The sequence below is a fragment of the Leisingera sp. ANG-DT genome, assembly GCF_000813785.1.
Lineage (GTDB): Bacteria > Pseudomonadota > Alphaproteobacteria > Rhodobacterales > Rhodobacteraceae > Leisingera.
The window spans coordinates 1-41,174 of record NZ_JWLE01000014.1; the positions used below are offsets into that span (position 1 = coordinate 1).

Sequence of the window (41,174 nt, forward strand, 5' to 3'; positions counted from 1 at the left end):
GAAGCGGATCTGAATGGCCTCAGAACCGGCGGGCATCTGAGTTGCGAGAGTACAGAATGCCAGAACCCTGGCGGGAAAGCCCTGAACCTGCAGACCGCGGAGATTGGGCACAGCATGTTCCTTGACTCAGCTAAAATCCGTGGCGAAGCGGATCTGAATGGCCTTAAAACCAGCGGGCAGCTATACTGCATAGGCGCACAGCTCCAGAACCCCGGTGGAACAGCCCTAGGGCTTCAAAACGCGGAAATAGGCCAAGATTTTTTCTTTCTTGGCCAAGTAGAAGTGCAAGGGGTGATCGACCTTACCACTGCTAGCTGCGGTGACTTGGTGGATGATCCAAAATGCTGGCCGGAAGAACAAAAACTCATCCTCGACGGTTTCTCCTACCGACGTGTTCACAGCTTCACCGATGCCCGCACCCGTCTTGATTGGCTGGCGCGGGCGGATGACTGGAACGGTAAATTCTTCCCCCAGCCCTACAAACAACTCGCCAAGGTGCTGCACGACATGGGGCATGAGGCTGACGCCAAGGCCGTCCGGGTCGCACTCGCACAGAAGCTGGCTGCAGAAGCTCGCAGGCTTCGCCGGGTGGAACCCGATGGCAACTGGGGCCTGCCTGGGCCAGCATCTGGTATGATATCACCCGCCCGGTTTTGTGGCTTATTCATCAGGCACTGGACATCCTCACCAGCCACGGCTTCCGCCCCGAGCGCAGCCTGTTTGCCCTTGTCCTTCTCTGGCTGCTCGCCGCTATCCCGGCTCATCTCGCCTGGACGGAAGGCAGCTTTGCCCCCAACTCCAGCATTATCCTCACGTCTGTGGAATGGGCAGAATACGATACCCGCCATGGCCCTCCAGACGTGGAGAACTCTGCACAGGACTGGAGCGATAACACGGTTGCGGGGCGCGATTGGGAAAGCTTCAATGCCTTAGCCTACGCAGCAGATGTGGTGATCCCCATCATCAATTTCGGCCAGACCGATGCCTGGGCGCCCTCAACCACCCGTGGCCCGGCCGGCGTGTTCCTCTGGTGGGCGCGCTGGCTCTTCACTCTGGCGGGCTGGATCGTCACCGCCCTTGGTGCCGCGGCGCTGACGGGGATCATCCGCCGCGAATGACCCCCGCTCTTTCATCTTTCCCCAAATACTCATGTCCCGCTGCCCGGCAGGCGGCTTTACCGCCGAGAGGGGCAGGCTCCCGCCCCCGGCACCCATCCGCTGCACAGGGGGTGCACAGGGGGTGCACGCATGTCACCCCCTGTTGATCACCCCGCTCTTGCCAAATCCCATCCCGCTTGCGCATATCCAAATCAGCAGCAACAGGAGGGCAGGACATGACCCGGGAAACCATGATCGCCGTGATCGGCGGCTCCGGTATTTATGAGATCGACGGGCTGGAAGGCGCCCAGTGGACCACGGTCGAAACGCCCTGGGGGGCACCTTCGGACCAGATCCTGACCGGCACGCTGGACGGCGTCAAAATGGCCTTCCTGCCCCGCCACGGCCGCGGCCATGTGCATTCCCCCACTGAGGTCCCCTACCGCGCCAACATCGACGCGCTGAAGCGGCTGGGCGTGACCGATGTGTTCTCCGTCTCCGCCTGCGGGTCGTTCCGCGAGGAGATGGCGCCGGGCGATTTTGTTGTTGTGGATCAGTTTATTGACCGCACCTTCGCGCGCGACAAAAGCTTCTTCGGCACCGGCTGCGTCGCCCATGTCAGCGTCGCGCATCCGACCTGCGAACGGCTCTCGGACGCGGCAGAGACGGCAGCGCGTGATGCTGGCGTCAAGGTCCACCGCGGCGGCACATATCTGTGCATGGAGGGGCCGCAGTTCTCCTCAATGGCCGAAAGCAGGATGTACCGCGAGCAATGGGGCTGCGACGTGATCGGCATGACCAATATGCCCGAAGCCAAGCTCGCCCGCGAGGCGGAACTGTGCTACGCCTCCATCGCCATGGTCACCGATTACGACAGCTGGCACCCGGAGCATGGCGCGGTGGAAATCACTGATATCATTGCCACTTTGCAGGGCAACTCCGCCAACGCCCGCGCGCTGGTGCGCCGCCTGCCCGGCCTCTTGGGCAAGGCGCGGCAGGACTGCCCGCACGGCTGCGACAAAGCGCTGGAATACGCCATCATGACCGCCCCGGAGAAACGCGACCCGGCGCTGCTGGCCAAACTGGACGCGGTGGCGGGCCGGGTGCTGGGCTGACGAGCGGACAGCCCGCGCTGCAAAAGCCCTGTGCTGCCAAGGAAGCCCTTGCATGGCCCGGCAGCATCGGCCAAACCCGCTGTGGCCCCGGGCGCGAAACCCGGGGCGCCGCATTCAATTCGCCAAGGGGAGCCGCGCCGATGCCCAAGAAACCCGCCGTCAAGGATTACATCCGCACCATCGTCGATTTCCCGCACGAAGGGATCATGTTCCGCGACGTGACCACGCTGTTTGCCGATCCGCGGGGATTTCGCATGGCCATCGACCAGATGCTGCACCCCTACGCCGGTGAGCAGATCGACAAGGTCGTGGGGCTTGAGGCGCGCGGCTTTATCCTCGGCGGCGCGATTGCCCACCAGCTGGGCACCGGCTTTGTGCCGATCCGCAAGAAGGGCAAACTGCCCGGCACCACCATCAGCCAGGACTACAAGCTGGAATACGGCGAGGCGATTGTGGAGATTCACGACGACGCCATCCAGCCGGGCGAGAAGATCCTGGTGGTCGATGACCTCTTGGCCACCGGCGGCACCGCGGGCGCGGGCATCAAGCTGATCGAACGGCTGGGCGGCGAGATCGTCTCCTGCGCCTTCATCGTCGATCTGCCGGAACTGGGCGGGCGCAAGCTGCTGGAGGACATGGGCATGGACGTGCATGTGCTCTGCGAGTTCGAGGGCCTCTGAACACCCTCAACTAACCGTATCCATGCGTGGCCGGAAGGCTCCCGCCGGTCAGGCGCCTTTCCAGGGAAAGGCTGTTCCCGTTGGGCATGGCCCCTTCAGGCCCCTTGGGCCGGAAGGGGCGCGCCGCGCATCTGCGCGGCGCCGGGCCCAAAGCCGCCAGGCGGTCCGGCACAGCCGGGCAACCGCGGGTGCGGGAGCCCCCCAAAGATACCAGACCAAATCACTCCGCGCGCAGCACCGCACCCGGATTCATGATGCCATTGGGATCCAGCGCCTGTTTGATGGCCCGCATCGCGGCCAGCTTGGCCGGATCGCCATAGCGCTCCAGGTCGCCTGATTTCATCCGCCCCACCCCGTGCTCGGCACTGAAGGAGCCGCCGAAGGCGTGGACCAGATCATGCACCGCTTCTTTCACCGCACCGCGCAAGGCGTCGTACTCCTCCCGCTTGCGGCCCTTGGCCGGGAACACGTTGTAGTGCAGGTTGCCGTCGCCCAGATGGCCAAAGCAATTGATGCGGAAATCGCCAAGCCGGGCCACCGCCGCCCTGCCCCGTTCGATGAAGGCGGGGATCTCCGAAATCGGCACCGAAATGTCATGGCTGGACACCGATCCGATGGCCTTGTTGGCCAGCGGGATATGCTCGCGTACGGCCCACAGCATCTGCCGCTGGCTGTCCGACTGGGCAATCACCCCGTCGCTGGCAAGCCCTGCCGCCTCGGCGGCTTCAAACAGCGCGGCCAAAGTGTCCTCCGCCTCCAGCCCGCGCGGCAGTCCCAGCTCGATCAGCACGCACCACTCCGGCGCCTCGGCAAAGGGCTGGCGGACCTGCGGCAGCGTCTCCGCCAGAAAATCCAGCCCCTGCCGGTGGATCAGCTCAAAGGCGCTGACGCCCTCACCCGCGTGATCCCGGGCCAGGGCCAGCAGATCAATGGCCGCCTGCGGGTCCGTCACGGTGAATACAGCAGTGCCCTGCGACGCCGGGACCGGCGACAGTTTCAAGGCAGCAGCGGTGATCACACCCAAAGAGCCCTCCGCCCCGATCAAGAGGTTCCTGAGGTCATAACCGGTGTTGTCTTTCCTCAGCCGCGACAGCCCGTGCCAGATCTCACCCGAAGGCAGAACTGCCTCGAGCCCCAGGCAGAGGTCGCGGGCATTGCCGTAGCGCAGCACGTTGACGCCGCCCGCATTGGTCGCAAGGTTGCCGCCGATCCGCGCCGAACCTTCTGCCGCCAGTGACAGCGGGAACAGGCGCCCGGCTTCCTGCGCCGCCGCCTGCACGTCCGCCAGAATGGCGCCACCTTCCGCGATAAGGACATTCTCCCGGGCGTGCACCGCCCGGATCGCCGCCATCCGCTCCAGCGAGATCAGCAGCGGCGCCGGTCCCTTCGCCATCACCTGGCCGCCGACCAGCCCGGTGCCGCCGCCATAAGGCACCACCGGCACCCGCGCGGCATTGGCTTCGCGGATCAGGATGGACACTTCCTCCACCGTGCGGGGCAGCGCCAGCAGCCCCGCCTGCCCCTGATACCGGCCGCGCGGCTCTTCCAGATACCGCGGTTCGGCAGCCCGCAAAACGCCCTCTGGCAGCAGGGGTGACAGGCGGGCAGCAAAGGCGGGATCGGCGGGGTTCAGCGTCATGCCCTATCCATGCCGCAAGGCCCCGCAACTGGCAAGGCAGCTCACTCCCCGTCCAGCAGGTACTTGGGCCGCAGCACATGGATGGTCGGACGGCCGGGAAGGCTGCGCAGCGACACAGACAACTCGCTGTTGCCCTCATCCACCACATCGAACTCCGGGCCGATCCGGGACAGGAAACTCTGCAGCGAATAGTCGCTGAACCAATGCATCGGAATGATCACCGAGGACCGCAGCCGCCCCAACACCTCCAGCATCTGATCCAGCGGCAGGGTGATGCCGCCATCCACCGCCGCCATCACCACATCGAGCCGCCCCAGCGCCGCGTATTGCTCTGGTGTCGGCACATGGTGCAGGTGCCCGAGGTGACCGATGCACAGACCCGCGGCCTCAAAGACAAAGATCGAATTGCCGCGCGCCTCCACCCCGCCGAACATGTTGCGGATATCTGTGGGCACATTGCGGATCAGCATCTCGCCGAGGTCCAGATGATGCTCAATGCCGGCACCAAACGGTCCCCAGCCCTCCAGCACATGCGGAATCGCGGGGTCGGGATGGGCGGTCCAATGGGTTTCATGGGCGTGGTTCATGGTGACCACATCCGGGATCATCGGCGCAGCGCCGGTGAAGCCGGTGAAATCAGTGACCACATTCAGCCCGCCCTCGGTGCGCAGCAGGAACGAGGCATGGGCGATGTAGCGGATCTGCACGCTGTCTTCTGCCACCGGGTCCTGCCAGCTGGCCTGCTGCAGGTACTCCAGACCGGGCGTCGCCTCTGCCAGGGCAATGCAATGGCTCTGCCTCCGCTCCTGCGCCTGGAGGGCAGCGGAACACAGAATGAAACACAGGAAAGTGGCAAACGCGCGCATGAGGCAGGTTCTAGGGCGCAAACCGCCATTGTCAGCCCTTACCGCAGAAAATTCGCCCTGCAAGCGCTCCCGCCTGCGCCAGCGGAATTGAAAATTCCGCACCGCCGTTGGGCGTGGCGCCCTGCGGGCGCAGGTCGCGGCACCGTTTGCCCCACGCGCCGCGCCGCACAGCAAGGGCGGCGCCCGGCCCAACGGGAGCGGCGCATCTTCTGATGCGCCTGCGACGGGCGGGAGCACTTGGCTGATAGAATGTCCGGCCTAGGCCTGCCCAGCCAGCGTCTTGCCGCGGCGGTCGTGGCGCAGGGAGGCATAGAGCACATGGGTGCGCCAGCGGCCGTTGATCTGCAGATAGGATTGGGCGACGCCCTCATATTTGAAGCCGGATTTCTCCAGCAGCCCGCGCGACGCCTGGTTTTCCGGCAGGCAGGCGGCCTCGATCCGGCTCAGGTCCAGTTTGGTAAAGGCGTGATGCACCACCGCGCCGATCGCCTCGCGCATGTAGCCCTGCCGGGCAAACGACTGGCCGGTCCAGTAGCCAAGCGTGCCGGCCTGGGCCGGGCCGCGCCGGATATTGTCCAGGGTAATCGCCCCGACCAGCAGGTTGTCGGACCGGCGGATCAGGAACAGCGGCAGCGCGGTGCCGCCGGAAACCGACCGCCGCGCCCAGTAGACCCGGTTGGTAAAGCTCTTGCGGCTGAGGTGGTCCGCCGCCCAGCTGGGTTCCCACGGGGTCAGATAGGGCTGGCTCTGCAGCCTCAGCGCCGCCCAGCCGTGAAAATCCGCATGCACCGGCGGCCTGAGGGTCAGGCGCTCGGTTTCGATACGGACCTTGCGGCGGTTGAGCAGCATCAGGCGGCGCGCCTCTCCTGCAGCCTCTCCAGCGCCGGGGCATCCGCGACCGGGCCATAAAGCGCCAGCGCCGCAGGCGCGGTTACCGCCATGGTCTCCGCCAGCTCGCGCACGTCCTTGGTGGTGACGGCATTGATCCGCTCCACCGTGCGTTCCAGCGACGGCACCTTGCCCCAGATCTGCACCAGCCGCGCCAGCCGTTCTGCCCGGTTCGAGGGGCTTTCCAGCCCCATCAGCATCCCGGCCTTCATCTGGGCGCGGGCGCGCTCCACCTCGGCATCGCTCATGTCATCCGCGGCGCGCTTCATCTCGTCGATGGTGATGCCCGCCAGCTCCGTCAGCTGCTCACCGGAGGTGCCCGCATAGACGGTCATCGAGCCGGTATCGGCATAAGACCCTGCCTGCGAGAAAATCGTGTAGCAGAGGCCGCGTTTTTCGCGCACCTCCTGGAACAGCCGCGAGGACATGCCGCCGCCAAGGGCGCTGGCATAGATCTGCGCGGTGTACATTGACTGGTCGCGGTAGCCGGGGCCTTCAAAGGCCAGCGCGAAATGCGCCTGCTCCAGATCCTTCACCTGCCGCGCCTCGCCGCCGGTGAACTGCGCGCCTTCGGCGGTGAACTCCGGCTTGGCCTCCATATGGCCGAACAGCTGCTCCGCCAGTTTGACCAGCGCATCGTGATCGACACCGCCCGCCGCTGCCAGGATCATTTGGCCGGGGCCGTAGTGTTCGCCGACAAACCCCTGCAGATCCTCGCGGCTGAAGCTGCGCACCCGCTCCGCAGGCCCCAGAATGGTCCGCCCCAGCGGCTGCCCGCGGTAGCTTTCCTCCTGCAGCCAGTCAAAGATCACGTCATCGGGTGTGTCCAGCGACTGGCCGATTTCCTGCAGGATCACCCCGCGCTCAACCTCGATCTCGCGCTGGTCGAACACCGGATTGAGCAGGATATCCCCGATCACGTCCACCGCCAGCGGCACGTCATCCTTCAGCACCCGGGCGTAATAGGCCGTCACCTCGCGCGAGGTGTAGGCGTTGATATAACCGCCCACATCCTCGATCTCCTCTGCGATCTGCAGGGCCGAGCGCCGCTTGGTGCCCTTAAAGGCCATGTGCTCCAGAAAATGGGCAATGCCGTTCTGCTCCAGCCGCTCATGGCGGCCGCCGGCGCTCACCCAGATCCCGACCGCCGCGGATTCCAGACCCGGCATATGCTCGGAGACGATACGGAACCCGTTGGCGAGTGTGTGCTGCTGAACTGTCAATTCGCGATGTTCTTTCTGATGTGATCCTCAAGGGCAGCCAAATCGTTAGCGATCCGGGTGACCCGTTCCGGCCTCTCATACAGGTCTGCCATGCGCGCAGGCAAGGGCGGATGAATGCCGCTGGCTTCTTCCACCGCTGCCGGGAATTTCGCCGGATGCGCAGTGGCCAGCGTGATCATCGGGACATCCGCCTTGCGGTGCTCATTTGCCACTTTCACGGCAACCGCACCATGCGGGCAGATCAGCTCGCCCGAGGACGCCAGCTCGGACTTGATGGTCGCCAGCGTCTCTTCCTCGGAGGTGCGGCCGGAGACGTAATTTTCCGCCAGCGCCTGCATCGCGCCTTGCGACACGTCAAAGCCGCCGTTCTTCAGTTCATCCATCAACAGCGCCACCGCCTTGCTGTCCTGCCCGTAGGCATAGAACAGCGCGCGTTCAAAGTTCGAAGACACCTGAATGTCCATCGACGGCGAGATCGAGGGCTGGGTGTCGCCCTTGTAGTAGCCCTGCCCCGACAGGCAGCGGTGCAGGATGTCGTTCTGGTTGGTGGCCACCACCAGCTGGTCAATGGGCAGGCCCATCTGCTTGGCGATGAAGCCTGCAAAGATGTCGCCGAAATTGCCGGTCGGCACGGTGAAGCTCACCTTGCGCTGCGGCGCGCCGAGGCTCACGGCGGAGGAGAAGTAATAGACCACCTGCGCCAGCACCCGCGCGATGTTGATCGAATTGACGCCCGCCAGTTTCACACCGTCGCGGAAATCAAAGTCGTTGAACATATCCTTGACGCGCGCCTGGCAATCGTCAAAGTCGCCATCGACCGCCAGCGCATGCACATTGGCATCCTGCGGCGTGGTCATCTGGCGGCGCTGCACCTCGGACACGCGGCCATGCGGGTAGAGGATGAACACATCCACATTGTTCAGGCCGCGGAAGGCTTCCATCGCGGCAGAGCCGGTGTCGCCGGAGGTCGCGCCTGCAATGGTCACCCGGTCGCCACGGCGTTCCAGTGCCGCCTGGAACAGCTGGCCGATCAGCTGCATCGCAAAGTCCTTGAACGCCAGCGTGGGGCCGTGGAACAACTCCAGCAGGAAATGGTTCGGCGCCAGCTGCTTCAGCGGTGCCCGGGCAGCGTGTTCAAAGCCCTCGTAGGCGCGGGCGATGATGGCGCGGAATTCCTCATCGGTGAAGCAATCGCCGACGAAGGGCCGCATGACGCGGAACGCGGTTTCCTCATAGGACAGCCCCGCCAGCGCCGTGATGTCGTCCTGGGACATCTGCGGGATTTCCGCCGGCACATACAGGCCGCCGTCACGCGCGAGACCAGTCAGCATCGCATCTTCAAAGGTCAGCTCGGGCGCTTGGCCCCGGGTCGAGATATATTTCATCGCCTTCAGCTCTTTCGGGTTCAGGGGCGGCTGCGCCGCAGGAAGTAGACGGTCATCGCACCCCAGATCAGGGCCAGCGAAAACCAGGTGATCGCATATTGCAAGTGGTTGTTCGGGATGCCCGCAGTTGTCACAGCCTGCGGAGTGACCGCCGCCTCAGGCGCTGTGCTGCGGGCGACAATCAAAACGGGTTCGGTGTTCAGGCGCTCTGCCATATAAGCCACGTCCCGGGAATAGAGGATATTGGTGTCCACTTCCGGCGCGGGCGTCGTCCAGTCGCCCTCATCCGGCCAGAGAAGATTGCCGGTGACGGTTGCCTGCCCGATGCTGAGAGATGTGGTCTTTTCAGCGGCAGGGATGAAGCCCCGGTCCAACAGGACACGCCGGCCATCGGTGGTCACGAATGGAGCAATGACCCGGTAGCCCGTTTCAGCGTCTTTGGTGACCCAGAACACATGCAGCGCATTGCCTTCGATTTCACCCTCGACGGTAACGGCCCGGTAGCGGTCTTGCTCCTTCACCGGGACTTGCGGCAAAGCCGCCGGTGCAGCCGCGATGCTGGCCTCAATCGTCTGAAGCAGGTCTTCCTTCCAGCCCATGCGCTGCAGCTGCCAGGTGCCTAGGCCGATCAGAATCGCCAGGCCCGCGCCGCCGATGATCAACAGGAAGATGACACGCCGCATCCGGGCCGCTCCGCTTCAAAAGACAAGGCGCGCAAGGTGTCCCCTGCGCGCCTTGCTCATTAAGGTCTGTCCGCGGTTTTTGGAACCGCAAACATGTAACCATTACAAACCGGAGGTGCCCCAGATGTAGACGGCCACGAACAGGAACAGCCAGACAACGTCCACGAAGTGCCAGTACCAGGCAGCCGCCTCAAAGCCGACGTGCTGCTCGGGGGTGAAATCACCCTTCATCGCGCGGATCAGGCAGACGGTCAGGAAGATGGTGCCGATGATCACGTGGAAACCGTGGAAACCGGTTGCCATGAAGAAGTTCGAGTAAAACTCGTCTTCGCCGAACTTCCAGCCTTCATGCAGCAGGTGGGCGTATTCATAGCCCTGCAGCGCGGTGAAAGCGATGCCGAAGGCGATACCGATCGCCAGGCCCTGGATCAGCGCCTTGCGGTCGTTGTTGTGCACCAGCGCATGGTGCGCCCAGGTCACGGCACAGCCGGACAGCAGCAGGATCAGGGTGTTGATCAGCGGCAGGTGGAACGGGTCGACCGGATAGATCGCCGGGGCCACATATTCAGTGCCGACATAGGTCTCCATCGGGTACATGGCGTGTTTGAAGAACGACCAGAACCAGGCGAAGAAGAACATCACCTCGGACATCACAAACAGGATGAATCCATAGCGCAGGCCGATGCGGACGACGGGTGTGTGGTCGCCGCCCTTGCTCTCGGCAACAACTTCCGCCCACCAGGCATAGGCCGAGTAGAGAACAGCAACAAAGCCGATCCAGAACGCCCAGGCGGTGATGCCCTTCATCCAGAACACTGCGCCAACCAGCATGACAAAGGTGCCCACTGCGGCAGCCAGCGGCCAGATCGACGGCGGCAGAATGTGATAATCGTGATTTTTAGCATGCGCCATTTAAGTGTCCCTCACCTAGCGGCCTAGTTCGTGGTTGTGCCTGCCCCGGTGTTACCCCCGGTGTCGAGAGCGGCAACGCCCTCGGGCAGATCGATTTCATGGAACGTGTACGACAGCGTGATCGTATGCACGTATTTTGCGTCCCGGTCGTCAATGATTTCCGGGTCAACATAGAAGGTCACGGGCATCTGAACCCGCTCCCCCGGCTGAAGCACCTGCTCGGTAAAGCAGAAGCAGTCGATTTTCTCAAAGAACCCGCCAGCCTGATAAGGCGCCACGTTGTAGGACGCCTGCCCTGCCACGGGGCGGTCGGTCGGGTTATAGGCCTCGTAAAAGGCCAGGCCGGTTTCGCCCAGCTTGATCTCCATCTCGCGCTGCACCGGCTTGAATTCCCACGGCATGCCGCGTTCCTTGGAGCCGTCAAAGCGGACCTTGATGGTCTGGTCCAGAACCGTGTCCGATCCCGCGCTGGCCACGCCGGTGACGCCGCCAAAGCCGGTGACGCGGCAGAACCAGTCATAAAACGGCACCGACGCCCAGGACAGCCCGCCCATCAGGACGACAACGCCGACCAGCTGGACAACAGTCTTTTGGGGCCCCTGCAGCGCCATCAGTTCTGCTCCCCCTGTTCACCAGAAGACTGCGCATCGGGGAACTTGAAGCTGGCCGAGGTCACCTTGACCATGGTCAGCGCCATGATCAGCACCACAAAGGCCGCCAGCAGAATGCCGACACCCTTGTTCAGGCCGGACCGGCGCTTGTGGATCTCATGTTCCTTGCGCAGGGCCATCTTACCAGCCCCCCAAGCCATAGGGCTTCAGCAGGGCCTCGGCCAGGATGGCGCCGAAATGCAGGAACAGATACAGCAGCGACAGCTTGAAGAAGCTGCGCTCCACCTTGAAATTGTCACCCTCGGAATCGTCCTCGTCGCGGCGGGTGATCTTCCAGGCGCCATGCAGGAACAGCGCGTTCATCACCAGCGCGGCGGCCAGATAGACCGGCCCGCCAATGCCGGAGAACGCGGTGCCAACAGCCAGCACGGCCAGCAGCACGGTATAGGCCAGAATGTGAATGCGGGTAGAGCGGCGGCCGTGGGTCACGGTCAGCATCGGCACGCCCGCATCGTCATAGTCGGAGCGCATGAACAGCGCCAGCGCCCAGAAATGCGGCGGCGTCCACATGAAGGTCAGCAGAAACATCAGCCAGGGCTCAACCGACATGGTGCCGGTGGCCGCGATCCAGCCGATAACCGGCGGAAAGGCCCCGGCAGCACCGCCGATGACGATGTTCTGCGGCGTCGCCCGCTTCAGCCACATGGTGTAGACCACCACGTAAAAGAAGATGGTGAAGGCCAGGAACGCACCGGCAAAGACATTGGCGGCCAGCGCCAGCATGATCACCGACAGGCCCGACAGCGCCAGGCCGAACGCCAGCGCCTCGCCGGCCTCAACCTTGCCCGCCGGGATCGGGCGCGACTTGGTGCGCTTCATCACCTTGTCGATATCTGCGTCCCACCACATGTTCAGCGCGCCGGAGGCACCGCCGCCGATGGCAATGAACAGGATCGCGCAGAAGCCGACAACGGGATGCACGGAAACCGGCGCAGCCAGCAGGCCGACCAGAGCGGTGAACACCACCAGCGACATGACACGGGGCTTCAGCAGGGCGAAATAATCGCCAAAGCTGGCCTCGTCCTCATATGCCCGGCTTGCGTTGATGCTTGCGTCGCTCATCTTGGGTCCTTTGGCGGCAACGGGTGCGCAAGCTTGCGCACCCAGATCTTGTCACTGTACCACACGGCGCCCCTGCAGGCCCCATGCGGCCAGGCTATCAGTTGGAAGCGACCTGGTAGGCCTGCGGGATGCCCGCGAATTCTTCCTTGGCGCCTTCCAGCCAGGCGTCATATTCTGCCTGGGTCACCACTTTGACGGTGATCGGCATATAGGCGTGGTCCTTGCCGCACAGCTCAGAGCACTGGCCGAAGTAGATGCCTTCCTTGCCTTCTTCGACCTTGAACCACAGCTGTGCCAGACGGCCGGGAACCGCGTCCTGCTTCACGCCGAAGGCCGGGATGGTCCAGGAGTGGATCACGTCAGCGCCGGTCACGTTCATCACGATGGTCTTGCCCGACGGCACCACAACGGCGGTGTCGGTGGCCAGCAGGTACTCATCCTCGGCATAGCCGTTTGCGGCCAGGTCTTCTTTCGGCAGCATGAAGCTTTCAAAGCCGAACTCGTGGTCGGAATACTCATAGCCCCAGTACCACTGGTAGCCGGTCACCTTGATGTTGATGTCGCCTTCCGGGATTTCCTGCTGCGCAAACAGCTGCGGCAGCGAGAAGGAGCCGATGAACACCAGCACCAGGATCGGGATCACGGTCCAGGCGATCTCGATCGGGGTGTAGTGGCTGAACTTGGCCGGGGTCGGGTTGGCGCGCTTGTTGAACCGGACGATCGCCCACAGCAGCAGCGCAGCAACGAAAATGCAGATCACGGTGATGATCACCAGGATCATCCAGTCCAGCTTGTGGATCCCTTCCATCAGCGAGGTCGCCGCCGGCTGGAAGTTCAGGCCGCCGTCCACCGGCTTACCAATGGTTTTCAGGCCTTCTTGCGCCATTGCTGGAAGGCTCGAAAGGCCGGCGAAAAGGCCCGAAAGCATCAAAGCGTTTTTCATGTTCTGTCCTGATCGGTTGATCGTATTGTTCCTGCGGCAGCACGAAATGCACGGGAATCAATGATTCCGCAAAACGCACCTGCCCCGTTGTCTTTGATGCAGCTTAAAACCATATTCGGGCGTACAGATAAAGAGGCAGCCAAGCGTCAAACCGTCGCTTTCTTGATTTAGATCAAAAAATCTGAGGACCGTGCCATGGAAAACCCATCCTTCCGACCCTTCGAAACCGCGCTTCCGGAGGATGAGGCGCTGGCCACCCTGCGTGATGCCCTGAACGGTGCCGAGGACGGCGAGATCTTTGCCGAACGCCGCAAGTCGGAGGCGCTGTCCTTTGATGACGGGCGGCTGCGCAGCGCCAGCTACGATGCCTCCGAAGGCTTTGGTTTGCGGGCCGTGAACGGCGATGTGGCTGGATATGCCCATTCCACCGACGTCTCCATCGCCTCGCTGCGGCGGGCGGCGGAAACCGCCAAGCTGGCGGTTGGCACCGGCGGCGGCACCTATGCGGACGCGCCGCTGGCCACCAACAAGAAGCTTTATACCGACGCCGACCCGATCAGCGCCATGCCCTTCCCGGTCAAGGTGGAGACGCTGCGCGAGATCGACGATTACGCCCGCAATCTCGACAAACGCGTGGTGCAGGTGTCCGCGTCATTGGCCGCCTCCCTGCAAGAGGTGGAGATCCTGCGCGCCGACGGGGTGCGCGTGCGCGACACCCGCCCGATGGCGCGCCTGAATGTCTCCGTCATCGTCGAAAAGGACGGCCGCCGCGAGAGCGGCTCCGCCGGCGGCGGCGGGCGGCTGGGCCTGGACGGGCTGGTCGATCCCGCGCACTGGCAGGCTCAAGTGCAAGAGGCGCTGCGCATCGCCCTGGTTAACCTGGATGCAGTCCCTGCCCCAGCGGGGGAAATGGACGTGGTGCTTGGCCCCGGCTGGCCCGGCATCCTGCTGCACGAGGCAATCGGCCACGGGCTGGAGGGCGATTTCAACCGCAAAGGCTCCTCAGCCTTTGCCGGGCTGATGGGTCAGCAGATCGCCGCCAAGGGCGTCACGGTGCTGGATGACGGCACCATCCCCGACCGGCGCGGCTCCATCACCGTGGATGATGAGGGCACCCCCAGCCAGAAGACCACGCTGATCGAGGACGGGGTTCTGGTCGGCTTCATGCAGGACCGCCAGAACGCGCGGCTGATGGGGGTCTCCCCCACCGGCAACGGGCGGCGGCAAAGCTATGCCCATGCACCGATGCCGCGGATGACCAATACCTACATGCTGGGCGGAGAGACTGCCCCCGACGACCTGGTGGCGGGCATCAAGAACGGCATCTGGGCGGTGGGCTTTGGCGGCGGCCAGGTCGATATCACCAACGGCAAGTTCGTGTTTTCCTGCACCGAGGCCTACCGCGTGAAGGACGGCAAGGTCGGTGAACCGGTTAAGGGCGCCACCCTGATCGGCGACGGCGCCACCGCGCTCAAACAGATTCGCGGCCTTGGAAATGACATGGCGCTGGACCCCGGCATGGGCAACTGCGGCAAGGCCGGCCAATGGGTGCCGGTCGGCGTCGGCCAGCCGTCGGTGCTGATGGGCGGGCTGACAGTTGGCGGCTCTGCTGCGTAAATTCGCGGCAAAACCATATGCTTGCCGCAAAATCCGGGGCCTGGCTGTACAGCCAGCCGGGCCAAAACGCTGCAAGCACAATCGCACAACCCTTGCTTGCATGTGAATTTCTTAAGCAGTTTTCACAACTTAGCAAAAATTTTCAGGGCATTGCCAAAATCTTTCCAGCCGTTCACCACCTGTTAACCCCCTCAAGGTTAATTCTTGTCCTGCAAACAGGCGGAGCTGCGGATGACCGAAGAAACACTTTCTTCCACTCACCCCCCACTCCCACCCACCACGGAAGATAACCGGTATTCATGGCTTCGCCTTTTGCGCTCCAAACGGGTTGGCCCGGTGACCTTTCACCGGCTGCTCGCAGAATATGGTTCAGCGCAGAACGCGCTGGATGCGCTGCCCGAAGTGGCACGCTCCGCAGGCATCAAAGGGTATGAAACATGCCCTGCCAAGGCGGTGGACAAGGAACTCAAGACCGCAAAAGCCGCCAAAGCGCGGCTTTTGTGCTTTTCGGACCCCGAATATCCAGCCCTGCTCAAAGGCATCAAAGATGCCCCGCCACTGCTGTGGGCCATCGGCGATCTGTCGGTGCTGGACCGCCCGATGATCTCGATGGTCGGCGCCCGCAATGCTTCCTCGCTGGGGGTCCGCATGGCCCGGTCGCTGGCCCACTCCCTTGGTGAGGCCGGATACGCAGTGGTCTCCGGCATGGCCCGCGGCATTGACACGGCGGCGCATCAGGCTGCCCTGAAAACCGGCACCATCGCCGTGCTGGCAGGCGGGGCGGACGTGATCTACCCGGCGGAAAACGCCAAACTTGCGGCTGACATCACTGAGACCGGGCTGCGGCTGTCAGAGCAGCCCATGGGCCTCACACCGCAGGCCCGCGATTTCCCCAAACGCAACCGGATCATTGCCGCCATGTCCCGCGCGGTGGTGGTGGTGGAGGCAGCTGCCAAATCCGGCAGCCTGATCACTGCCCGCGATGCCCTCGACTATGGCCGCGAGGTTCTGGCGGTGCCCGGCCACCCGTTTGATGCGCGCAGTTCCGGCTGCAACCGGCTGATCCGCGACGGCGCCACCCTGGTCCGCGACGCAAGCGACGTGCTGGAGGCGCTGCCGCCACAAGAGTTGCCTGCCGTGCCTGCATCCGCACCGCAAGACCTTCAACAGGCGCTTGCCGCCCTGCCGCCGCCCCCGCCGCAGCGGCGCAGCCTGGCGGAAACTCACGCCCTGCATCAGCAGATCCTCGGCAGTCTCGGCCCCTCCCCCACATCCGAGACGCAGCTGATCCGCGACCTGTCCCTGCCGCCGCAGGATCTGGCCCCCGCGTTGACGGACCTGGAACTGGACGGCGCGATCCGCCGCGAACCCGGCGGCCTGCTGTCCCGGGCCTACCCTGAAGACGACGATTAATCCCCTGTCTCTGAAACGGCGGCAAAGCGGCATCCGAAACCAGGCAAATCGCTCTGCAGCAGGTCCGCAAAGGCAGGAATTGCACCGCGTCCATTGCACCCGGATTGACATTCTCCCCTTGCGCCCCACATCCTGCCCCGCCATAGAACCCGGCAAACCGGTCCGAAGAGGTATCAGAATTTATGCCAGTAGTAGTTGTCGAATCCCCGGCCAAAGCAAAAACAATCAATAAATATCTTGGCCCCGACTATACGGTTCTGGCGTCTTACGGGCATGTGCGCGACCTGCCGCCCAAGGACGGATCGGTCGATACCGACAATGATTTCGGCATGACCTGGGAGGTCGCCAACGATTCCCGCAAGCATGTGAAGGCCATTGCCGACGCGCTGAAAGACGACAATGCGCTGATTCTCGCCACCGACCCCGACCGCGAGGGAGAGGCAATCAGCTGGCACCTGCAGGAGGCGTTGACCAAGCGGCGCTCGATCAAGAAGGACACCGCCGTCAGCCGGGTGACCTTCAACGCGATCACCAAGGAAGCGGTGACCGAGGCGATGCAGAACCCGCGCCAGGTCGACATGCCGCTGGTCGAGGCCTATCTGGCGCGGCGCGCTCTGGACTATCTGGTGGGCTTCAACCTGTCGCCGGTGCTGTGGCGCAAACTGCCGGGCGCGCGTTCGGCGGGCCGTGTGCAATCCGTCTGCCTGCGCCTGATCGTCGAGCGCGAGATGGAGATCGAGGCCTTCAACGCACAGGAATACTGGTCCGTGCGCGCCCAGCTGGCCACCCCCCGCGGCCAGGAGTTCGAGGCGCGCCTGACCGTCATGGGCGGCGACAAGCTCGACAAATACAGCCTCAAGAACTCGACCTCTGCTGAAATGGCGGTGCAGGCGGTGGCCTCGCGCAAGCTGTCGGTGCTGTCGGTCGAAGCCAAGCCCGCGGCCCGCAACCCCTCTGCCCCGTTCATGACCTCGACCCTGCAGCAGGAAGCCAGCCGCAAGTTCGGCATGGGCGCGCGCCAGACCATGAACGCGGCGCAGCGGCTCTATGAGGCCGGCCTCATCACCTATATGCGGACCGACGGCATCGACATGGCACCCGAGGCGGTGCAGGAAGCCCGCGCCGAGATCGAAAAGCGCTATGGCGCAGAATACGTGCCGTCCTCGCCGCGGATCTACAAGAACAAGGCAAAGAACGCGCAGGAAGCGCACGAGTGTATCCGCCCCACCGACATGAGCCGCGATGCCGCCAGCCTGAAGGTTTCGGACGATGATCAGCGCAAGCTCTATGATCTGATCTGGAAACGGACCCTGTCCTGCCAGATGGAAGGTGCCCGTCTGGAGCGCACCACCGTCGATATCGGCTCCAGCGACCAGCAGGTCGTGCTGCGCGCAACCGGTCAGGTGGTGCTGTTTGACGGCTTCATGCGGGTTTATGAGGAAGGCCGCGACGATGTGGCGGATGAGGACGACAAGCGCCTGCCGCAGATCATGCAAGGAGAGGCGCTGAAATTCGCATCCTCCTTGGCAGCGCAGGCAGAGAAGGCAGGCAAGGACGCCTCTGTCCTCTCTGAAGACGGTGCCGTGCTGGCGCTGCAACACCACACCCAGCCGCCGCCGCGCTATACCGAAGCGACGCTGGTCAAGCGGATGGAAGAGCTGGGCATCGGCCGCCCCTCGACCTATGCGTCCGTGATCACCACGATCCAGGACCGCGAATACGTCCGCAAGGAAAAGAACCGCCTGTTCCCCGAGGACAAGGGCCGGATCGTTACCATCTTCCTGCTGAACTTCTTCCGCAAATACGTCGGTTACGAGTTCACCGCCAATCTGGAAGAAGAACTGGACGACGTGAGCGCGGGCGACGGCGACTATAAAGAGCTTCTGGGCAAGTTCTGGCGGGATTTCTCGGCAGCCATTGCTGAAACCTCCGAGTTGCGCATCACCGAGGTGCTGGATGTGCTGGATGATGCGCTGGCACCGCAGCTCTATCCGCCGCGTGAAGATGGCACCGACCCGCGCACCTGCCCGAAGTGCGGCGTAGGCCAGCTGCACCTCAAGACCTCGCGCACCGGCGGCTTTGTCGGTTGCGGCAATTACCCGGAATGCAACTACACCCGGCCGATCTCCGGTGAAGGTGCCGAGGGCTATGAGCGTATTCTGGGCGAGGACGACGGCGACGAGATCCACCTGAAATCCGGCCGCTTCGGCCCCTACGTTCAGCGCGGCGAGGCGACGCCCGAGAACAAGAAGCCGCCGCGCTCCTCGCTGCCCAAACAGGGCAAGGATTTCCTGCCCGGCTGGGGCCCGAATGAGATCACCCTGGAACAGGCGCTGACCCTGCTGACCCTGCCGCGCGAGATCGGCCAGCACCCGGACGGCGGTGCGATCCAGTCCAACCTGGGCCGCTTCGGGCCGTATATTGCGCACCAGCTGCCGGATGAGGAAAAGCCGGTTTACGTGAATCTCAAAGAAACCCTGGACGTCTTTGAGATCGGCATGAACCGCGCTGTGGAGATGCTGGCCGAGAAACGCGCCAACCCGGGCCGCGGCCGCAGCCGGGCTGCAGCGAAGCCGCTGAAGGAGCTGGGCGAACACCCCGAAAGCGGCGGTGCCGTCAACATCATGGACGGGCGTTACGGGCCTTACGTCAAATGGGAGAAGGTGAACGCCACCCTGCCCAAGGACGTGGAGCCCAAGGACGTGACCATGGAGATGGCGGTGCAGCTGATTGCCGAGAAGTCCTCCAAGGGCGGCAAGAAAAAGGCAGCGGCGAAGAAGCCCGCCGCCAAGAAGAAACCTGCCGCCAAAAAAGCCTCGACCTAAGTCACCGGTACGATGGCGGCACGCATCAATGCCGCCATCGCCGCCTCATAAGGCGCGGACTCAGCACCTTCGGCAATGGCAAGCGCTGCCCTGTCGAAGGCCGCTGACATCACCGCCGCCAGCGCATCAAGCTCACCTTCTTTCAGGCCCGTGCCCGCAGACGCCAGCCCCGCGCGCAGCGCACTGCGCCCGCCGCCGGCATCAATTTCGTCCATCGCAGCGGCTCCCAGCACAGCGGGCCCGTCCACCAGCAGTATGCGGGCGCGGCCCGGCTTCGCCATTGCGGCAAAGAACGCCCGGCTGCCCGCCTCCAGCCCCTCCCCGCCCGGCACCTTGGCCGCGGCCTCGATTGCCTTGGTAACCGCTTGGGCCTCGGCCTCGGCAACAGCACGGAACAGCGCCTCCTTGCCATCGAAGTGATGGTAAAGCGCGCCGCGTGTCACCTCCGCGGCCTTGACGATTTCCGGCGTTGATGTCTCGGCGTAGCCCTTTTCCGAAAACAGTTTGCGGGCGGCAGCGATCAGCCGCTCACGCATGGCGGCGCGGCGCGCGGTGTTTGGGACGGGAGCATTTCTCTCTTGCATACATGCAGCCTGTATGTTTATTTCCACATACATACAGATTGTATGTTTTTAAAATGAGGTGCAAGATGAAAGTCACTCAATACTATCCGGTGCTGCAAACAAACGATGTTGCGGGCACCGCCGCGTTTTACCAAACCCATTTTGGCTTCCAGCCGGCGTTTGAATCGGACTGGTACGTGCATCTTCAGTCGAGCACTGATCCTGCCGTGAACCTGGCCATCCTGGATGGCACGCACCCCACGGTCCCAGAGGCCGGGCGCGGCAACAGTGCCGGCGTCATCCTGAACTTCGAGGTGGAGGATGCCGCAGCCGAATACACCCGGCTGACCGGCGCCGGTTTGCCGGTGCTGAAGCCGCTCACCGACGAAGACTTCGGGCAGCGCCACTTCATCACGGCAGACCCGAACGGTGTGCTGATCGACGTGATCACCCCGATCCCGCCCAGCGCGGCGTTCGCGGCGCAATACGCCGAAGACGCCCTGCCTGTATGACTTCCGGCCTTGACGGTCTGCCGGAACTGGCGGGCCGTCAAAGCGGCTCCGTAGAAATACGCAGCCGTCTCCGTATTCATTGACTCTGCACCGGCTGAGCGCCAGAACTCCCTGCAACCGGCATAATGGGAGATCTCCATGAAAAAGGTATATTCCAGCGCCGCTGAAGCGCTCGACGGGCTGCTTCACGACGGCATGTTCATCGCCGCGGGCGGCTTTGGCCTCTGCGGCATTCCCGAGCTGCTGCTGCAGGCGATCAAGGACGCGGGCACCAAGGACCTGACCTTTGCCTCCAACAACGCGGGCGTTGATGATTTCGGCATCGGCATCCTGCTGCAGACCCGGCAGGTGAAGAAGATGATCTCCTCCTACGTGGGGGAAAACGCCGAATTCATGCGCCAGTATCTGAGCGGCGAGCTGGAGCTGGAGTTCAACCCGCAAGGCACCCTGGCCGAGCGCATGCGCGCCGGCGGCGCGGGCATCCCCGGCTTTTTCACCAAGACCGGCGTTGGCACCGTGATTGCCGAAGGCAAGATGGAAAAGCAGTTCCCCACCGGGCCGGACGGCGCGATGGAGGATTACATCATGGAGGAAGGCATCTTTGCCGACCTCGCCATCGTCAAGGCCTGGAAAGCGGATGAGACCGGCAACCTGGTGTTCCGCAAGACCGCCCGCAACTTCAACGCGCCGGCCGCGACCTGCGGCAAGGTCTGCGTGGTTGAGGTCGAGGAAATCGTGCCCACCGGCTCGCTCGATCCGGACTCGATCCACCTGCCCGGCATCTACGTGCACCGCATCATCAAGGGTGACCACGAAAAACGCATCGAACAGCGCACCGTCCGTCAGAAGAAGGAGCAAGCATAATGCCTTGGGACCGCAATCAGATGGCGGCACGCGCCGCGCAGGAGCTGCAGGACGGCTGGTATGTGAACCTCGGCATCGGCATCCCGACGCTGGTCTCCAACTACATCCCCGAGGGTGTGGAAGTGACCCTGCAGTCGGAGAACGGCATGCTGGGCATGGGCCCCTTCCCCTATGAGGGCGAAGAGGATGCCGACCTGATCAACGCCGGCAAGCAGACAATCACCGAGCTGCCGCAGACCGCCTATTTCGACTCAGCGCAGTCGTTTGCGATGATCCGCGGCGGCAAGATCGCAATGGCGATCCTGGGCGCGATGGAAGTGGCCGAGAACGGCGACCTGGCGAACTGGATGATCCCCGGCAAGCTCGTGAAGGGCATGGGCGGCGCCATGGACCTGGTGGCGGGCGTCGGCCGTGTGGTGGTGGTGATGGATCACGCCAACAAGCATGGTGACAGCAAGGTTCTGAAAGAATGCACCCTGCCGCTGACAGGCCGGGGCGTGGTGGACCGGATCATCACCAACCTGGGCGTTCTGGACGTTGTCGAGGGCGGGCTGAAGATCGTGGAATGCGCTGAGGGCGTCAGCGAAGACGAGCTGCGTGCAGCCACCGAAGCCACCATCGTGGACTGAGTTTCTATTTCTGAATTTGAAACGGCCCGCCTGTCTCAGGCGGGCCGTTTTCTGTTGCAGCCTATACTCCGGCAGCCAGACCGGGCCGGTGGCGGGGGCGAAGGGTGTGCCAGACTGCCCCCTCAGGCGGGTTGACGATCTCGTACATGTAGACCCGCTTGTTGTACCAGTTGACGATCTTTTCCTGCCCGTCTTCGAACACCACAACGCAATAGCTGCCATCAGCCGGGTCACAGCTGTCCTTGCCCAGCAAGGTTACAATGACGGGATCGGCCAGGTGCCGTTTGAATAGCACGGTGGCTTTGGTCATCTTGCCTGAGGCATAAAGCCCGCCGGCAAAAAGTGCCGCCGCCAGAAGAATGAAACCGCCGCCCGAAAAGTTCCGGAACGGGTTGGACTTTGCGAGGCCGGGGCCAAAGGCCACAAAAATCATCCGGCCGAAGAAACCGACAAACGCAATGGTTCCGAACATGACAAATGTGCTGGTCACCTCTTGCGAGCCCGCGGCCACCGCCGACGGATCAATACCTAAATCCAATCTCTGTCTCCAATGACTTGTACGTCTGAAAATACCGGTCAGAAATCAGTCAACTGGGGCAGCAACAAGGCCAGCCGTCAGGGACACCGGCAATTTTCCGAAAAAACGCAGCGTCAGCCTGATCAAAGGCTTAGCGCACCTAGGGTCAGGACCGCGCAGCCATCGGACAGGACCAACGGCGGCGTCATGCGCGCCCCCCCCGGAAACGCAGCAGATTTGGCCGCCGGGGGCATTTTGCCCTTGGCGGTTTTTCCTTGCAGGTCCCTGTTTCTTTTCTTCGGTCCGTTCGGTTGTGCCTGAGGTCCCAATTAAGGGGGCGGCGCCGCCGGGGTGGAGGTGGACAGACCCCACAGGGGGCCTGCTCGGACAAGCTCGCTTGGACGACCCCCTTTTTATCAGGGCCGGTCTCCGGGTGTTGCCCATTCAGCCGCACAGATGCCTGGGCCTCGTATCATGGTCCCGCGCGCGGGATCCATGGCTGGGGGATCGCGATCATTTGGGAGTGTGGCACAGGGAAATGAGGATCGCGTGAAGGGGGCGTACGCTGGGTGCGCAACACCTTGCGGTGTGCCGTACCCACAGCTTGATGCAAAGGGCGGGCGCCTGCCCGCGGGGTGGCGCCGCAACGCTGGTGCAGGGCAAATTATCCCGGCAACGTCCGTACAAGCTTTCAATGGAGCATTACCCTTTCCAAAGCGCCAGCCCGGTGGGGCGGCCTCTCGCGCATTGCAACGCAATGCGCTGCCGGCAGGCGCTCGCCCGGCGTCTGCGGCTTGATTCCGGGCGGGATTCGCCCGGCTCCCCTTCCCCGGCCACTGGCTGCTGGAACCAAGGGGCGCGCAGGGGGGTCAGTTCTGCATCCGGAACACGCATCCGTCCGACAGGAACAGCGGCGGCGTCATGCACAGGCCCCGCGCCACCTGGTAAGCGGCCAGGACCTTGGGAACGTAGTCGCGCGTTTCGGCATAGGGCGGCACGCCCTGATGGCTGCGCACCGCGCCCTCGCCTGCGTTGTACCCTGCCAGAACCAGCATCGGGTCGCCGCCGAATTCCTTCATCAGCCAGTCCAGGTACCGGATGCCGCCGGAGATGTTCTGCTTGGCTTCCAGGGCATCGCTGACCCCGAACCGCGCGGCGGTGTCGGGCATCAGCTGCATCAGCCCCTGCGCACCTGCGGAACTGACAGCATCGGGCTTGCCCGCAGATTCGACGGCAATCACTGCCAGCACCAAGGCAGGTGACACCTCTGTGCCAATGCTTTCGGTCAGGATCTGCACGCCGCGCTCCTGCACAATGTCCTGCATCAGCTGCAGCCGCGGTGCCGTCAGTCCCTTGGCGCCGTTCAGGGCCTGCATCGCATCGTCCAAACGTCCCGGCCCCGCGCCCTCAATCCCCGACGCGACCTTGTCCCAGAACCAGCCGTAACGTCCCGCGGGCGGCACAGCGGCCGGGTCCCCGGCAGCAGGCGCTGCAGCTGGGGCACTCTCTGCTTCGGGTTCTGGTTCGATCTGCACAGTTATACGCTTGCCCGTTCCCGGCGCCGGAGGTTTGACGCGCTTTGCCTCAAACTCGGGAAAGGGAGTCGCCGCCTCCTGCCCAGACGCGGCCAGGGGCATGGCGCAGAGGGCCAGCGCCAAAACTGCGTTACGCACAAACATTGCTCGGCCTGCTTTTGGTTTTCTTTGGCCTAAGACTCGGAAAACCGGGCCGCAAAATCCAGCATTTCCGCACCAGAATCTGGCGTATTCGCCATATTTGCCCCCAACTGGCGCGGAATTACCACGGGACTCCCGCCAGTAACGATTTTTTAACGCCGCAAAAACAATGCGTTAAGGCATTTCTTTTTGAAAAGTTAAATTTGGGCAGCAATTTCCGGCTTTCAGCCCAAATCCTGCCACGCTGCACTGGCTATATGTATTCATCCAAGCCGGACAGGAACCAAAGCTGGTGAGAGAGCAGGTTCCAGAGCGACGGCAAGGTGAAGCAAATTCAGAGATCCTTTGGAGGGACCATACCATGATCAAGTTCATCAAAAACTTCCGCAAAGACGAAGACGGCGCCGTGACTGTTGACTGGGTCGTTCTGACCGCAGCTGTCGCAGCCCTGGCCGGTGTTGCCTACACCTCCGTTGCAAGCGGCGTGGACAGCGTTGCAGACGCAACCGGCACCGCCCTGACCAACTCCGTGCCGACCACCTACAGCCTGGGCGACAACCCGACCTAAGGTCCGGCTAACGTCTAAGAGAGCTATGGAAGCCGCCTGCCCTCCAGCGGGCGGCTTTCCTCATGGTTTTTGCCGCGCGTAGCGGCTGCGGAGATCCTGCCGCAAAACATGATGACCGGAACCTAAGCAGAGTCTTTGTTCAGCACCCCGGCTGGGCATGCGACCGAAGGAGCGTCATGCGTACTGTATTCGGACTTATTCTCATCCTGGGTGTCGCTTTGGCCGGCGGCGCCGTGATGATGGCGAAAAAATATATCAGCTCATACCAGCAGGCTCTGGCACAGGAACGCGCAGCCCGGGTGGAAGCGGTTCCCACCGTCGACATCTTTGTTGCGACGGAAGAATTGAAATACGGCCACCGGCTGACCAAGGAAAACGTCCGTCAGGTCCGCTGGCCGCAGGAAAGCCTGCCCGAAGGGGTTTTCACCAGCCTGGAGGCTCTGTTCCCGCCGGGTGCAGACGAGACACCCCGTGTCATTCTGCGCACGATGGAGAAGAACGAGGCGATCATGGCCAGCAAGGTCACCCTGCCGGGTGAAGACGCTGGCATCACCTCGCGCCTGGAGCGCGGCATGCGTGCCTTTGCCATCCGGGTGGACGTGTCTTCCGGCGTATCCGGCTTCCTGCGCCCCGGCGACAAGGTGGATATCTACTGGACCGGCCAGGTGCGTCAGGCCGGGGCCGCCGACGGCGAGTTCACCCGCCTCATTGAAACCAATGTCGAACTGATTGCTGTTGACCAAAAGGCAAACAGTGACATCAGCGGCGCCGTAATTGCCCGCACTGTGACGGTCGCGGCCAAGCCGGAACAGGTTGCCGCCCTTGCCCAGGCGCAGAGCACCGGAAAGCTGACCCTGGCCCTGGTTGGCGCGGGCGACGACACCGTTGCCTCAGTGATCGAAGTTGACCAGCGCAAGCTGCTTGGCCTTGGCGCGATTGAGGTGCAGCCGGAGGTGGAACGGGAAAAAGTCTGCACCGTCCGCACCCGCCGGGGCGCGGAAGTCGTGGAAATTCCGATCCCCTGCACCAACTAGAATTTCCATTCTTGCACAGACTGTTACCTTGTTCAGCCGCCCTTCTTTGCCGAAGGGCGGCTGACCTGTCTGTTGCCAAGGCCCCACATCAGCTGCCGCTTAGGAAAGGCCCCGAAGCCATTGATTCTTGCAATAATTCAGGAACTGAACCACAGTGCGGGAAACAGCGGGCAAAAAGACCCGGATTTTGAGGCGTGATCGGAAAGGCAGGTCACATGGCAATTCGACGGTTCGTGGCGGCGGCCCTGATGGGGCTTTCGCTTGTTGGCATACCGACTGCTGATGGGGCATCGGCGCAATCTCTTCGCGTGGTGAAAAAGGGCACGGCGGCGACGCTTGATGTGCCCATGAACCGCGCTGTGGTGGTGGAGAGCGAGACCCCTTTTGCGGAGCTCAGCATCGCCAATCCCAGTATTGCTGACATTTCCTCTCTCTCCGACCGCACCATTTACGTTTTGGGCAAGTCGCCGGGTCTGACCACGCTGACGCTGCTCGATGGGTCCGGCCGGCTGATCACAAACGTCGATGTCCGGGTTGCTGCAGATGTGACGGAGTTCAAGCAGCGGCTGCGCCAGATCCTGCCGAACGAGAAGATCGAAGTCCGCACCGCCAATGACGGCATCGTGCTCTCGGGCACCGTCTCCAGCTCTGCCCGCCTTCAGCGCGCGTTGGATCTGGCAGAGCGCTATGCGCCGGAGCGGGTCAGCAACCTGATGTCGGTCGGCGGCGTGCAGCAGGTGATGCTCAAGGTCCGCTTTGCCGAAATGCAGCGCTCGGTCTCCAAATCGCTCAGCGCCTCGCTCGGCTTCAATGGCGGCACCGGCAACGGCCGCACCGGCGGCGTCAACACTCTGAACACCTCCGGGGCGCTGGCCAACTCGCTGGCGGGCAACATCCCTGCCGCCAACGAAAACACAGGCGCCTTCCTGTTCGGCTTCAACGCAGGCTCCGTACAGGTCAGCCTGCTGCTCGAGGCGCTGGAGCGCAAGGGCGTGGTCCGCACCCTGGCTGAGCCCAACCTGTCTGCCCTGTCTGGGCAGGAAGCGAAGTTCCTAGCTGGCGGCGAATACCCGGTTCCGGTGGCGCAGGAAAACGACGTTATCACCATTGAATTCAAACCTTTCGGCATTGAGCTGAACTTCATTCCGCGGGTGGTTGACGGTGATCTGATCAACCTGGAACTAAACGCCGCTGTGTCCGCGATCGACCCGACCAACTCGCTGGAACTGAACGGCCTGTCGATCGACGCCTTCTCGCGCCGCGAGACCTCGACCACGGTGGAGATGCGCGACGGCGAAAGCTTTGCCATTGCCGGCCTGATCCGGGACGAGTTCCTCGACAACTCCTCGCAGCTGCCCTGGCTGGGCGATGTTCCGGTGCTGGGCGCACTGTTCCGCAGCGCCGACTACCAGCGCGAGCAGACCGAGCTGGTCATCATCGTCAGCGCGCATCTGGTGACCCCGACCCGTGGCGAGGCGCTGACGCTGCCGACCGACCGGGTTGCGCCGCCCAGCGAAAAGGACCTGTTCCTGTTCGGGCGCACCGCCCGCACCAAAAACGGCCCCGCTGCGGAAGTGGCCAAGCAGGACTTCAACGGCTCTTACGGCTACGTGCTGGACTGATAAGGAGTGGCACATATGATCAGAACCGCTGCAATCCTCGGCCTTTTCCTGACCGCAGCCGCCTGTGAACGCGAAGCGGGGCAGGAACTGAACCGCAGGGCGACCTTCGGCGAATCCACCCTCAACAACTCAGCAGTGATGAGCGGCGAGCGCAGCTATGCGATCCAGCTGGCCAACCGGTTTGCCAAGGAAGTTCCGAACACCATCAACTTCGACTTCGACAGCACCCGTCTGGACCAGGCCGCACGTGCAGTGCTGGACCGCCAGGCGCATTGGATCAAGCAGTTCCCGGAAGTGCGTTTCCGGGTCTTCGGCCACACTGACGCGGTGGGCAGCAACGCCTACAACAAGTCCCTCGGCCTGCGCCGGGCGCGTGCTGCGGTGAACTATCTGGTTTCGCGCGGCATCAGCCGCAACCGCCTGGAGGCCGTTGTTTCCTTTGGCGAAACCCAGCCGCTGATCCCCACGCCGGAGCGCGAACGCCGCAACCGCCGCACTGTAACCGAGGTGAGCGGCTTCCTGAAGCGGCACCCGCAGGTTCTGGACGGCAAGTACGCTCAGATCATCTACCGCGAGTATCTGGAAAGCGCGGTGCCGGAATCGACCCTGTCCTCGCAGCAGTCGCTGTCACGGTCGCTGCAGTAAGCCATCAGGCGCCCTACAGCGGTTACGAAGTAGTAACAATTCCCCATATTTGGGGATTTTTGGCCCCAATATCGCCTAGATTGCCGCCGACATTGTTTCCAAGAGGCGGACTGTGCCCAAAGCCCGGTCCGCCCAAGTGAACAAGGATGATGGCGATGAGCAGCGGTATGCCGCAAACAGAAACACCTGCGATTGTTGCCTGCACAGTCAGCCGTGACGTGCAGAATTTCGACCTCCTGATTGAAGACATGGAAACCGCACTGGGTGAAGCCTGGGGCGACCTTGGTTTTTCCGAGGCGCTGGCTTTTTTCAGCCAGGCGGAGGCAGAACCGCTGCAATTCATCGCCCTGGCCATCGACAGCGCCGACGAAGGCGACCTGCCGCTGATGGGCGAGATCATCACCCAGGCCAAGTCCCGCGGCATCAAAGTGATTCTGATTGCCGAGGATGTGACACCGGCGGCACTGCATACACTGCTGCGCCAGGGGGCCGACGAATTTGTCCCCTATCCCCTGCCCGAGCAGGAGCTGCAGGCCGCCATCGACCGGCTGCAGGCCCCGCCGCCGCCAACGGTGCAGAACCCGCACCAGCTGCAAACCGGCAGCCAGCGCGAAGGCGCGGTGATCGTCTGCCACGGGCTGGCCGGCGGCACCGGGTCAACCACCATGGCCGTCAACCTGGCCTGGGAGCTTGCGGCGCTCAGCGAACGCGAGGAGCCCAGCGTCTGCCTGCTGGACCTGGATCTGCAGGCCGGTTCCGTCTCGACCTACCTGGATCTGCCCCGCCGCGAGGTGGTGATGGAAATGCTGAGCGAATCCGAAAGCATGGACGAGGATCTGTTCGGCCAGGCGCTGCTGCCGTTCCAGGAAAAACTGCAGGTTCTGACCGCGCCTTCCGAAATGGTGCCGCTGGACCTGCTGTCGCCCGAGGACATCACCCGCGTCATCGGGCTGGCACGCAGCCACTTTGATTTTGTCGTTATCGACATGCCGCACACATTGGTGCAGTGGTCCGAAACGGTGCTGAACATGGCCCATATCTATTTCGCGCTGATTGAGCTGGACATGCGCTCTGCCCAGAACGCGCTGCGGCTGAAACGGGCGCTGCAGGCCGAAGACCTGCCCTTCGAAAAACTGCGCTTTGCCCTGAACCGGGCGCCGAAGTTTACCGATCTGACCGGCAAGAGCCGGGTTAAGCGGATGGCGGAGTCGCTGGGCATCTCGATCGACCTGCAGCTGCCTGATGGCGGCAAGCAAATCCTGCAGAGCTGCGATCACGGGCTGCCGCTGGCCGTCTCTGCCGCAAAGAACCCGTTGCGCAAGGAAATCGCCAAGCTTGCAGCTTCGCTGCATGAGCTGGGCCGCAATGAAGCAGAAGCCGCCTGAACGGTTTGAATTGGGGGTGAGTTGATGTTTTCCAAGTACAAGAAACAGGCCGCGAAACCTGCAGCACCGGCGCCGGAGCCAGCGGCAGCGCCCGCGGCCTCGGCCAAACCGGCCGCCAGCCTGCGGCGTCCCGTGCAGCGCAAGGCTGCCGAAGCGCAGCCGATGGACAAGGAGCGCAAGCGCAAGGAGCGGCTGAGCGAGATCAAGATCCAGCTGCACCGTGATCTGCTGGAGAACCTGAACCTGTCCGCACTGGAACGCGCAGGTGAAGCGGAGCTGCGCACCGAAATCTCCACCATTGCAACTGAGATCCTGGCCGAAAAAAGCATCGTGCTGAACCGCGAGGACCGGCAGCAGCTGAACAAGGAGCTTTATGACGAGGTCACCGGACTTGGCCCGCTGGAAGCCCTGCTGCAGGACGAAACGGTCAGCGATATCCTGGTGAACGGCCCGCATCAGATCTTTGTCGAGCGCAGCGGCAAGCTGGAACTCAGCGACATCGCCTTCAAGGATGAAAAGCACCTGATGCGGATCATCGACAAGATCGTCTCTGCCGTGGGACGCCGTGTCGACGAATCCAATCCTTATGTGGACGCCCGCCTCGCTGACGGCTCCCGCTTCAACGCGATGGTGCCGCCGATTGCGGTGGACGGCTCTCTGGTGTCGATCCGGAAGTTCAAAAAAGACAAGCTGGGCATTGATGATCTGGTGAATTTCGGTGCCTTCACCGAAGAAATGGCAGCCTATCTCCAAGCCGCGGTTTCGACCCGCCTGAACGTCATCGTCTCCGGCGGTACCGGTTCCGGTAAAACCACCACGCTGAACGCGCTGTCGTCCTTTATCGACAACGCCGAGCGCATCCTGACCATCGAGGATACCGCGGAACTTCAGCTGCAGCAGACCCATGTGGGCCGGATGGAAAGCCGCCCGCCCAACGTCGAGGGCAAGGGCGAGGTTTCCCCCCGCGACTGTCTGAAAAACGCGCTACGGATGCGTCCCGACCGCATCATCGTCGGCGAGACCCGCGGCGAGGAAGTGATCGACATGCTGCAGGCCATGAACACCGGCCACGACGGTTCGATGACCACGATCCACGCCAACTCTGCCCGCGACGGCATCTCGCGTCTGGAAAACATGATCGCCATGGCCGGTATCGAAATGCCGATCAAGGCCGTGCGCAGCCAGATCGCCTCAGCTGTGAACCTGATCGTGCAGGCCTCGCGCCTGCAGGACGGCTCGCGCCGGATGACTTCGATCACCGAAGTCACTGGCATGGAGGGCGACGTGATCTCGATGCAGGAAATCTTCCGGTTCCAGCGCGTCGGCCTGACGCCGGACAACAAGATCATCGGCCATTTCACCGCCACCGGCGTGCGCAGCCACTATTCCGAGCGCTTCCGTCTTTGGGGCTATGACCTGCCGCCGTCGATCTATGAACCCACAGTGATGGAGCAGCGCTGATGGAGCTGAGTTCAGAACCGCTTATCTATGGCGCGATCTTCTTTGGCGTCCTGGCGCTGGTGGAAGGCCTGTATCTGTTTGTCTTCGGCAAGTCGATCAGCCTTAACAGCAAGGTGAACCGCCGGCTGGAGATGATGGAAAAGGGCGGCAACCGCGAGCAGGTGCTGGAGCAGCTGCGCAAGGAGCTGGGCCAGCACGCCAAGTCGCAGTCGATCCCGCTTTACTCGCTGCTGTCGGAACGGGCGCAGAAGGCGGCCATCGCCTTCTCCCCAAAGCAGCTGATCCTGATTATGGCAGGTCTGGCAGGCATCGCCTTTGTCGGCCTCGGCATAGGCACCAGCGCGCCGCTGCCGGTGCGTGTGCTGGGCTCTGTCATAATCGGTGTCGGCGCGGTGTTCTTTTGGGTCAACAAAAAGGCCGCCAAGCGCATGGCACTGATCGAGGAGCAGCTTCCCGACGCGGTGGAGCTGATGGTGCGCTCCCTGCGCGTCGGCCACCCGTTTACCTCTGCCGTGCAGATCGTCGCCAATGAGGTCGAGGATCCGCTGGCCACCGAATTCGGCATCATCTCCGATGAATGCGCCTATGGCCGCGACGTTGGCGAGGCGCTCAAGGAAATGGCGGAGCGGCTCGATATGCAGGACATGCGCTTCCTCGCGGTTGCGGTGACGATCCAGCAGCAGTCGGGCGGCAACCTGGCCGAGGTCCTGGCGGGCCTGGCCAAGGTGATCCGTGCCCGTTTCCGCCTGTTCCGCCGCGTGAAGGCAATCACCGCCGAGGCGCAATGGTCCGGCAAGTTCCTGTCCGGCTTCCCGCTGCTGTGCCTGATCGGGATCCTGGTCAAGGACCCGGGCTACTATGACGAGGTGATCGACCATCCCTGGTTCATTCCCGCCTGTTTTGCAGTGGGCGTGATGCTGACCGCCAACCTGATTGTCATGCGCGTGCTGACAAACATCAAAGTGTAAGGAGCGGATCGTGGATTTTGTAACCGGTATTGACGGCTTCCTCACATCGCAGTTCGGCGAGTTCGGACCGCTCCTGGCGCTTGGCATTGCGGGCATGTTCATGATCCTGCTCGCTATTCCCTTACTGCTGAACCAGCCGGAAGACCCGCTGAAGAAGCTGCAGAAGAATATCAAACCCGAAACCCGGCAGAGCACGCAAAAAGAGCGCCTGAGGCAGACCAGCCGCAACGAGCAGCTGCAGAAGTTCGCCAACTTCCTGGAGCCGCAGAACGCGGATGAGCTTTCCGCGATGGAGCTGAAACTGCGCCAGGCGGGCTATCACTCCAAGGACTCGGTGCGCCTGTTCCACTTCGCCCAGTTTGCGCTCGGCCTGCTGGGGCTGATCGGCGGGCTGTTCTTTGTCTATGTGATCAAGGCGGACATCGACTACGACAGCCAGCAGATGGCGCTGCGCATCATCGCACCTGGCGGGGCGGGCTATATGCTGCCGAAATACTGGATCACCCGCCGCATCGGCGAACGCCAGCAAAAGATCACCGAGGGCTTCCCCGATGCGCTCGATATGATGCTGGTCTGTGTCGAGGCCGGCCAGTCGCTGGACCAGGCCATTGTGCGGGTGTCTCAGGAACTGCACGCGTCCTTCCCGGAACTGGCTTCGGAATTCGAAGTCGTCGCTTACGAACTGAAGGCGGGCAAGGAAAAGGACAAGGTGCTGCGCGACATGGGCACCCGCTGCGGGGTGCAGGATGTGTCCTCCTTCGTGACGGTGATGATCCAATCCGCCAGCTTCGGCACCTCAATCGCCGATGCCTTGCGGGTTTATGCCGGGGAAATGCGCGACAAGCGCGTGATGCGCGCCGAAGAGGCCGCAAACAAGTTGCCCGTGAAGATGACACTTGCCACAATGGGGCTGACAGTCCCGCCGCTGCTGATCATTCTTGTTGGTCCGTCGGTGCAGGGCATCATGAACATGGGCAATATGGGACCCCAGTAATGAAAACGGCACTACGGGCAGCTTCTGCCCGTCTGCTCAAGGTTACAGCTGCCGCCAGCGCCCTCGCGCTGGCGGCAGCGTGTTCGACCAGCGGGCTGAAACAGGACAAGGGCAGCCCCTGGGCACCCGGGGATGATCACCGTCAGGAGGCCGCAGACGGGCTGGTAGTCGGCCACCGGCTGATGGCAGCGGGCGAACACGAGCTGGCCCTGGAGGCCTTCACCCGCGCCGCCCTGGATCACGGGCTGACGGCGGAGGTGCTCTCGGGCATGGGCAGCGCCAAACTGGGCCTCAGGCGGCTCGGCCAGGCCGAAGACCTGCTGCGCCAGGCCGTGGACGCGGATCCCGCCTGGCCGGAGCCGATGAACAACCTTGGCGTGGCGCTGATGGAGCGCGGAAAGACCGCCGAGGCGGTGCAGGTCTTCCAGCGCGCCTATGCCCTCGACAATGGCGAAAGTGACGCAATCCGCGATAATTTACGCCTGGCCCTCGCAAAACTTGAAAATCCCGCGCATAGTGAGCCTCAAAAAGAAGACTATAAATTGGTGCGGCAGGGCAGCGGCAGCTACCTGATTCGCGAAGCACCATAACAGAGGCAGAGCAGTAAAAAGGACGCACAAAATGCGCCAGCAGATTTTCCTATCCGCTTCTCTGGCAGGGGCGCTGGTCCTGTCGGCCTGCGCGGACAAAGCCGATGAAACCGTTGAACGCGCGTTTCAGGAAGTGAACGTCATCGACGAAAGCAACCTCAACGATGTCATGCTGTCGGTGGCCGACCCGAACGAAGCGGTGACCCACTTCCAGCGCACGCTCAAGACCAGCCCGGACCGGATCGATCTGCAGCGCGGCCTGGCGCATTCGCTGATCCGCGCCAAACGCACCACCGAAGGCACCGCCGCCTGGAAGAAAGTGGTGACAATGAAAGGCGCCACCAGCGAGGATCACGTGCAGCTGGCCGGCGCGCTGGTGCGCAGCGGCGAATGGGATGCGGCCAAGGCAGAGCTGGACCAGGTGCCGCCAACCCATGAAACCTATGAACGCTACCGGCTGGAGGCCGTTGTGGCCGACGCCAATAAGGACTGGAAGCGCGCCGACAGCTTCTATGAAATCGCCGTCGGGCTGACCACCACACCGGCCAAGGTGATGAACAACTGGGGCTATTCCAAGCTGACCCGCGGCGACTTTGCCGGTGCGGAGCGCCTGTTCGGCGAGGCCATCCGCCAGGACCAGGGCCTGTTTACTGCCAAGAACAATCTGGTGCTGGCCCGCGGTGCGCAGCGCAATTACACCCTGCCGGTGATCCCGCTGGAGCAATCCGAACGCGCGCTGCTGCTGCACACGCTGGCCCTGTCCGCTGTCAAACAGGGCGATGTCAAGGTTGGCGAAAACCTGCTGCGCGAGGCGATTGATACCCACCCGCAGCACTTCGAAGAAGCCGCGCGCTCTCTGGCAGCGCTGGAAAACGGCTGAGCCATGCAGTTCCCGGCCCACGCAGCCCTGTGGTTCCTGCCGTTCGTGCTGCCGATCTGTTACACGGTGGCGCTGACCGATCTGCGCGGCATGCGCATCCCCAACTGGACGGTTGACCTGCTGGCAGTGATCTATGTGGTCATTGGCGCGCTGGTTATGCCCAGCTGGGCGGACTATGGCTGGCACCTGCTGCACCTGCCAGTGGGCATTGCGCTCGGCTTCCTGTTCTATGCCGCAGGGGCCGTTGGTGCAGGGGACGCCAAGTTTGCCGGTGCCGCCGCGCCCTTTTTCGCGCTTGGCGACCTGCGGATGCTGATGGTTGTCTTTGCCGCCACCCTGCTGGCCGGCTTCACCGCCCACCGGATTGCCAAGCACACGCGCCTGCGCCAGCTGGCGCCGCAATGGCAGAGCTGGGACACCGGAAAGAGCTTTCCGATGGGCCTCTGCCTGGGCGCCACCCTTGCCCTCTACCTCGGCCTCGCCGCGCAATTCGGCAGCTGATACTGGCAGGCACCGCCCGGCCTGCGGTTTCGGGCGGTCCATAAAACTGCGGTGGATTTCACGCCCCTTTCGCGGAAATGCTGCAGCTCTGCCCCGCTGTTGCCACAGTCCTGAATAGTCTGTTTCCAGGAGCGCCCCGCCGGCCGGGGCCGGATATGGATATCAGGGACAGGCACCGCCATGAACATGCAAAACCTCACCGTTGTGGCCCCTCCCGCCCCCAAGGGGCTGGAACAGATGCAGCTGCCGCTGGTGATGATGCGGGATATCCTGCTCAAGACCATCTTCCGCAAGAACGTGGAAAACGTGACCGAGATCGCCGAGGCGATCTGCCTGCCCTCCTCTGTCACCCAGGAGCTGGTGGATATGGCCCGCGAGCAGAAGCTGCTGGAGGCCACCGGCACGCTCAACGCCAACAGCGGCAACGAGATGGGCTACCAGCTGACTGACGCGGGCAAGGCGCGGGCGCTGGATGCGCTCAGCCAGTCCGAATACTTCGGTGCCATGCCGGTGCCGCTGGCGGTCTACCGCGAACAGGTGAAGCGCCAGTCGATCCGCAACATCCAGGTGACCCGCGATCAGCTGACCAATGCGATGGGGCATCTGGTGCTGCCCAACAGCCTGCTGGATCACCTCGGCCCCGCGGTCAGCGCAGGCCGCTCGATCCTGATGTACGGCCCGCCGGGCAACGGTAAATCCTCAATCTCCAACGGCATCCGCGATGCGCTGGGGGATCATGTCTATGTGCCGCGCGCCATCGAATATTCCGGACAGGTGATCACCGTCTTTGACCCGATCGTGCACACCGAGGTTGAACAGGAGCCGGAAGACCCCAACGCCCTGCGCCGCCGCCGCCGCTTTGACGAGCGGTACGTGATGTGCGAGCGCCCCACCGTGATCACCGGCGGCGAACTGTCGCTGGACATGCTGGATCTGGTCTACAACCCGACCGCGCGCACCTACCAGGCGCCGCTGCAGCTGAAATCCACCGGCGGTATCTTCATCGTCGACGACCTTGGCCGCCAGGCGGAACCGCCGCAGTCGCTGGTCAACCGCTGGATCGTGCCGCTGGAAGAAAACAAGGACATCCTGGCACTGCAATCGGGTGAAAAATTCGAGGTGCCCTTTGACACGCTGGTGATCTTCTCCACCAACTTCCACCCGAATGAGATCTTCGACCAGGCGGCGCTGCGCCGGATCTTCTTCAAGATCAAGATCGACGGGCCGAACCAGGAGAACTTCCTCAAGATCTTTGCCATGGTGGCCCGCAAGAAGGGCATGCCGCTGGACGAGGCGGCGCTGGTGCATCTCTTGAAGAAGAAATACCCGACGATCAACAACATCTACGCCAACTACCAGCCGGTGTTCCTGATCGACCAGATGATCTCGATCTGCGAGTTTGAGGGCATCCCCTACCAGATGTCGCCGGAGCTGATCGACCGGGCCTGGGCCAATATGTTCGTCAAGGACGAGCACATCGTGAAGTGATGAAAAAGGGCGGGGTCATCCCGCCCTTCCGTTTTCTGCGGTCAGAACTTGCCGTTGTCGTGCGCCATCTCCGCCGGGATCGGGCTGACGGTATCCCAATGCTCGACGATCTTGCCGTCCTCCACCCGGAACAGATCAAAGAACGCCATCGGTGCTTCCCCCAGGCTGCCCTCTGAGGCGGTGAAGACAAAGTTCCCCTCGGCCACCACAATCGGGGTGCTGGTGTAAGCCAGCGCCTGGCCGGTTTCCGCCAGATGCTGAATCATTCCGCCAAGCGCCTCCAGACCGTCACCGATGTTCGGGTTGTGCTGCAGGTAGGTCTCTGTTGAGACGTAGCTGGTGATCTTCTCCGGCGCCTTGCCGTGCAGAACATCAGTGACAAAGCCCTGCACCAGCGCCTTGTTCTCTGCCGTCTTGTCCAGGTCGGTGATCTCCACCGTGCCGTCAGTCAATGTGCGGCCCGAGGCGTTCGGCGCGGCGGGCGGCTGCAGGTTGTCCCAATGCTCGGCCACCTTGCCGTCTTCGACCCGGAACACGTCAAAGGCCACCAGCGTCTCTCCGCCAAAGGCCTGGGCATTGCCGAAAGTGCTGTGCAGCACCACCATGTCGCCCTCTGCAATCACCCGGTGGACCTCCATCGTGACACCGCTTTCCTTCAGCGCCGGAATGAAGCCGATAATGGGCGCAGCCCCGGTCGGCACCATCGGGTTGTGCTGGATATAGCCCGGCGCCAGCAGCTGTTCCGCCGCCTCCGGGTCGAACGAGGTGAAAATCGCCGCTACGGCATTCAGAACGATTTCTTTCGCACTCATCGGATGTCCTTTCGAATCGCATTGTCGTGACAGCTCAATGTGGTATTCTTTCTGCACCAGATATCAATTACGCACTATATGGGAACCAGGTATGCTTCCAGTAACCGCCCTCTCCAAGGACCAAGCCGAGAACTGCCCGATCCGGCAGGTTCTGTCGCAGGTGACAGGCAAATGGCAGATGCTGATCGTGCTGGTGCTGGAGGACGGCGCGCTGCGGTTCGGCGCCCTGCGGCGCACCATCGGTGATGTGACCCAGCGGGTGCTGACCGAGAACCTGCGCAAGCTGGAGCGTGACGGCTATATCACCCGCAGCGTCGACCCCGGCCCGCCGGTGGCTGTGTCCTATGCGCTGACGCCCCTGGGGCAGGAGCTGCTGGAGCACATGAAAACGCTCACCATCTGGGCCGCCGGGCGGCATCAGCAGGTTCTGGATTCCCGTAACGCCTATGACAGCAAATGACATTGCAATGAGTGGCAAAGCCTCCCAGATTCCGCAGGATGAGTGACACCGCCCCTGCCCTGCCTGAAGCGATTGAAAACTGGTTCTCCGCCCGCGGCTGGACCATCCACCCGCATCAGCAGGCCATGCTGGCGCGGGCCGCGGCCCCCTGCACCCTGCTGATCGCCCCCACCGGCGGCGGCAAAACCATGGCGGGTTTCCTGCCGACGCTGGCGGAACTGGCGGATGGAACCCACGAAGGCTTGCACACCCTCTACATTTCCCCGCTGAAAGCGCTGGCCGCCGACATCAAGCGCAACCTGCGCACGCCGGTCGAGGAAACCGGCCTGCCGATCCGCATCGACGACCGCACCGGCGACACGCCCGCCTCCCGCAAGAGGCGGCAGCGCGCCGACCCGCCGCATATCCTGCTGACCACGCCGGAAAGCCTGGCGCTGCTCACCTCCTATGAGGACGCTGCCCGTACCTTCAAGGGGCTGAAACGGGTAGTGGTAGATGAAATCCACGCTCTGGCCGAAAGCAAGCGCGGCGATCAGCTGATGCTGGCGCTGGCGCGGCTGCAGACGCTGTGCCCGGATCTGCGCCGGGTGGGGCTGTCGGCCACGGTGGATGACCCGCAGGCCATCGCCAGCTACCTCGCCCGCCACCCGGACCCCTGCGATATCGTTCTGGCCGACCCCGGCCCTGCACCGGACATCCGGATGCTGGAAACCGAAGAGGCCCCGCCCTGGGCCGGCGGCGGCGCAGCCTATGCGATCCCCGCCGTGATGGAGCAGATCAAGGCGCATAGGACCACGCTGATCTTCCACAACACCCGCGCCCAGGCGGAAATCTTCTTTCACAACCTCTGGCTCGCCAACGAGGACGCCCTGCCGATCGGCATCCACCACGGCTCGCTCGACAGGGTTCAGCGGGAACGGGTGGAGGCGGCGATGGTCCGGGGAGAGCTGCGCGCGATCGTCTGCACCGGGTCGCTGGACCTAGGCATCGACTGGGGCGACGTGGACCTTGTGATCCAGATCGGCGCGCCAAAGAACGTGAAACGCCTGGTGCAGCGCATCGGCCGCGCCAACCACCGCTACAATGCGCCCTCCAAGGCGCTCCTGGTGCCTGCAAACCGGTTTGAGGTGGTTGAATGCCGCGCTGCGCTGGAGGCGGTGCGCGAAAACGATCTGGACGGCGCGCCGCGCGGTCCCGGCCCCCGTGACGTGCTGTGCCAGCACATCCTGATTGCCGCTTGTTCAGGCCCGTTCGATGCAGATGACCTTTATGCCGAGATGACCCAAGCCGGGGCCTATGCCGGTCTGACCCGCGCCGCATTCGATGCCTGCCACACCTTCTGCGCCACCGGCGGCTACGCGCTGAAAGCCTATGATCAGTGGCAGCGCCTGCTGCAGCGCCCGGACGGCAAGTGGCAGCTGCGCGACCCGCGCGCGGCGCAGCGCATCCGCATGAACCTGGGCACCATTCAGGACGCTGACCTGATCAAGGTCCGCCTGAAACGCAGTCGCGGCGGCAAACCTTTGGGCGAGGTGGAGGAAGCCTTTGCCGCCACCCTCACCCCCGGTGACACCTTCCTGATCGGCGGCCAGACCGTGCGCTACGAGGGCCTGCGCGAAATGACCGTGGAGGTCACCCGCAACCCGGGGCGCAAACCCAAGATCGCGGTGTTCTCAGGCACAAAATTCGCCACCTCCACCCAGCTCAGCGCCCGCATCCTGGCGATGTTCAAGCAGGACAGCTGGCCCTCCCTGCCCCGCCACACGGCGGAGTGGCTGGAGCTGCAGCGGGAAGTCTCCGAACTGCCGCGTGCTGGGCGGCTGCTGATCGAAAGCTTCCCGCATGACAGCCGCGAGCACATCTGTGTCTACGGTTTTGCCGGGCGCAATGCCCAGCAGACCCTGGGCCTGCTGTTGACCAAGCGGATGGAGGAGCTGGGGCTTGATCCGCTGGGTTTTGTCGCCACTGACTACGCCACCCTGATCTGGGGTCTGCAGGAAGTCACTGACCCCGCGCCGCTGTTCGACCCCGATGCGCTTCGCGACGGGCTGGAGGGCTGGCTGGCCGGCAATGCGGTGATGAAACGCTCCTTCCGCGGCGCCGCCACCATCGCGGGCCTCATTGAACGCAACACGCCGGGCGCGCGCAAGAACGGGCGGCAGGCGACGTTCTCCTCCGACATCCTCTATGACACGCTGCGCAAGTACGACCCGGATCACCTGCTGATGGACATCACCCGAGAGGAAGCGCTGCGCGGGCTGGTGGATTTCGGCCGCATCGAGGAGATGCTGGAGCGGACCCGCGGCCGCATCACGCTCAGGCGGCTGGAGCGGATCTCTCCCCTAGCAGCGCCTTTGCTGCTGGAGGTTGGAAAGGTCCCGGTCAAGGGCGCGGCGGAGGAGAAACTGCTGCAGCAGGAAGCCGCGGCGCTGATGCAGCAGTCCGGGCTGGACAAGCTGCAGTGATACCTTCTTGGGTTCAGGAACCCGTTAGGCGCTCAGGTAGACGACCGCAGCAACAGCCGCCATGACGACGGCCGCCCCCCACCCTAAACCCAATAGTCCCAAGCGCATCTGAATCGGTTTCAGAGGATCTGACTTGTCTCTTAGAACGGCATGTAGCAAGTGAAATCCGGTCCGTTTCCAAATCACCCCTTCCTCGCGCAGAGGCGCGTAGACCGGGTTTTGCAATTCGCGGCGGTACAGCAAAAACGAGACAACGAAAATCAGAATGACAGCGACTCCAGCCATGTTTTCCCACTGTCTCCATCAGCGACATCTTAACCTGCCCTGCTTGCATAGACTGCGCCACCCGTTAAAGGCAACTGCATGACCGGATATGATTTCATCCTCGCAGGCGCCCGCCTCACCGCCCTTGGCTCCGGCGCGCTTTGGTGGGCCACGCAGCGCCTGATCTGTGTCTCCGACCTGCATTTGGGCAAATCCGAGCGCCACATCCGGCGCGGCGGCAGCGCCCTGCCGCCTTATGAGACGCGGGACACGCTCATCCGTCTCGCCAAACTGGTGTCTGCCCTGCGGCCGGACACGGTGGTCTGCCTCGGCGACAGTTTCGACGATGACGCCGCCTCGCGGGCCTTGCCGGAAGCGGAGCAATTGCAGCTGGGTGCCCTTATGCAGAATCGCCGCTGGATCTGGATCACCGGCAACCACGACCCCGCCCCTGCGGATCTGGGCGGTGAACAGATGGCAGAGTTGCATCTTGCCTCCCTCACCTTCCGCCACATCGCCGATCCTGCGGCAGCAGCAGAGATCTCCGGCCACTACCATCCCAAGGCGCGGGTGCGCAGCACCTCCCGCCCCTGCTTCCTGCTGGACCAGTCACGCCTCATCCTGCCCGCCTTCGGCACCTATACGGGCGGGTTGCGCAGCTCCGATCCCGCGCTCACCTCCCTGATGAAAAGGGACGCGCTGGCGATCCTCACCGGCCCGCAGGTGCTGCCGGTTCCCATGCCCCGCTAAGTGGCGCAGCGTCACAGGCCCTTTGCTATCCGGCCTCTTCTATGCTTGGCGCAACCAGCAGAAGGAAAGAAGTGATGGACGACCGCATCCGCAGCAGTTTCGCCAAGCAAAGCATGATGCAGACACTGGGCGCGGAGGTCGCCAGCGTTTCGCCGGGCGAAGTGGTGATCACCACCCCGATCCTGCCCGGCAGCCGCCAGCAGCACGGTGTGGCCCATGCGGCGCTCAGCTTTGCCATCGGCGACACCGCCGCGGGCTATGCGGCGCTGACGATGATGCCGGAGGGCAGCGAAGTGATGACGGCGGAGATGAAGATCAACCTGCTTGCCCCGGGCGCCGGCGACTATTTGCGTGCCACCGGCAAGGTCATCAAACCGGGGCGCCGCCTGGTGATCGTCACGGCAGAGGTCCATGCGGTGACAGGCGAAGAGGAAAAGCTGGTCGCGCTCCTGCAAGGCACCATGGTGCCCGTCTCCGCTTAAACGCCCCTCATTTCATCTTTCCAAA

At 63.2% G+C, this 41,174-nt stretch carries 42 protein-coding genes; 25 read left to right on the forward strand and 17 right to left on the reverse strand.

The genetic code is table 11. The annotated features are described in order from the left end of the window. Positions 1–225: 225 nt before the first annotated feature. Positions 226–516, reverse strand: a complete 291-nt coding sequence (locus tag RA21_RS14455) for a hypothetical protein (RefSeq protein ID WP_039150090.1) — start codon at positions 514–516, stop codon at positions 226–228. A 137-nt stretch (positions 517–653) separates the two neighbouring features. Here RA21_RS14455 and RA21_RS14460 point away from each other — a divergent pair, with 137 nt between their 5' ends. The 3 genes from RA21_RS14460 (at position 654) to RA21_RS14470 (ending at position 2,892) form a co-directional block, all read left to right on the forward strand. Further along, positions 654–1,118, forward strand: a complete 465-nt coding sequence (locus RA21_RS14460) for a hypothetical protein (RefSeq protein ID WP_039150091.1) — start codon at positions 654–656, stop codon at positions 1,116–1,118. A 215-nt stretch (positions 1,119–1,333) separates the two neighbouring features. Further along, a complete protein-coding gene (locus tag RA21_RS14465) occupies positions 1,334–2,212 on the forward strand; it encodes an S-methyl-5'-thioadenosine phosphorylase (RefSeq protein ID WP_039150094.1) in 879 nt (292 codons plus the stop codon). A gap of 140 nt (positions 2,213–2,352) precedes the next feature. Further along, positions 2,353–2,892 carry an adenine phosphoribosyltransferase gene (locus tag RA21_RS14470; RefSeq protein WP_019298359.1) on the forward strand — a complete coding sequence of 180 codons (540 nt, stop codon included), beginning with the start codon at positions 2,353–2,355 and terminating at the stop codon, positions 2,890–2,892. A 220-nt stretch (positions 2,893–3,112) separates the two neighbouring features. Here the strand turns inward: RA21_RS14470 and RA21_RS14475 are convergent, their stop codons facing one another. The 11 genes from RA21_RS14475 to coxB form a co-directional block, all read right to left on the reverse strand. Continuing rightward, on the reverse strand, positions 3,113–4,531 hold the full coding sequence (locus tag RA21_RS14475) for an FAD-binding oxidoreductase (RefSeq protein ID WP_039150096.1): 1,419 nt from the start codon (positions 4,529–4,531) through the stop codon (positions 3,113–3,115). A gap of 41 nt (positions 4,532–4,572) precedes the next feature. Continuing rightward, a complete protein-coding gene (locus RA21_RS14480; RefSeq protein WP_039150098.1) occupies positions 4,573–5,397 on the reverse strand; it encodes an MBL fold metallo-hydrolase in 825 nt (274 codons plus the stop codon). A 258-nt stretch (positions 5,398–5,655) separates the two neighbouring features. Next, positions 5,656–6,246 carry a GNAT family N-acetyltransferase gene (locus RA21_RS14485; RefSeq protein WP_019298356.1) on the reverse strand — a complete coding sequence of 197 codons (591 nt, stop codon included), beginning with the start codon at positions 6,244–6,246 and terminating at the stop codon, positions 5,656–5,658. Beyond that, a complete protein-coding gene (locus RA21_RS14490) occupies positions 6,246–7,508 on the reverse strand; it encodes a M16 family metallopeptidase (RefSeq protein ID WP_019298355.1) in 1,263 nt (420 codons plus the stop codon). Before RA21_RS14490 ends, RA21_RS14485 begins: the two co-directional genes overlap by 1 nt. Beyond that, complete coding sequence (thrC, locus tag RA21_RS14495; protein ID WP_039150101.1) at positions 7,505–8,893, reverse strand: threonine synthase; 1,389 nt, start codon at positions 8,891–8,893, stop codon at positions 7,505–7,507. The genes RA21_RS14490 and thrC overlap by 4 nt, the downstream gene beginning before the upstream one ends. A gap of 20 nt (positions 8,894–8,913) precedes the next feature. Beyond that, the gene (locus tag RA21_RS14500; RefSeq protein WP_039150103.1) at positions 8,914–9,576 is read right to left on the reverse strand and encodes an SURF1 family protein; all 663 of its coding nucleotides are present in this window, start codon (positions 9,574–9,576) and stop codon (positions 8,914–8,916) included. A gap of 102 nt (positions 9,577–9,678) precedes the next feature. Next, entirely contained in the window at positions 9,679–10,488 is an 810-nt protein-coding gene (locus tag RA21_RS14505; RefSeq protein ID WP_039150106.1) for a cytochrome c oxidase subunit 3, read from the reverse strand. Positions 10,489–10,511: 23 nt separating this feature from the next. Then, positions 10,512–11,099 (reverse strand): cytochrome c oxidase assembly protein, encoded by a 588-nt coding sequence (locus RA21_RS14510; protein ID WP_039150109.1) that lies wholly within the window; start codon positions 11,097–11,099, stop codon positions 10,512–10,514. Further along, positions 11,099–11,278 (reverse strand): hypothetical protein, encoded by a 180-nt coding sequence (locus tag RA21_RS14515; protein ID WP_019298350.1) that lies wholly within the window; start codon positions 11,276–11,278, stop codon positions 11,099–11,101. Before RA21_RS14515 ends, RA21_RS14510 begins: the two co-directional genes overlap by 1 nt. 1 nt (position 11,279) lies before the next feature. Further along, the gene (gene cyoE / locus RA21_RS14520) at positions 11,280–12,221 is read right to left on the reverse strand and encodes a heme o synthase (protein WP_039150110.1); all 942 of its coding nucleotides are present in this window, start codon (positions 12,219–12,221) and stop codon (positions 11,280–11,282) included. Between the two features lie 97 nt (positions 12,222–12,318). Further along, on the reverse strand, positions 12,319–13,164 hold the full coding sequence (gene coxB / locus RA21_RS14525) for a cytochrome c oxidase subunit II (RefSeq protein ID WP_019298348.1): 846 nt from the start codon (positions 13,162–13,164) through the stop codon (positions 12,319–12,321). A 195-nt stretch (positions 13,165–13,359) separates the two neighbouring features. Here coxB and tldD point away from each other — a divergent pair, with 195 nt between their 5' ends. The 3 genes from tldD (at position 13,360) to topA (ending at position 19,019) form a co-directional block, all read left to right on the forward strand. Next, positions 13,360–14,781, forward strand: a complete 1,422-nt coding sequence (tldD, locus tag RA21_RS14530; protein ID WP_039150112.1) for a metalloprotease TldD — start codon at positions 13,360–13,362, stop codon at positions 14,779–14,781. Between the two features lie 231 nt (positions 14,782–15,012). Beyond that, positions 15,013–16,194 (forward strand): DNA-processing protein DprA, encoded by a 1,182-nt coding sequence (gene dprA, locus RA21_RS14535; protein ID WP_039150115.1) that lies wholly within the window; start codon positions 15,013–15,015, stop codon positions 16,192–16,194. A 182-nt stretch (positions 16,195–16,376) separates the two neighbouring features. Further along, a complete protein-coding gene (gene topA / locus RA21_RS14540) occupies positions 16,377–19,019 on the forward strand; it encodes a type I DNA topoisomerase (protein ID WP_039150118.1) in 2,643 nt (880 codons plus the stop codon). On the opposite strand, the gene RA21_RS14545 is transcribed toward topA, so the two are convergent. Further along, on the reverse strand, positions 19,016–19,555 hold the full coding sequence (locus tag RA21_RS14545; RefSeq protein ID WP_019298344.1) for a TetR/AcrR family transcriptional regulator: 540 nt from the start codon (positions 19,553–19,555) through the stop codon (positions 19,016–19,018). The two genes, topA and RA21_RS14545, sit on opposite strands and share 4 nt — an antisense overlap. A 113-nt stretch (positions 19,556–19,668) precedes the next feature. Between RA21_RS14545 and RA21_RS14550 the strand changes: the two genes are divergently transcribed. The 3 genes from RA21_RS14550 to RA21_RS14560 all read left to right on the forward strand — a co-directional run bounded on the left by RA21_RS14550 (position 19,669) and on the right by RA21_RS14560 (position 21,587). Further along, a complete protein-coding gene (locus RA21_RS14550) occupies positions 19,669–20,094 on the forward strand; it encodes a VOC family protein (RefSeq protein WP_039150121.1) in 426 nt (141 codons plus the stop codon). A gap of 138 nt (positions 20,095–20,232) precedes the next feature. Beyond that, positions 20,233–20,958: a CoA transferase subunit A gene (locus tag RA21_RS14555; RefSeq protein WP_019298342.1), complete on the forward strand. Its 726-nt coding sequence runs from the start codon at positions 20,233–20,235 to the stop codon at positions 20,956–20,958. Further along, positions 20,958–21,587 carry a CoA transferase subunit B gene (locus RA21_RS14560; RefSeq protein WP_019298341.1) on the forward strand — a complete coding sequence of 210 codons (630 nt, stop codon included), beginning with the start codon at positions 20,958–20,960 and terminating at the stop codon, positions 21,585–21,587. Before RA21_RS14555 ends, RA21_RS14560 begins: the two co-directional genes overlap by 1 nt. A 61-nt stretch (positions 21,588–21,648) precedes the next feature. On the opposite strand, the gene RA21_RS14565 is transcribed toward RA21_RS14560, so the two are convergent. Together RA21_RS14565 and RA21_RS14570 are read right to left on the reverse strand one after the other, a co-directional pair. Then, a complete protein-coding gene (locus RA21_RS14565; RefSeq protein WP_019298340.1) occupies positions 21,649–22,125 on the reverse strand; it encodes a hypothetical protein in 477 nt (158 codons plus the stop codon). An 848-nt stretch (positions 22,126–22,973) separates the two neighbouring features. After that, positions 22,974–23,783, reverse strand: a complete 810-nt coding sequence (locus RA21_RS14570; protein WP_152610556.1) for a lytic transglycosylase domain-containing protein — start codon at positions 23,781–23,783, stop codon at positions 22,974–22,976. Positions 23,784–24,141: 358 nt separating this feature from the next. Between RA21_RS14570 and RA21_RS14575 the strand changes: the two genes are divergently transcribed. The 12 genes from RA21_RS14575 (at position 24,142) to RA21_RS14630 (ending at position 35,916) form a co-directional block, all read left to right on the forward strand. After that, complete coding sequence (locus RA21_RS14575) at positions 24,142–24,348, forward strand: hypothetical protein (RefSeq protein ID WP_019298338.1); 207 nt, start codon at positions 24,142–24,144, stop codon at positions 24,346–24,348. A gap of 176 nt (positions 24,349–24,524) precedes the next feature. Then, positions 24,525–25,382 carry a Flp pilus assembly protein CpaB gene (gene cpaB, locus RA21_RS14580; protein ID WP_019298337.1) on the forward strand — a complete coding sequence of 286 codons (858 nt, stop codon included), beginning with the start codon at positions 24,525–24,527 and terminating at the stop codon, positions 25,380–25,382. Between the two features lie 215 nt (positions 25,383–25,597). Beyond that, complete coding sequence (locus RA21_RS14585) at positions 25,598–27,004, forward strand: type II and III secretion system protein family protein (RefSeq protein ID WP_029205052.1); 1,407 nt, start codon at positions 25,598–25,600, stop codon at positions 27,002–27,004. A 15-nt stretch (positions 27,005–27,019) separates the two neighbouring features. Then, a complete protein-coding gene (locus tag RA21_RS14590) occupies positions 27,020–27,649 on the forward strand; it encodes an OmpA family protein (RefSeq protein WP_019298335.1) in 630 nt (209 codons plus the stop codon). Positions 27,650–27,804: 155 nt separating this feature from the next. Continuing rightward, positions 27,805–29,034, forward strand: coding sequence for an AAA family ATPase (locus RA21_RS14595; RefSeq protein ID WP_029205051.1), 1,230 nt, complete (start codon positions 27,805–27,807; stop codon positions 29,032–29,034). A gap of 24 nt (positions 29,035–29,058) precedes the next feature. After that, the gene (locus RA21_RS14600; RefSeq protein ID WP_039150124.1) at positions 29,059–30,495 is read left to right on the forward strand and encodes a CpaF family protein; all 1,437 of its coding nucleotides are present in this window, start codon (positions 29,059–29,061) and stop codon (positions 30,493–30,495) included. Then, complete coding sequence (locus RA21_RS14605) at positions 30,495–31,463, forward strand: type II secretion system F family protein (RefSeq protein ID WP_039150127.1); 969 nt, start codon at positions 30,495–30,497, stop codon at positions 31,461–31,463. The genes RA21_RS14600 and RA21_RS14605 overlap by 1 nt, the downstream gene beginning before the upstream one ends. Positions 31,464–31,473: 10 nt before the next feature. Beyond that, the gene (locus tag RA21_RS14610; protein ID WP_019298331.1) at positions 31,474–32,457 is read left to right on the forward strand and encodes a type II secretion system F family protein; all 984 of its coding nucleotides are present in this window, start codon (positions 31,474–31,476) and stop codon (positions 32,455–32,457) included. Then, a complete protein-coding gene (locus tag RA21_RS14615) occupies positions 32,457–33,047 on the forward strand; it encodes a tetratricopeptide repeat protein (RefSeq protein ID WP_039150130.1) in 591 nt (196 codons plus the stop codon). The genes RA21_RS14610 and RA21_RS14615 overlap by 1 nt, the downstream gene beginning before the upstream one ends. A gap of 31 nt (positions 33,048–33,078) precedes the next feature. After that, the gene (locus RA21_RS14620) at positions 33,079–33,927 is read left to right on the forward strand and encodes a tetratricopeptide repeat protein (protein WP_019298329.1); all 849 of its coding nucleotides are present in this window, start codon (positions 33,079–33,081) and stop codon (positions 33,925–33,927) included. A gap of 3 nt (positions 33,928–33,930) precedes the next feature. Next, positions 33,931–34,428, forward strand: coding sequence for a prepilin peptidase (locus RA21_RS14625; protein ID WP_039150133.1), 498 nt, complete (start codon positions 33,931–33,933; stop codon positions 34,426–34,428). 180 nt (positions 34,429–34,608) lie between these two features. After that, a complete protein-coding gene (locus tag RA21_RS14630) occupies positions 34,609–35,916 on the forward strand; it encodes an ATPase (RefSeq protein WP_039150136.1) in 1,308 nt (435 codons plus the stop codon). A gap of 41 nt (positions 35,917–35,957) precedes the next feature. On the opposite strand, the gene RA21_RS14635 is transcribed toward RA21_RS14630, so the two are convergent. Then, positions 35,958–36,728, reverse strand: a complete 771-nt coding sequence (locus RA21_RS14635) for a nuclear transport factor 2 family protein (RefSeq protein ID WP_039150137.1) — start codon at positions 36,726–36,728, stop codon at positions 35,958–35,960. Between the two features lie 91 nt (positions 36,729–36,819). Between RA21_RS14635 and RA21_RS14640 the strand changes: the two genes are divergently transcribed. Beyond that, entirely contained in the window at positions 36,820–37,188 is a 369-nt protein-coding gene (locus RA21_RS14640; RefSeq protein ID WP_039150139.1) for a winged helix-turn-helix transcriptional regulator, read from the forward strand. A gap of 38 nt (positions 37,189–37,226) precedes the next feature. Continuing rightward, positions 37,227–39,653, forward strand: coding sequence for a ligase-associated DNA damage response DEXH box helicase (locus RA21_RS14645; RefSeq protein WP_039150142.1), 2,427 nt, complete (start codon positions 37,227–37,229; stop codon positions 39,651–39,653). Positions 39,654–39,677: 24 nt separating this feature from the next. Here the strand turns inward: RA21_RS14645 and RA21_RS14650 are convergent, their stop codons facing one another. Then, entirely contained in the window at positions 39,678–39,938 is a 261-nt protein-coding gene (locus RA21_RS14650; protein WP_039150145.1) for a hypothetical protein, read from the reverse strand. Between the two features lie 78 nt (positions 39,939–40,016). Between RA21_RS14650 and pdeM the strand changes: the two genes are divergently transcribed. Together pdeM and RA21_RS14660 are read left to right on the forward strand one after the other, a co-directional pair. After that, entirely contained in the window at positions 40,017–40,667 is a 651-nt protein-coding gene (gene pdeM / locus RA21_RS14655; RefSeq protein WP_039150148.1) for a ligase-associated DNA damage response endonuclease PdeM, read from the forward strand. A 74-nt stretch (positions 40,668–40,741) separates the two neighbouring features. Continuing rightward, positions 40,742–41,149, forward strand: a complete 408-nt coding sequence (locus tag RA21_RS14660; protein ID WP_082008959.1) for a PaaI family thioesterase — start codon at positions 40,742–40,744, stop codon at positions 41,147–41,149. Positions 41,150–41,174: the final 25 nt, after the last annotated feature.

Coding starts and splice junctions, on each gene's coding strand:
- RA21_RS14455 (WP_039150090.1), bottom strand. CDS start 516: ATGCCCCATGTCGTGCAGCACCTTGGCGAGTTGTTTGTAGGGCTGGGG.
- RA21_RS14465 (WP_039150094.1), top strand. CDS start 1,334: ATGACCCGGGAAACCATGATCGCCGTGATCGGCGGCTCCGGTATTTAT.
- RA21_RS14470 (WP_019298359.1), top strand. CDS start 2,353: ATGCCCAAGAAACCCGCCGTCAAGGATTACATCCGCACCATCGTCGAT.
- RA21_RS14475 (WP_039150096.1), bottom strand. CDS start 4,531: ATGACGCTGAACCCCGCCGATCCCGCCTTTGCTGCCCGCCTGTCACCC.
- RA21_RS14480 (WP_039150098.1), bottom strand. CDS start 5,397: ATGCGCGCGTTTGCCACTTTCCTGTGTTTCATTCTGTGTTCCGCTGCC.
- RA21_RS14485 (WP_019298356.1), bottom strand. CDS start 6,246: ATGCTGCTCAACCGCCGCAAGGTCCGTATCGAAACCGAGCGCCTGACC.
- thrC (WP_039150101.1), bottom strand. CDS start 8,893: ATGAAATATATCTCGACCCGGGGCCAAGCGCCCGAGCTGACCTTTGAA.
- RA21_RS14500 (WP_039150103.1), bottom strand. CDS start 9,576: ATGCGGCGTGTCATCTTCCTGTTGATCATCGGCGGCGCGGGCCTGGCG.
- RA21_RS14505 (WP_039150106.1), bottom strand. CDS start 10,488: ATGGCGCATGCTAAAAATCACGATTATCACATTCTGCCGCCGTCGATC.
- RA21_RS14510 (WP_039150109.1), bottom strand. CDS start 11,099: ATGGCGCTGCAGGGGCCCCAAAAGACTGTTGTCCAGCTGGTCGGCGTT.
- RA21_RS14515 (WP_019298350.1), bottom strand. CDS start 11,278: ATGGCCCTGCGCAAGGAACATGAGATCCACAAGCGCCGGTCCGGCCTG.
- cyoE (WP_039150110.1), bottom strand. CDS start 12,221: ATGAGCGACGCAAGCATCAACGCAAGCCGGGCATATGAGGACGAGGCC.
- coxB (WP_019298348.1), bottom strand. CDS start 13,164: ATGAAAAACGCTTTGATGCTTTCGGGCCTTTTCGCCGGCCTTTCGAGC.
- tldD (WP_039150112.1), top strand. CDS start 13,360: ATGGAAAACCCATCCTTCCGACCCTTCGAAACCGCGCTTCCGGAGGAT.
- dprA (WP_039150115.1), top strand. CDS start 15,013: ATGACCGAAGAAACACTTTCTTCCACTCACCCCCCACTCCCACCCACC.
- topA (WP_039150118.1), top strand. CDS start 16,377: ATGCCAGTAGTAGTTGTCGAATCCCCGGCCAAAGCAAAAACAATCAAT.
- RA21_RS14545 (WP_019298344.1), bottom strand. CDS start 19,555: ATGCGTGAGCGGCTGATCGCTGCCGCCCGCAAACTGTTTTCGGAAAAG.
- RA21_RS14550 (WP_039150121.1), top strand. CDS start 19,669: ATGAAAGTCACTCAATACTATCCGGTGCTGCAAACAAACGATGTTGCG.
- RA21_RS14555 (WP_019298342.1), top strand. CDS start 20,233: ATGAAAAAGGTATATTCCAGCGCCGCTGAAGCGCTCGACGGGCTGCTT.
- RA21_RS14560 (WP_019298341.1), top strand. CDS start 20,958: ATGCCTTGGGACCGCAATCAGATGGCGGCACGCGCCGCGCAGGAGCTG.
- RA21_RS14570 (WP_152610556.1), bottom strand. CDS start 23,783: ATGTTTGTGCGTAACGCAGTTTTGGCGCTGGCCCTCTGCGCCATGCCC.
- RA21_RS14575 (WP_019298338.1), top strand. CDS start 24,142: ATGATCAAGTTCATCAAAAACTTCCGCAAAGACGAAGACGGCGCCGTG.
- cpaB (WP_019298337.1), top strand. CDS start 24,525: ATGCGTACTGTATTCGGACTTATTCTCATCCTGGGTGTCGCTTTGGCC.
- RA21_RS14585 (WP_029205052.1), top strand. CDS start 25,598: ATGGCAATTCGACGGTTCGTGGCGGCGGCCCTGATGGGGCTTTCGCTT.
- RA21_RS14590 (WP_019298335.1), top strand. CDS start 27,020: ATGATCAGAACCGCTGCAATCCTCGGCCTTTTCCTGACCGCAGCCGCC.
- RA21_RS14595 (WP_029205051.1), top strand. CDS start 27,805: ATGAGCAGCGGTATGCCGCAAACAGAAACACCTGCGATTGTTGCCTGC.
- RA21_RS14600 (WP_039150124.1), top strand. CDS start 29,059: ATGTTTTCCAAGTACAAGAAACAGGCCGCGAAACCTGCAGCACCGGCG.
- RA21_RS14605 (WP_039150127.1), top strand. CDS start 30,495: ATGGAGCTGAGTTCAGAACCGCTTATCTATGGCGCGATCTTCTTTGGC.
- RA21_RS14615 (WP_039150130.1), top strand. CDS start 32,457: ATGAAAACGGCACTACGGGCAGCTTCTGCCCGTCTGCTCAAGGTTACA.
- RA21_RS14620 (WP_019298329.1), top strand. CDS start 33,079: ATGCGCCAGCAGATTTTCCTATCCGCTTCTCTGGCAGGGGCGCTGGTC.
- RA21_RS14625 (WP_039150133.1), top strand. CDS start 33,931: ATGCAGTTCCCGGCCCACGCAGCCCTGTGGTTCCTGCCGTTCGTGCTG.
- RA21_RS14630 (WP_039150136.1), top strand. CDS start 34,609: ATGAACATGCAAAACCTCACCGTTGTGGCCCCTCCCGCCCCCAAGGGG.
- RA21_RS14635 (WP_039150137.1), bottom strand. CDS start 36,728: ATGAGTGCGAAAGAAATCGTTCTGAATGCCGTAGCGGCGATTTTCACC.
- RA21_RS14640 (WP_039150139.1), top strand. CDS start 36,820: ATGCTTCCAGTAACCGCCCTCTCCAAGGACCAAGCCGAGAACTGCCCG.
- RA21_RS14645 (WP_039150142.1), top strand. CDS start 37,227: ATGAGTGACACCGCCCCTGCCCTGCCTGAAGCGATTGAAAACTGGTTC.
- RA21_RS14650 (WP_039150145.1), bottom strand. CDS start 39,938: ATGGCTGGAGTCGCTGTCATTCTGATTTTCGTTGTCTCGTTTTTGCTG.
- pdeM (WP_039150148.1), top strand. CDS start 40,017: ATGACCGGATATGATTTCATCCTCGCAGGCGCCCGCCTCACCGCCCTT.
- RA21_RS14660 (WP_082008959.1), top strand. CDS start 40,742: ATGGACGACCGCATCCGCAGCAGTTTCGCCAAGCAAAGCATGATGCAG.